The sequence below is a fragment of the Streptomyces blastmyceticus genome (assembly GCF_039521185.1).
GTDB lineage: Bacteria > Actinomycetota > Actinomycetes > Streptomycetales > Streptomycetaceae > Streptomyces > Streptomyces blastmyceticus.
This window is the reverse complement of sequence record NZ_BAAABW010000039.1, coordinates 1-56,639: the sequence shown is the minus strand read 5'-3', so window position 1 is coordinate 56,639 and position 56,639 is coordinate 1. Positions and strand designations below refer to the sequence as shown.

Genomic DNA, 56,639 nt, shown 5'->3' with positions numbered 1-56,639 from the left:
CATATTGCAGGGCTCTGGTGAGGGCGAACATATTTGCCCAGCCGGGTTTCCCGTTCTCCTCGACTTTGGTGACGCCGGACACGTTCGCGTAGGTAGTGTTGATGAACTTCTGCGCTTTGCGGACCATCTCGTCGGCCATGCCGTGCGTCCTTTCGATGAGCGAGCTGAAGCCGCGTGGGCAGGACCAACGAGGTGATGCCCACGCGGCTTGGCGCTTGAGGAGCTAGCGCTCCTGTCGGCTACTGCTGGTGATTGTCGCCTTGAGTTTGCCCGACAGAGGATGGGCGGTGTCATCGGCATTGAGCTCGGTCGGCCACGTGGTACCTGGATAGACACCGGTTGTGCTGGTGTCCAGATACGCGGTGACGCTGGAGCCGTTGGACCCAGTGAGAGTGATGGTCACCTTGTAGAAGGCGCGTTTATCGCCGTGGTTGGTGACGGTTACCGGGATTCGAAGCAGGCCGTTTTCCTTCTTCGGCTCGTAGACCAGAACGTCACCGTTTTCAGCGCTGCCGCCCGGCTTGCCATAGCCATAGTCTTCCGGGGACGGGATTGTGGTCTTCCCTTCCACCGGATGCCCTTTGGGTACACTGGCCTTTCTTCGCTGCTGTTCCTCTTGCCGCGCATGGTCGCCTGACGCCACAGATGCTGTCGGCGAGCTAGAGGTGCCGCCCGTTTCAACTACCAGTGGCGTTGTGGTACTGGGTTGGTCGGATGGCTTCACTACCGCTTTAGCGGGCTCATGGTCAGTGCCGCATGCGGTGAGAAGGATTGCGGCCGCGGACACGGTCAGCGCGCTGACGACCTTAGTCGCAGAGGTAGGCATATTGAGTTTTGTAGTCGATGTACGGTGCGCCGCCGCCGGACCACATCTGTGCAGTCACGGTTGCGCACACGGGGTAGCCAGTGAAAACTGGGCCTGCGTACTGGCTGAAGTTACCCTCGTTGACGTCGCAATAGCGGCGTTGGCTGTCGCACACCGAGATCTTCATGTGCCGACTAGATCCGACGTTGTTGTCGAAAATAGAGCAACCGCCGTCGTTGCCATTTTTGGTGTAATTGAACAAGGTGGCGAGTCGCGACCTGGGGTCAGTGCCTTCGGGGAGCGGTATCGCTCTACTCAGGACATACCCAGGGCCGCACGCGGTGGCAGCCGCCGCGGCGGCCTGCGGGGCGGCCTGGATGACGGCCCGGGTTTGCGAGTCGGCGTTCTTCGCGACGCGTAGGCCCGGCTGCTCGGCCGCCACGGCCGGTGGGGCCACGAGCGCAGCGGCGGCTAACGCCGCCGCTGCGGCGATGCCCGCACGTAAGCCGGCTACAGATCTAGCCATGAACGTTCTCCTTTGATGAGTCGCGCTGCCACGTTGCGAGCTCAATCGCCCATCCCTCCATGAGACTTCGGCGTTGACGAGTTAGAGGAGGGGGTGACTGCGCGAAGCGGCACCATAGTCATGAAACGGTGTACGAGTCACGCGTATTGAGGGGCGGAAGTTACGGCGGCTAGCCCTGTGGTGACGTGCTGTTGTCAAGTCCGGTGGCCCTGTGGGTGGTTAGGTGCAGGTCGGAGTCTTTCTGTACATTCGGAACACTACCTTCAGTCATTGTGTGTTCCGTGTCACAGGTGGTGGCGTTGGGTCTGTGCGGACTAGCTGTGGCGCTGTCGGCCAAGAAGTGGGAGTGAGCGTAGGGGCGAGGCAGTGCGGCGTGAATTCTCCTTGTGTCCCGACCTTGAGTGCCTTCTGCATGAAGATCTGTCCCACTCCGCGGTCCGGCGACCTCGGGGTGGCAACGCTCTCGATTCTCGCGCGGCGACGAGAAAGCGATTCTCTCTGGCGAGGAGTAGGTCCCAGTGAACCTTCGCTGCGCCCTCGCGCCCGTCGTCGCCGTGACCGCACCCGGCGCCAAGGAAGCTGCGTGCAAGAAGCTGGACACCACCCCGGCCGCCCATGAGCAGGACTCCTGCCCGCTCTCGTGACGGCCGGTTGATCTGGGCGGTTCTAGACCACGGGGGCGCTGGTACGCTGCCCGTTCCGCGCCATCGCAGGGGCGCGAAAGATGCCAGCCACCACGTATCTCCAGCGGGGTGTGCGCGGCCATCCGCCACGTTCATCCCCAGGACTACGAGGAACTCACGGCATCGCGCCGGGAGAGCGCCGAGATGCAGATGAAGTCCCACCAGACGGCTGCCGTCGGCGTCGAACTCGGCATCGCCCCGCTCTCGTTGGCGCTATCGGCCGTCGCTGTCCCCGTCCAGCACACCGCCGCAGTTGCAGCACGGGAGCCACTCGCGGCTGATCCCGACGGTGCTGCACGCACACCAGGGCACCCTCAACCTCACCAACGGCGGCAACGTGGAGAACCTCTGGGCACACCTGGAGGACACCGCCAGCAATGCGGTCGAAGGTCGGCAGATCTACTTCGTGGACGACGGAGCCACCTCCTCGGCGCCGCCCGCACCAACAGCGACGCCGCCCTGCACGGCGCCGCTCTCAATGCCGGCCTCAACGTGCTGCAGCAGCTGACCGGCGGCTACAACGTGGAGTTCCGCGGCGGGGACGGGTACGCGCGCAGCTCCGACCACGCGGCGATCACCCTTGGGGCCGACAAGGCGCCGCAAGCCCATGCTGGCCTCGCCTTCCCCGGCGGGGCTGTTGCGCTTTGGTCAGGCGGAGAGGTCGCCGTTGGCGACGGCCGTGACGAAGGTTGACCAGGCGGTGGTGGTCGGGGTTATGGCGGGGCCGTCGGGGTTCTTGCTGTCCCGTATGGGTACGGTGCCGGGGAATTGACGGTCGGCGACTTCGACGCAGTCGTTTCCGTTGATGCTGCGGCTGCTCTTGCGCCACACGGCTATGGACAGGTCAGGTCGGACGGTGCGCACGGGTACTTCTCCTCAAGTGCTTTGCGAATCACAGCGATTGACTCATCGGACGATAGAGCGTCACGCCAAAGCTGATCGTATAGGGCTGAGTATTGGGCGACGTCCGACGGATTGGTGATGTAGATGCCGTGGATGGGATCTACTCGGTACACGATTCTGCGGCCGCCCTTGAACGTCATGATTTGGGTCGTGCCGAGATCGGGATTTACCCCGGTGACCGCGAACGGACTCACTCTCAGCTCGACGTTCGTGCGTGTCAGGGCGTCGAGCATGTGGAGAAGCTGCCCCCGCATGATGCTGGCGTCACCGACGATGTGGTCGAAGGCCGACTGGGCGATGACTGCCCTGAACGACGGCGGGTCGGGGCGGCGTTCGAGAATGGCGCGCCTGCGCTGGCGGTAGGCGACCTTCTCATCGAGGTCGCCGCCGAAGTAGGCCATGCCGCGCTGAAGGATTGCTCTGATGTAGTCGTCTGACTGCAGCAGGGCGGGCAAGCTGCTGGCGAGATGGTGGATCTCGATCGCCTTCGACTCGTACGCGAAGTACTTCTCGACCCACTTCGCCGCGGGGTCATCGTTGAGCTGATCCCAGATCTCGAACAGCTTTCTCTCTGCGTCGAGGGCCCTGTCGAGCGCCTCCGCGACCTGTCGGACGGGGAAGTTGCGCCCCGTCTCGAACTTCGAAATCGCCGTGTTCGACATCGAGACGGCCTGACCCAGCTCGGCCTGGGACCAGCCCTTGGACTCCCGCAGGCAGCGGATCGCCGCTCCGAGCCGGGCCACGCGGGACTGTGACGGGTCGAGTCGCTTGGGCGCAGGCATGGGTGTAACCCCCATTTGAATCTCTGGAGCGGCAAACTTTTAACCGGCCCGAGCGTAGGACGCCGGGCAGATACTGGGAACCGGAACTGATCGCCCAACTCCGTTGGTTTGACGCTGTGTTCGAATCAATTCGGTGATGCCCGCCGTGCGGCACCGCACACATCGTAGGGCTCGGTTCCGGCCCATGCGCTCAGCCCGAAGGAGATCGTCCCGCCATGCCCGTCTGGCCCGGTACCGCCGTCACCGCCGCAGGTCCCACCATCCCACCGCGAGCCGAAGGCGACGACGGCATCGAGTGGGCGATCAGGGCGATCCTGGACGCGCCCTCTCACATCTCGCCGCCGATGGGCAGGGTGTCCTCCTGCACGGTCGTCCTCCGCGCGTACATCAAGAAGACGGCTCAGGACGTACGGGACGCGGCCGGCGCCCTGCCCGCCGACGATCCGCGTCGCGCGGCCGCCGAGAGCAGCGCCGAGGAAGGACTCCACCGGGTCAACGAGCTCGGCCCCGGCAGCGGGCTCCGGTCCGCGTTCGACTACGCCCGGGGGTTGGCTCTGTCGGCCCAGGCACTCCGTGACCACAGGGCGGAGCTCGCACCGTGAACGCCCCGCGCTCCTGGCCCGCCGTCGTCCCGCTGCCCCACACTGGTGGCCCGCCCTGCACCCCGCGTCCGCAGATGCCCCCGTGCGGGGAATGCCGGCGCCTGGACACCGAGGGCTGGCGGGCCCTGTTCGCGGACGACCTCGATGAGCTGAAGGCCGTGAACGAGCGGCAAGCCCGCCACTACACCGAGGCCCACACGATGCGGGCAGCGGCGCGCTGAACTGATCCTTCAGGCCGATACCGCTCAACGACCTCGCCAGCGGCTTGGCACGCGGCCCCCGCCTCATCTGTCTGAGGTGGGGGTTTCCGCACGCCGTTGGAGTCCGGCAAAGCAGCGCGCACGTCGGCCGGTTGGTCATTGTCAGGCGGCTACGGTGGGCCTGGCGCGCACCTTCTGGTTTCGTCCGGGGGGATGGCGACGGCGGCGACTTCGGCGGCGGTGGGGTCTTGGGTGGGTAGGACGGAGGGCCTTGGGTCTGTCAGCCTGTGCGGTGGGCGGTTGCTCTGCCGCAGAGGCTTCCCCTACGGGGCGCCAGTCAAGTGAGATGAGAACGAGTTCCTGGTCAGACTTGATCTTCACGGGGCGCCGACTCTGGATAGGCAGTCTCGTGTCCAACCCGCCGATCTGGTGAATTTCCCCAGCTACGAGCAGGCCCCTTTTTGCAGGCTCCTGTCCCTCTGGCCGGATCTTGCGCATTCGTGGCCAACGAAAGCACTTGCGGCACTGCCACTCCGAGGTTACCGTCCATCCGTCAACCATCAACTTGCCCATGCGCTAAGCAAGTTGGCATACGTGCGCATGGGCATCGGGGGATCATGACGGGCTTAGGTGTCGCACGGCTTCGTTGTGCCGTGCTGGCCGTGGTTCTGGCCGCAGTTCTGACGGCGTGCCACTTGCAGTCGGAAGGCAATGGTGTTGTGCCCTCGGCCGGCGCCATGAAGGTCCGCGATGCATGGGCCCGGGTCCAGGCGCAGAGTGTGGGCGGCTGCACTCCCAGCCACTGCGCCGAGTACCTGACGGACACTCTGGGGGCCGTTGACGCCTTCCTCCTGGCTATGAAGGCCAGCCCCAACGGGGCGGGTCATTTCAATGAACCCATAGCGCTGATCGAAGACCTCCAAAAGAGGATTCCGCAGAGGTCCGCGCCTCAGCTGGAAAAGGACAGGCCTCTTATTGAATCCACCGTATCCCGGCTTCAGGCATTCATGAGTCGTCATCCCGACGACTACAGATAAGGGGAAGGGGAACAGAGATGGCATTCATGGGGATGAATCGCGTAGTCAAGACGGCGGCAGTCAGCGCGGCGGCCGTGGCCTTGTTCACGGCATTCCAGATTCCGGCACATGCTAACGGCAAGGACGGCAGATGTGAGTCCGGGGAGGTGTGCCTGTACGAGAACAGATCCTGGCAGGGAGGCCTGTTCGATGACGACGGGTGGCTGCAGGACTATGCGGGCTATACGTTCTCCCGCACCGGGGATCCTATCGATAACAACGTAGCCTCCGTCATCAACAACAACGGCAGCATGTACTGGCGGGGCTGGCAGTACAAGGGGAACTCAGGCTGGCACTTCGATGTCAACAAGCGCGGCCAGTGCGGTGAAGGCTGCGACCACTTCGACAGGTGGTCTGAACTTCCGGCAGGGATCAAGAATGCTCTCAGCTCCCACGAGTGGTACTACTGAGAAAGAGGCGTCCGATGAAGACAGTTAAGTATGCGGTTATCGGCGGTGCCATTGCGGCGATAACACTCGGAGTCTCCGGGTACTCCATCGCGCAGTCGTCGTCAGTGGGTGCGAGTAAATCCGACCAGGTCGGCATCACTTATCGGGCAACTCTGAATGGGTTCACCTTTCCTTTAGAGGAATACCGACTGTCCGACGCCGACCAGAGAAAGGTGAACGATGCTGTCGATGCCCTGACTGCCCGCTGTCTGCAAGGTTTTGAGATAAGTTACAGCCCGAGCCCCCGCAGCGATATTGCGGACACGCATAGCAGGATCTACGGCGTCACCGACGAAGCCCAGGCCAAGTCCTTCGGGTACCGCTCGCCGGCTGTTGTTCAGAAGGTGACGCCGCAGGCTGCGGTTGAGGCGCCCCAGCATGCGGCGGTACGGACCGGTGCCGTGCGCACATACAACAGCAAAGCTGTCCCCCGTGGTGGTTGCGTGGGTGAGGCCGGTCGTCAGATCTATCGAGGGCAGCATGCTGGCCTGCGAGGTCTGGCTGACGGGTTGATCTTCCAGGCCAGTGACCAAGCCCAGCGCGATGACCGGGTGCGAAAGGCCTTTGCCGACTGGAGCGGCTGCATGAAGGGCAAGGGATTCTCTTACGAGACTCCCATTGATGCGATGAGCGGCCTTGCAGCCAGCAATGGTGCTGCCGGAAAGGGCGAAAAGTCGGTCGCGGTCGCGGACGTGCAGTGCAAGAAGCAGAACAACGTCATCGGTGTCTGGTCTTCCGTTGAAGCCGGCTACCAGGACAAGGGGATCTCTGCCCATCGTTCCGACCTCAAAACGGTTCAGGAAGATTTGCAGAGCCTACTGGCCAATGCTGAGCGGGCCCTCGCAGCAGAAAAATCGGCTCGCTAGCATTCTTCTCATTCATCCGGGGTCGAGAAGGAGCCGCCTTCACGCTGATTTGGTGAAGGCGGCTCTGGGGTTGCCTGACAGGTGCAACTGCCCTACGTCGCTGACGGCATCGACTGAGGCAGCAATGCCTGGGTCGCCCTGCAGCGGGATGGCCGACGCTCAAGGAAACTTCGGAAGGATTGTTATGGCTGATGAAATGGTGTTACGCGCACAGAAGTTCGTGAACTCCGTCTACGGGACGCGGATCGGGATGCGAGTGACCGAAGACGGGAGGACGAGCTGGAACACCATGTTCGCCCTCACCCGCGCCCTCCAGTACGAGCTGGGCATCCCCGAGCTCTCCAACAGCTTCGGTTCGACCACTCTTTCCAAGATCGCGGAGAAATACGGCAAGCTCGACGAGACCACCATCCCGTCGGCGGACTTCTGCCGGATCATCCAGTCCGCCCTGTACTGCAAGGGTTACGACGGCGGCGACATCAATGGGACGTACCACTCCCGTGTCAAGGCCGCGGTGGCGAAGCTGAACCAGAATATGGGGGTCAGCGGTACCTACCCCGGCAGTTCCCTGTGGCCCAAGGTGGTCAAGGGCCTGTTCAACATGGACGCTTACGTCGCCGTCAGCAACGGCTCGGAGACGATCCGCTCCATCCAGCAGTGGCTGAACGGCCGGTACGTCCTCCGCAAGGACTACTACGTCATCCCCTGCGACGGCCATCACTCCCGTGATGTCGCGAAGTCGATGCTCTTTGCCATTCAGTACGAGCTGGGCATGGCCGACGGCGTCGCGAACGGAGCTTTCGGCCCCGGCACGCAGGCCGGCCTGAAGAGTCACACGCTGTCCACCGGCTCCTCCGGGGTGTGGGTGCAGCTTTTCACCGCGGCCATGGTGCTCAACAAGCGCCCGGTTTCCTTCTCGGACTCGTTCACCTCCTCGCTGGCCGACAGCGTCACTGCGTTCCAGGCATTCATGAACCTCGCCGTCAACGGGCAGGCCGACTTCCAGACATGGTCCTCCCTGCTGGTCTCCTACGGCGACCAGACCCGTCAAGGCGCGGCGTGTGACGGCATCACCAAAATCACCCCCGCCCGCGCGCAGGCACTCAAGGACGCCGGCTACAAGTACATCGGCCGCTACCTGTACAACCCCTCCACCACTAGCCTCCCGGAGAAGGAGATCCAGCCGGGAGAGCTCGAGACCATTCAGCAGTACGGACTGCGCTGCTTCCCGATCTACCAGACGTGGGCCCGCTCGGTGGACTACTACAGCGTCGCGCAGGGCGTCGCGGACTGTATGAACGCGGCGTTCAAGGCGGAGGAGCACGGATTCAAGCCTGGCTCACGCATCTACTTCGCGGTGGACTACGACGCGGTGGACGACGAGGTGACCTCGTACATCCTGCCGTACTTCCGGAGTATCAGGGACGAGATGGTTAAGCTGGGCAGCCCCTACAAGATTGGGGTCTACGGCCCGCGCAACGCGTGCTCCCGGATCTCCGCGGAAGGTTACGCAGACACCAGTTTCGTCTCCGACATGTCGTCAGGCTTCTCCGGAAACCTCGGCTACACGATGCCGGAGAACTGGGCCTTCGACCAGATCGTCACCAAGTCGATCGGTTCCGGCGACAGCAAGATCGAGATCGACAACAACATCGCCTCCGGACGAGACACGGGACAGGGCGACTTCTACCCCGCGCCGTCCCAGAAGCTCGACATCGGCTTCAGCATGAACTACTGGGCCGCCCTGCTCAAGGAGGCCGACGAGTACATGGCATCGATCGGCAGACCCGGGGGTACGGGCTACGTCTACACCCGGCAGCAGTGCCTCGAAACGATCATGACCGCTGACGCGGCCATCTCCTCGGCGTCCCGCAGGTACCGCATGCGTAAGGCTCTCATCCAGACGTCGGCGTTCTGGGAGTTCTGCCACTACAGCACCAAAGATGTAGCCGAGGACGCGGGGGTGGTGTTGTACCACACCGGCCTCATCCCCGACTGGGGCAAAGGCCTGCCCGTCGTCAACAGGCTCGTCGACAGCAGCACCGGTGTCGCCAAGGTGTCGGGGCGCACGTGCATCCTGTCGCGGAACAACTCGATCCGTGCAGGGCTCCTGGAGGGCGACATCCTCGACGCAACCTCCGAAGGCGACAGATGGGCAATGTGGCAGAAGGTCAACCAGGACAACGTATTCAATCTGACCACCGTCCCGCACCTGCACATCTGGGCAGCCGACGGCAAGGCGGGCGACCATGCCGAGACCCCCATACGCCGCCCCGCACTCGACTACACCGACACCGAGACCTTCGAGATCCTCCGTCGCTACCAGGGCTTCGGTGACCAGGCGGTCTCCGACGCGAAGCTGCGGATGCCCCTTTACGCCATCTTTGAGAAGTACAACCGCATCATTCGCGAGTCCTGACAGATCATGATCACGGCATCCAACCCCTGGCAAGGGCATAACTTCGCGGACCTGCTCGCCATCCTGATCGTCGGCGCGGCGACCCTGCTGGGCCTCATCGGGTACCTGTGCTCGCGGCTCACCCGACAGGCCCGCCGGGGATACACCCCCTTCCGCCTGTGGCGGGACCTTTCCCTGCTGACGGCCGCCGCTGCGCTCGCCGTCTACTTGTGGGGATGTCTCCACCTCCTCTTCCTCGAAGACCAGGAACTGGCCGAGAGATGCGAGCGGCAGCGCCCCGCGGGAACACCGACCTTGGTCGGCCGCAGAGGCGACTTCATCCCGCTGCGTCTCGTATGTGAGGCATCGAACGGTCACGACTACTCCATTGTCATCCCCGGCTACATCAACCCAGTCGTCGCTTTCCTGCTGCTGCTCACGCTCACCTGTGCCCTCGCCTCCGTCGTTCTCCACTGCAAGCAGCGCACGACAACACGGAAGAAAGGCTGACCCGTTGAGCCCCACCGACATAACCCGCAGACAGGCTCTCACCGTCGCGGCCGGTCTCACCGCCGCCGCAAGCCTCGCCTCCACCGGACTCCTCGCCACCCCGGCCGTCGCCGCACCGCAGCCCCTCAAGGACGACAAACTGAAGGAGGCCCTGCGCCGCGTCGAAGCCCGGCGCCGCCGGCTTCTCACCAGCCGACCGTCCGCCAATGGATGGGAGATGCAGAAGGCCGTCGACGACGGGGGTGACATCGTGACCCGTCACGTGGCGGGCACCGGTCTGAACGTCTCCATGCGCATGGGAGATCCCGAGACGGTTCTGGTTCATGTGATCCGCCGCTTCCACTACGAGGTCGACACGCTCGGCCTGCCCGGCGAGCCGAACCCGGTCGAGGGCTGGGTGGCACCGTCGGTGGCCCGCGACAGCCGGCTCCCGGAGTCGAATCAGGCTTCCGGCACAGCTGTCGTCGTTCGTCCGGACTTCTACCCGCCTGGCGTACGAGGCGGATTCACCACGGCGCAGCAGCTGATCATCCGTGACATCGTCGCTGACACCGAAGGTGTCGTCCGCTGGGGTGGCGACGACCGCCGCCCCTACGAGGGTCTGTTCTACCTCGCCGTGCGTCCGGGCGACGCACGTCTGGCGCGGGTCGCGGCCGAGATCCGGACCTGGGACGAAACTCCGGGCTCGGGGGCCGGGGTGATACCCGACGTGACGGAGCCTTCCCGGCGCCGCAAGGCCGCCCGCTACCGCTGAGCGATCCGACACCTGACGGCGTCATCACGTTATGGGGAGTGACTGGGATTGGGGGCGCGTGTCGGACGTGTCGCTCACGTTCGCCGGCTGCCGTCAGAGGGCTGCGGGGCAGCCGGTGACCTGTCTCCAGGAGGTCGGCGTCTCCGCCGCCAACACCCACGACAGCCAAGCCCTGAGCTTATGGTCGAGGGTCACGTGGGAAGCGCATCGGCGTGTGCATCGCGTGCAAGGGCATCGACCACCGCTATGAACGCGCTCCCGCAACTATCTGGCTTTTCTCGGGCTCGCAGTCGCGATCTGCTGCTATAAACGACTCGTCCGCCTCACCACATAGGACACACCCTAAGCGAGCCCGCCGTACCTCACGGTCTGACCCGGCGCCAGCTTGCGGGCGACCCGTTCGGTCAGTTCCTCACCGCGACGGTCCAGTTCCCTGCGGCGGGCATCGTCCTTTTCCTTGTCACGCTCCTCCAAGTACAGGTTCACATTGGCGTTGAAGTCCGCCGACCACTTGTACAAGTCGTCGACCAGGTCGCCGGAGAGCCCGAGGGCGGCAGCTGGATCGTCCGGCGTGAAATCGCCGAACCCCTCCGCACGGAGCGGACCCCACTTGTACTCGCCTTCGACGACGATGTGGAGGGGGTGCGGCGGACTGCCGTGTGCGTCGAGGGTCCAGTGCAGGCGTTGGCATCCCCAGCACACGAACTTTGCTGAGCCGTGTTGTTCGTCCCAGTAGCGCACGACCCACGTGGGGCCCAAGTGCTTCGCCAGCGTCTGGGCGAGTTCCAGGCCCTTCTTGACGTGCTTGCGCAGCGGGGGCCGGGAGGCAAAACCTTCCGGTGGGCGGGCTGTGGACCAGGAGATCAGGCCGTGCGCCAAGTCTCCGGGGAGCCTCAGGTCGGGATCGTCGACCGGAACACCGCTGGTGAAGTCGTCGGGGTCCGCATGGAACCCCGCATCCGACGTGTACAGGGGTGACCGGTCTCCTCGTGCACGCACGAGAAGATGGCGGGGTTCGTCCTGGTGGTTCATGCAGGGTTCGCTTCTACGGTGAAGCTCTTGTCGCCCACGGCTCAGCCGTTGTGGACGTTGAGGTTGTCGTCCACGAGGAACTCCGGGTAACCGAAGCGTTCGCCAAGGGCGGTGAACGCCTCGCAGCGTTCTTCGTTGATCTCCACGAAGTAAGCCTTCATGGCTCGTAGGAACAGCCGGTAGCCGAGGTCCGCACACGCTTCGCCGACAACCTGCTCCAGTGCAGGCACCACACCTGGCACAGAATCCTTCAAGGCCGCCTGCTCAAGTTCGCCTGCGACGGAACGCATCTGTTCCAGAACAGCCCTCCGCAGGTCGGCATCGGTCACCGGATGCGCCGGGGGCGGAACGAACGCCGCATCCACCCGGCGGATGCTCCTGGTCCACACCTGTTCGATCCGGCGCATCCAGTCCCGCCCGGTCATCCCGTGCTCCGCGGGGTCGAAGTACGAATTCGTGACACCGAGCCACACAGTGCGGATCACCTCGTCCGGCAGCGAAGAACCCAACAGCCTCCGCACGTCTTCGCCGATCTGCATGACAGACGTACGGTTGAACTTGGTAATGGCCTGGTCTGCGATGCTGAGCTGCACATCCACGGGCCCACTTTTCGGAACGAACCGGTCGTAGTCCTCCTTGGACAGCCACACCGGGTACTCCGACTTCGATGCCATCCAGCTCAGTCCGATGTCCAGGATGAACTCCTGGAACTCCTCCCCGTCGTCGTCCTCGCTCTGTTCTGCCATCGGGTTCCTCCTCGGCGGTGATCCCGTACACCCTACGAGGTGTCAGGCCAGGCCGGTCGCGAGCAGTTTCGGGCGGCGGTCGAGGTGCCGTGAACGAGCGGAAAGCCCGCCATTGCGTAAAAGCGCACCTGACGCACTCAAATCGCGCGCCCCGAATCCGGGGTAAACAATTGCTCAACGCCCGCCGTGCCGCGCAGCCCGCCAGGAGATTCCAGCCGACCTCCCGGCGGCGAACCATGGCGCCGCACCCGCCGCCGCAAGTCGAGCGCGTCGCGCGGCGACAGCGATACCGTGCGAATCGCCCAGAACGGGCATCAAGCGTGTGGCAGGCCTCACGGCGGGATCAGGACCACGGTGGCGCGCGGCCCTACGGGGCCGGCGGGGGATGGGCGGGAATTCCGCATGAGGTGCCAGGCGGCCGCGCAGGGGAAAAGCCGTGGAGAGCCGCCACCCCGCGCGGCCGTTCCGCTGGGTCGGCAGCAGCGGTCGGGCGCTGTCAAGAGGGCCCTCGGGTCAGTAGCCGATAAACGGCGCAAAACAAGCACGTTGGCGCTTATTCGCCCCGGCGACCGAAAAAACCGGCCGCGCTCCGGGGGCGGTCAATACTTCTGCTGGCTCGCCAAGTGCCCCACGAGCAGCGTCCGTCGTGACCTCTGCGGTGAACACAGTTGCTGGTGTGACACGAGAGGTAGTTGAACGGGCGCTACACCCTGTGTGGCCGGTGGCCGAGATCAATTTCCGTGCAATTGACGGCCCTTCCGGAGAAGTATTGAATTGCCGCTCACTGCCCCGGAGTCGGGCACACTCCCGCAAACCGTATGCGAAAGCACGTCGATCCCAATCCCTTGACCCTCGAAGAGGAGAGAAATCCGCATGAGCTTGACCGTAATACCCGCCGAGGCCGTGACCGCGGACCCCGAATGGACCGGCATCCGCACCCTCGGCCATGCCAACCGGTTCGCCACCTGGGACAGTGAGTTCCGCTACGACGGCCGCATCCGGGTCCCGATGGGAGTGAAGATCAAGGAGGTCCGGTACTCCTACACCGGCAACGGCCAGGCGGACATGAACACCGTCGAGGTCAAGCGCGGGCGCGGCGGCATCGACCAGGAGTTCGAGGTCATCGACCTCACCTTCCTCGACGACTCCGACCTCATCACCTTCACCCTGCGCGGCGACCTCAACGTCGACGCCGATCCGCGTCCGGCCTTCAGCCGTAAGTACCCGATCCGTGTCGACGTCGTCCTCGACAGCGGGGACGTCCGTACGGCGAACCCGGAGATCGAGGTGCTCGCCGGGGCCTGGGCCAAGACCGACCCTGAGAAGGTCGGCCGGCCGTTCGTGCGGCTGCCCTACGACACCGCCTGGGGCGGCACGCCCAACAGCCAGGCCGGATTCGGATTCGTCGCGGACAACGGCCGCATCCCCGGGGACAAGTTCATCATCGACCTGGTCAACCTGCGGCAGGGCGAGCAGGGCGTGGCGGGGAACAACAGCGACCACGTCTACTACCAGCTGGTGCACGAGGACGGCACGCCGTCCCACTACACCCCCACCCCGCAGCTCCAGAAGGCCGAGGGTCACAAGGACTCCGGTGTGGGCCTCAAGGTGACCCTGCCCGCCATCGACCTGCGGCAGTTGGGGGACAAGCCGGGGTACTACCGCTTCCTGGTCTGGCCCCAGGCCCTCAACCCCGACGGCTCGCCGAGCGCCATCGGCTGGGACCCGGCCAAGCTGGAGGACGCCTTCCAGCTCGGCAGCGTCTACTACCGCTACACCGCGCCCCGCAGCATCGACCCGGGGCTGCGCGCCACCGTCAAGACGGTGCGGCTGGAGGCGACCGCGGGGCAGGACCGCTGGGTCTACCCGCCGTTCGTCGTCCGCAACACCGGTCAGCGCACCATCGGCACGGTCAAGGCCGTCTTCACCGCCCCCGAGGGCGCGCGCTTCACCGAGGACCACGTGGCCTTCACCCGCTGGACGGACGAGAGCCGGGAGGTCGTCGCCCAGGGCGTGCTGTCGGCCGACCAGCGCACCCTGACGTGCCCCGCCGTCGCGCTGAACCTGGAGCCGAGCGGCCCCGGCAAGGACGCCTGGGTGTCGCTGTACCCGGCCCTGCAGATCGAGGGCACCGCCCACGGTCAGCTCCAGGTCGGCATCCAGCTGGGCGAGCCGGTCTTCGTCACGGCCAGCGACACGATCGACGTCAAGCCCGCGAAGTGACCGGCCGGTTGGCCGGCCGACCGGAGTGACACAGGGGGCGCGGCACCCACCGCGTGCCGTGCCCCCGCCCGCCGGGCCCCGCCAGGACGACGGCAACCACCCACAGCATCACCGCGACAACGGTTCCAGGAGTGCACCCTCATGCGAAGGCCGCGCATCGCCCGCAGAGCCCGCCGCGTCCCCGTCCCCGAACGGCAGGACGACACCGGCCCCGGGCCCCGCATCGTGGCGCTGATCCCCGCCCACAACGAGGCTCAGCGCATCGCCGCGTCGATCGCGGCCCTGCACCGTCAGGAACGCCCGCCGCACCGCGTCGTCGTGGTGGCCGACAACTGCACCGACGACACCCCGGCGATAGCCCGGGCCAACGGCGCGACCGTCATCGCCTCGCAGGCCAATCGGCACAAGAAGGCCGGCGCCCTCAACCAGGCCCTGGACAGCCTCCTGCACGAGCTCGCGGCCGGTGACTTCGTCCTCGTCCAGGACGCCGACACCGTCCTGCGGCCCGCCTTCCTCACCAGCGCCATCGAGGCCATGGACCGCACGGTCGGGGCCGTCGGCGGCATCTTCTACGGGGAGCGCGGCGGCGGCCTCCTCGGTGCCCTCCAGCGCATCGAGTTCCACCGGTACGCCCGCGAGATCGCCCGCCGCGACTACCGCGCCGACGTCCTCACGGGCACCGCCACCCTCTTCCGCGTCCGTACGCTGCGGGAGGTCAAGGCCGCCCGGCTCGCCGGGCGCATCGGCGGCGGCTCCTCCTACTACTCCCTCGCCTCGCTCACCGAGGACGACGAGATCACCAAGGCCGTCCGGACGCTGGGCTACCGCACCGTCTCCCCGCCGGGCTGCGCGGTCGTCACCGAGGTCATGACCAGCCTGCCCGCCCTCTGGCACCAGCGGCTGCGCTGGCAGCGCGGGGCCCTGGAGAACCTGCGCGACTACGGCTGGACCCGGGTCACCGCCCCGTACATCATCCGCCAGGGCTTCATGGGCCTGTCCGTGCTCTTCCTCGCCCTCTACCTCTTCTTCACCGGCTGGATGCTCAAGCGCGGGCGCCCGGAGTTCACGCCTTTCTGGATAGCCGTCGGCCTGGTCTTCGTCGCCGAGAAGACCGTCACCGCTCGCGGCGCCGGCTGGAAGTCGCAGCTGCTCGCGGGCACGCTCGCCGTCGAACTCGGCTACGACATGTTCCAGCACGCCGTCTACCTGCGCTCCTTGTGGGACATGGCCCACCGGCGCGAGGAACGCTGGTGCGCCACATGATGTACGGAGCCCTGCCGCCCCTCGGCGCGGTCGGCGCCGCCGGGGTCTCCGCCCTCTCCTCCAGGAGGCCGGGTTCCGGCTTCCAGGCCCTCGCCACCGTGGTCGCCGCGACCACCTTGGTCATGGCCGGGACCTCGCTCGTCAAACTCCTGCCGCCCCGGCGCCGGTTCATCGAGGGCGCCGTGGCCTGGCGCACGCCTTCGCGGACCGCCGCACACGACCGGATCCGGCAGGACGGCACCGCGTGGATCGCGGTGCCGTGACCGAACCCCACCACCAAGAGAAGGAGAACGCTGCGATGACCGAGGACGCAACCGGCGAGCCCCAGCCGTCGGACGACTCCGAGACCGTCGAGGCCCAACTGCCGGACGGCTTCGAGATCCCGGACGACTCCGAAGTGAAGGTCGAGGCGGTCAATCCGCAGGGCAGGAGCTTATGGATCCCGCTCCCGTGGATCCCCGTGCCCACGACGGCGCGGCCGACGCCTCCGCCGACGACGCGCCCGCCGGTCACCACCACGCGCCCGCCGGTGACGACGACGCGTCCACCGGTGACGACGACACGTCCGCCCGTGACCACGACCCGTCCACCGGTCACCACGACGCCGCCGCCCGTGACCACGACCCCGCCTCCCGTCACCACCACGCCCCCGCCCCTCACCGCCACCATCGCGGAACGGTCCCCGCAACAGGGCGGCCCGGGTTCCCAGGTGATCGCCTCGGTGCTGGTGACGAACACCGGGGCCACCCCGATCGGCGTCCAGACGGTGGTGCTCACGGCCCCGGCGGGGACGCGGCTCCTCAACGGATACCTGGGCACCTGGCGGGAACCGGATGTGGAGGACAACTACCCGGGCACGCTCTCCTCGGACGGGACCACGTCGACCTGCTCCGGCGTCCCCGTGAACCTCGACCCCGGCCAGTGGGCCGTCTTCTACACCGCCGTCATCGTCGACGCCGGTGCCACGCCCGGCCCCGCGCCCGTCACCTTCGCCATCGGAACGCCCGCCTTCGCCACCGGCACCGGAAGCGTCACCGTCATCTGAGCCCCGGCACCGCCGGCGCCCACTCCGCGGACGCGGAGTGGGCGCCACCCGCGCACAGCCACCACCCCACCGGAAAGGGCACGTCGATCTCCGCAGAACACCACGACCCCGAACCCGTCATGGTGGCCTACCGCCTGCCGGACACCCCGGACATGCCCATCGTCCCCGCCCCCGCCCAGCGGGACTGGCTGGACCGGGCCACCCTCCGCCACACGTACCGCTGCCTGCCCCTGCGCGTCGCCAACCAGAACGGCTGGTGGATCCTCAACAACAGCACCTTCACCGTGCGTTGGAACGGCGGGGACGCGACGGAGGACCTGACCGTCCGCTACGCCGACGAGGACGCCCCCGCACCGGCGATGAGCCACTTCGGCCACGGCATCCTGACCTTCCACATCCCCTATCTGATCCGGACGCCGCCCGGCTGGAACCTGCTCGTCCGCGGCCCCGCCAACGCCCCCAAGGACGGGGCGCACCCGCTCGAAGGGCTGGTGGAGGCCGACTGGGCCGTCGCCACGTTCACCATGAACTGGAAGATCACCCGGCCCGGCGCCGACATCACCTTCGCGGCGGGCGAACCCGCCCTCATGCTCGTCCCCCAGCGGCGCGGGGACCTGGAGAGCATCCGGCCACGGAGCGCCCCGCTCGCCCGCATGCCGGACGCCGACGACCACCGGGCGTGGAGCCGGAGCCGCATCGACTTCGCCCAGGCCTTCGTGGCGGGCGACCCGTCCGCCGCGGACGGCTGGCAGCGCCACTACATGCGGGGCACGCACCCGGCCGCGACCCGGGCCTTCCCCGACCACCAGCGGGTCCTGCGGCTGCGCGGCTTCGCCGAAGACCCCGCAGAGGAAACCGCCGACGAAGGGAGCGCGTCATGAGCCGGATCACCGTCGGCATGGCGACCTACGACGACTACGACGGCGTGTACTTCACGCTCCAGGCGCTCCGGCTCTCCCATGCCCCGGAACTGGCCGACGCGCAGTTCGTCGTGGTGGACAACAACCCCTCCGGGCCGGTCGCGCCCGCGCTGCGCGCCCTCGCGGACCGCATACCGGGCTATCGCTACCTGCCCTTCGGACAGTACGCGAGCACCGCCGTTCGCGACCTCGTCTTCCGGGTGGCGGAGTCGCCCGTCACCCTGTGCCTGGACTCCCACGTCCTGCTCGCCCCGGGGGCCGTGCGCGCGGTGCTCGACCACTTCGAGCAGCGCCCGGACAGCCGCGACCTGCTCCAAGGGCCCATGATCGCGGACGGTCTCGACGACGGCCGCGAGCCGCCGTCCACCCACCTGGCGCCCGAGTGGGGCGACGGAATGTTCGGCGTGTGGCGGACCGACCCGCGGGGCGCCGACCCCCGAGGGAAGCCGTTCGAGGTGGGCATGCAGGGCCTCGGCCTGTTCGCCTGCCGCACCGACGCCTGGCCCGGCATCAACCCGCGCTTCCGCGCCCACGGCGGGGAGGAGGGCTACCTCCACGAGAAGATCCGGCGCGGCGGCGGCCGAGTGCTGTGCCACCCGGGCGTCCGCTGGCTGCACCGCTTCACCCGGCCGCAGGGGCCGACCTTCCCCCTCACCCTGCTCGAACGCGTACGCAACTACCTCATCGGTCACCGTGAACTCGGCCTCGCCGCCGACGGTCTGACGGAACACCTGCGCGGCCTGGTCGGCGACGACCACACGCGGGACGTCCTCGACCGGGCGCGCAGGCAACTCGACAGCCCCCTCGCCCACTTCGACGCCGTCGTCTGCCTGCTCGCCGACGGCTCCCGGGAGACCTGGGAGGACGCCCGGCGGGTCCTCGACGACCTCGACATCGGCTGGCTCGCCGAATGGCTGGTGCCCGCCCCGGACACCGCGGGATGCCACCGGGAGGCGGCGCTCCGGCAGATCGTGACGGACGCCGCCACCAGAGGACTCGACCGCGTCCTCGTCCTCGACGCCGCCTCCCTGTGCGCGCCGGGAGCCGCGGAACACCTCCGCCGGGCCGTGGAGCCGCTGCGGACCGTCGGTTGGTGCGTCCGGCCGTTGGCGGCATCCGGACTCGCCGTGCAGCGCGGAGCGTTCGGCCCGATCGGGCGGGGGGAGCCGACGGCCCTGGCCGCCGCCGCGCCCTGGCTCGGCTGATGCCCGCGGGGGCGGTGCGGCCGGTAGCGGGTCACCCGTGACGACGGCCGGGCCTTCGGATCCCGGGCCGTGGGCCGATGCGGACGAGATTTCGATCCCATCGTCCTGATGAGCGGGATCATGGTTCAATGCCGTCCGTGATACCGCCCGCAACCCCTGGCAGATTCGAGTAGCGCATGGTCGAGCCCCTGGGCCCCGGAGACCCCCGGCGTGTCGGCCCGTACCAACTGGAGGGCCGGCTGGGCGCGGGCGGCATGGGCCAGGTCTACCTCGCCGCCTCGCCGGGTGGGCGCAAGGTCGCGGTGAAGGTGATCCGGCCGGAGCTTGCCGCGACCCCGCAGTTCAGGGCTCGTTTCGCCCGTGAGGTCGATGCCGCGCGTCAGGTCGGCGGCTTCCACACCGCCCAGGTCGTCGACGCCGACCCCGGTGCCGAATCCCCGTGGCTCGTCACCGCCTACATCCCCGGCGCCACGCTCCAACAGGTCGTCGCCGAGCGTGGCCCCCTCGCCCCCGAGGTCGTCCTCCGCCTGGGCGCGGGTCTGGCCGAAGGACTGGCCGCCATCCACAACTGCGGCCTCGTCCACCGCGATCTCAAGCCCGGCAACGTCATCCTCGCCGAGGACGGGCCGCGCATCATCGACTTCGGCATCGCGCACGACCAGGGCGCCGAGACGATGACCCGCACCGGCGCGGTCATCGGCACGTACGCCTATATGTCGCCGGAGCAGATACGCGCCGACCGGGCCGGTCCCGCGAGCGACGTGTTCGCGCTCGGCTCGGTCCTGGCCTTCGCCGCCACCGGCCGCAGCCCCTTCGACGCGACGACCGTGCCGGCCATCGTCCACCGCGTCACCAGCGAACCTCCCCGGCTCGACGGCCTCTTCGGCGGCCTTCGCGACCTCGTCACCGCGTGCCTGGCCAAGGACCCCGCCGAGCGGCCCTCCACCGCCGACGTCCTGACCCGCCTCTCGGTCACCGGCGCCGGCGCCCCGCCCGCCGTCGCGTTCAACGACCTGCCCACCGCACCGGGCGCCGCCCCCACCGCACCGGCCGCCGCGCCCACCACCTCGCCCGCCGCCCCCGCCAAGGCACTTCCCCGGCGCACGCTGTTGTTCGGCGGGATGGCCGCCACCGCGACGGCGGCGGCCGCCGTCCCCGCGTACTTCCTCTGGCGGGCGTCCGGCACGGACGCGGACCCCACCAAACCCGTCACGCGCCTCAGCGGCCACACCTCCGAGATCGACTGCCTCGCCTTCGCCCCGGACGGCAAGACCCTGGCCAGCGGCGGCTACGACAACACGGTGCGGCTGTGGGACGTCGCCACCGGCCGGACGATCACGACGTACCAGGGGCACACCTCCAACGTCATGTCCCTGGCCTTCAGCCCGGACGGCCACACCTTGTACTCCGGTGCCTTCGACAAGACGCTGCGGCGCTGGGACCTGCGCACCGGCAGACCGATGAGCGTCGCCGCCTCGTACGACGGGCAGAACGACTACGTCAACTGCCTGGCGTCCAGCCCGGACGGCGCGACGCTCGCGGTGGGTGTCGGCAGCCGGGTCGAGCTCATGACGCAGTCCACCGGTCGCGTCTTCGCCACCCTCACCGGTCACACCGGCAGCATGAACCACATCGCGTTCAGCCCGGACGGCAGGACCGTGGCCAGCGTGGCCTCCGAAGCCGCGGGCGGCAGGATCTGGCTCTGGGCCGCCGACACCGGCCGCCACCTCAAGACCCTCACCATCGAGGGCAGGGACCACTTCAACTGGGTGATGTTCAGCCCGGACGGGAAAACCGTGGCCGGCGCGGGCCCCGGCGTCCACCTGTGGGACCTGGCCAGTGAGCGCCACACGGCGACGCTCACCGACGCCCACCCGTACGTCCACACGGCGGCGTACCGCCCGGGCAAGGCGATGATCGCGGGTGCCGGAGGCGTGCGCGAGCCCAACACCCACGACAACACCGGCAAGACCGTCAGCCTCTGGGACCTGTCCACCGGGCGCGTCACCACGACCCTGACCGGCACCATGCCCGAGTCCAGGATGGACACCTCGATCTCGGCGCTGGCCATCAGCCCGGACGGCGGGACCCTCGCGGCCGCCCTCAACCAGGTCGGCGCGACCGTGGAGTCCGCCGTCTCGATCCAGCTCTGGAAGCTTCCCTAGCGACTCCGCTTCTCAAGGCGGACACCCCTACATCGACAACGGACGGTATGCATGGACGCGTTGCGGCCCGACGATCCCCAGCGGGTCGGCCCCTATCGGCTGGACGGCCGGCTGGGCGCGGGCGGCATGGGGAACGTCTACCTCGCCACCTCGCCGGGCGGCCGCAAGGTCGCGGTCAAGGTGATCCGGCCCGAACTGGCCGCCACCCCGCAGTTCCGGGTCCGTTTCGCCCGTGAGGTGGATGCCGCGCGGCAGGTCGGCGGCTTCCACACCGCCCAGGTCGTCGACGCCGACCCCGACGCCCCTTCGCCCTGGCTCGTCACCGCGTACATCCCCGGCCCGACGTTGCAGCAGGTCGTCGCCGACCGAGGGCCTCTCGCCCCCGACGCCGTCCTCCGCCTCGGTGCGGGCCTCGCCGAGGGGCTCGCGGCGATCCACCGGTGCGGCCTCGTGCACCGCGATCTCAAGCCCGGCAACGTCATCCTCGCCGAGGACGGGCCCCGCATCATCGACTTCGGCATCGCCCGTGCCGTGGACGCCAGTTCGCTCACCGCCACCGGTGCGGTCATCGGCACGTACGCCTTCATGTCGCCGGAGCAGATACGCGCCGACCGGGCCGGTCCCGCGAGCGATGTGTTCGCGCTCGGCTCCGTCCTGGCCTTCGCCGCCACCGGACGCAGCCCCTTCGACGCACCCACCCTCCTGACGGTCGTCCAGCGGATCCTGGACGAACCGCCCGCGCTCGACGGCCTCGACGGCGAGCTGCTGCGCCTCCTGACCTCCTGCCTGGCCAAGGACCCGGCCGACCGGCCCGCCGTCGCCGACCTCCCTGCCCGCTTCGCGGAAGCCCCCGCGAGCGGGGCGCCTCTCCCTGAGCAGACGGTGGTCCTGACCCCGGCGCGGCACACACCGCCGCCTCAGCCCGTTGCTCAACAGATGCGGCCCGCGACGGTGCTGGACCCGGGCCCGAATCCGTACGCCGCCACGCAGACCGGCCCCGTTCAGCCAATGCCCGTCCCGCCGGTGCCGCCCGTCCCGGAACCGGCCGGGCCACGGGTGTCACGGCGCGCGCTGATCTTCGGCGGCCTCGGGGTCGCCGCGGTCGCGGCGGTCGGAGTCCCCTTCCTGCTGAGCCAGGACGACGGCAACTCCCTTAAGGGACCCGACGGCGCCGAGGGCCTCGCCTTCAGCGCGGACGGCAGAACGCTGGCCGCCGCCAGCCCGGACGGCACGATCTGGCGGTGGGACATGTCCACCCGGCACAGCACCGTCACGCACATCGAGATCGCCAAATACAGCCAGCCCAACGTGTTCAGCAGGGATCTCGGACTCCTGGCCAGGGCGATGGAGAACAAGGTCGAGCTCTGGGACGTGGGCACCGGCCGCGCCGGCGCCACCCTCACCGGGTCCACGTCGTACCAGCTCCAGGACGGCTTCTTCGACTCCGTCGGCCTCAGCCCGGACGGCAGGACGCTGGCCGCGAGCAGCGCCAAGGGGCTGTACGTGTGGGACGTGCCCTCGGGCCGCACCCTCGCCGTCCACGAGGATTCGAAGACCGGGCCGACGGCGTTCAGCCCGGACGGCACCCTGCTGGCCGCCGGTGATCCCTTCCAGCTGCGGCAGATGCCCGCCGATCAGGTCGTGACCACCGTCGGCGACGGCAAGAGCAAGTTCTGGAGGCTCGCGGTGTTCAGCCCGGACGGCCAGATCCTGGCCGTCGCGCAGACGGGTTACACGGTGCTGCTGTGGAACGCCGGTACCCGCAAGGACATGGCCGTCCTGGACCGCCACAAGGCCACGATCCAGGCGCTCGCGTTCCACCCCGGCAGCCGGTTGCTGGCCAGCGCCGACAGGGACGGGACCGCTTTCGTATGGGACACGGCCTCGGGCTCGGTCACCGCCACCTTCACCGGCGGCAGCGCCATCCAGCAGTTGGCGTTCAGCCCGGACGGGAAGACCCTCGCGGCAGGACTCGAAAGCGGCACCGTCCGCCTCTGGGCCGTTCCTTGAGGGTCGCTCGGCGGCGGTCAGTCCCGGGAAGCCGTCACCAGGGCGCGCGTCAACCGTAGGTCCGACCGCACCTCCGGGTGCCACTGGACCCCCAGAGCGAAGGCCGCGCGGCCCTCGTACTCCAGCGCCTCGACCGTGCCGTCCTCCGCGTACGCCGAGACCACCAGGCCCTCGCCCAGCCGGTCCACGCCCTGGTGGTGGTGCGTCGCCACGTCGCACGGCTCGGGCAGCAGCTCGCCCAGGCGCGTCGACGGGAGCGGCTTGACCAGGTGGTCGGAGAAGGCGCCGGCGACCGGGTTGTGGTCCTCGTGGCCGACCACGTCCGGCAGGTGCTGCACGAGCGTGCCTCCCGCGTGCACGTTCATCAGTTGCATGCCGCGGCAGACGCCGAGCAGGGGCAGCTCCTGCCGCAACGCCTCTGCGAGCAGGGCCAGTTCCCAGCGGTCGCGCTCCGGGACGGGGGCTCCCGCGCGGGGGTGCCGTTCCTGTCCGTACAGCGCCGGGTCCAGGTCGTCGCCGCCCGCGAGGACCAGGCCGTCCAGGCGCCGGACCGTGGCCGCCGCCGTCGCCGGGGCGTCCGGCGGGAGCAGGACGGCCATGCCGCCCGCGCGCTGGACGTGCTCCGCGTACGCGGCGGGGAGCACGGCGGCCCGCGTGTCCCACGCGACGCCCCAGCGGGCCCGCGTGAGGTAGGTGGTGATGCCGATCAACGGCTGTGCGTCCATGCGTGCTTGTCCTTCCGGGTCGGTCGTGTGTCAGCCATGTGCGAGCTCGGCCTCCGCCGCGGCGAGTGCCGCGAACTCCTCCTCCGGCGCGCTCGCCACCAGCCGGTGCCTGCTGTAGAGGGCGAAGTACGCGGCGGCGACCGCGTAGACGCCCAGGGCGATCATCGCAGCCGCCGTGTCCACCAGGAATGTCGCGACCAGGGCGGCGCACGCGAGCACGAAGGCGACGACCGAGGTCACCACGCCGCCCGGCGTGCGGTACGGCCGCTCCAGCCCCGGCTCGCGGCGGCGCAGCACGATGTGGGAGAGCGACATCAGGGCGTAGGAGATGGTGGCGCCGAACACCGCGACGTTCAGCATGCGCGCCCCGTCGCCGGTCGCCGCGGCGAGGGTGAAGCCGAGCGCGCCGGGCACCAGCAGCCCGAGGTAGGGGGCCTTGCGGCGGCTGGTGAGGGAGAGCAGGCGCGGGAGGTAGCCGGCCCGGGAGAGGGCGAAGAGCTGGCGCGAGCCGGCGTAGATGAGGGAGAAGAAGGAGGCCACCAGGCCCGCGAGCCCGGCGTAGTTGACGATCCGGCCGAGCACGGTCGCGTGCCCGTCGCTCTGCACCGCCGCGACCAGCGGGTTGCCCGCGTCCTTCAGGGCGTCGGCGCCGCCCGCGCCGGTGGCGGCGAGGAACGTGCCGAGGGCCAGGACGAGCAGGATGCCCATGGAGGTCGCCATGGCCTTCGGCAGCGAGCGCGCCGGGTCCTTGGTCTCCTCGGCGGCCAGCGGCACGCCCTCGACGCCGAGGAAGAACCACATGCCGAAGGGGAACGACGCCCAGATGCCCAGCACCCCGAACGGCAGCCAGGACGTGGCGCCGAGGGCGCCGTGGTCGACGGGGATGTCCCGCAGCCGTCCCGCGTCGAAGTCCGTGAACGCCCCCACCGCGAAGATCAGCAGTGCGGCGACCGCCACCCCCGTCACGACGAAGCTGAACTTCAGCGCCTCGCCCACGCCCCACAGGTGGATGCCGATGAAGACGGCGAAGCAGGCCAGGTAGACCGGCCAGGACGAGGTGAGCCCGAAGAGGTGCAGCGACTCGACGTAGTCGCCGATGAAGACGGAGATCGCCGCGGGCGCGAGGACGTACTCGATGAGGATGGCGGTGCCGGTGAGGAAGCCGCCCCAGGGGCCGAGCGCGCGGCGCGCGAAGCCGTAGCCGCCGCCCGCCGTAGGCAGCACGGAGGCCAGCTCGGCGAGCGCGAAGACCATGCACGTGTACATCAGGCCCATGAGGGCGGCGGCGACGGCGAGCCCGCCGAAACCGCCGTGCGCGAGGCCGAAGTTCCAGCCGGAGTAGTCGCCGGAGACGACGTACGCCACGCCCAGGCCGGTCAGCAGGAGCGGACCGGCGCTGCCCCGGCGCAGCGTGCGCTTCTCCAGATAGCCGGCCGGGTCCGCGTGGGGAGCGGGTGGTGCGGGCGTTACGGGGGGTGCCTCCGTGCGATCGGCCATGAGCCGCTCCTGCCCTCGGGGTAAAGGTTTCGCGCCATACCTTTGCCTTGGTGTGGCGCGAAAGGCAACCCCCTTGCGTAAAACCCTGGTTACCGATGCCCCTCCCGGTGTCTGTCCCGGCGCCCGTCAGGACAGGAAGCCGCGCAGCAGCGCCGCCGTGCCGCAGCAGTGCTCGCGCATCACCTCGCGCGCGGCGTCCGCGTCCCCGGCCAGCACGGCGTCGACCAGCGCGGTGTGCTGGAGCTGCGAGTGTTCGAGGTTGCGGACCAGCAGGGGGATGCGGTCGAGCAGCTCGTTGACCGTCGCCCGGACCGCCGCGTACTGCGCGGCCAGCGTCGGCGACCCCGACAGCTCCGCCAGCGTCAGGTGGAACAGCGTGTCCAGGCGCCGGTATTCGGCCAGGGGCGCGTCGTGCGTGGCGTCCAGCGCCGCCCGCAGCCGGGCCGCCTGCTCCGTATCGAGGCCGTGGGCGGCGCACAGCCCCGCCGCGCCCACCTCCAGCACCTCCCGGAAGCGCAGCGTGTCCTCGACGTCGACCTCCGCCCGGGCCCCGGCCGCCGCGGCGGGGCGGGCGCGCACGAACGTCCCCCCGTACCGCCCGCGCCTGCTCTCCACCAGCCCCTGGTCCTGGAGCACCTTCAGCGCCTCGCGCAGCGTGACCCGGCTGATCCGCAGCCGCTCCGCCAACTCGCGCTCGGAGGGGAGCCGTTCCCCCTCCGGTACCAGACCCAGGCGGACGATCTGGAGTATCTGCTCCAGCGCCTCCTCGAAACCGTTGCCCGCGCGGACCGGCCGCAGCACCGGCGCCAGCCGGTCCGCTGAACTCCCGTCCATCGAGACCCCTTCCCAATCAATGGTCTACGGGCCTACCTTAAGACCTCCCGGCCGGACCGACAGGAGGCAAAACCGTGGCAGACCGCACGCCCCCGCTCGCCGTCGAGGAGCTGCGCAGGCTCGTGGACTCCGGGGAGATCGACACCGTCGTCCTCGCCTTCACCGATATGCAGGGAAGGCTCCAGGGCAAGCGGTTCGCGGCCCGCTACTTCCTCGAACAGGTCCTGGAGGGCGGCACGGAGGGCTGCAACTACCTCCTCGCCGTGGACGTCGACCTCAACACCGTGCCCGGCTACGCCATGTCGTCGTGGGAGCGCGGCTACGGCGACTTCGCCATGCACGCCGACCCCGCCACCCTGCGCCGCGCCCCCTGGCACCCCGGCACCGCCCTGATCACCGCGGACCTCGCCTGGCACGACGGCTCGCCCGTCCTCGCCTCCCCGCGGCAGATCCTGCGCGGCCAGCTCGACCGGCTCGCCGAGCACGGCTGGACCGCCTACGCGGGCACCGAGCTGGAGTTCATGGTCTTCAAGGACACCTACGAGGAGGCGTGGGGCCGCGCCTACCGCGGCATGACCCCCGCCAACCAGTACAACAGCGACTACTCCGTCCTCGGCACCGGCCGCGTCGAACCGCTGCTGCGCCGCATCCGCAACGAGATGGGCGCGGCCGGGCTCACCGTCGAGTCCGCCAAGGGCGAGTGCAACCTCGGCCAGCACGAGATCGTGTTCGTCTACGACGAGGCGCTGACCACCTGCGACCAGCACTCCGTCTACAAGACGGGCGCCAAGGAGATCGCCGCCCAGGAGGGCATGGCCCTCACCTTCATGGCGAAGTACGACGAGCGCGAGGGCAACTCCTGCCACATCCACCTCTCGCTGCGCGACGAGGCCGGACGGCCCGTGCTCGCCGACGACGACGGCCCGTACGGCATGTCGAGGACGATGCAGCACTTCCTCGCCGGACAGCTCGCCGCGCTGCGGGACTTCACCCTGCTCTACGCGCCGAACATCAACTCCTACAAGCGGTTCCGCCCCGGCTCCTTCGCCCCCACCGCCGTCGCCTGGGGGCCGGACAACCGCACCTGCGCCCTGCGCGTCGTCGGCCACGGCCCCGCGCACCGCTTCGAGAACCGCCTGCCCGGCGGCGACGTGAACCCCTACCTCGCCGTCGCGGGCATGGTCGCCGCCGGACTCCACGGCATCGAGCAGGAGCTGGAGCTGGCCGAGCCCTGTACGGGCAACGCGTACGCGGGCGACGCCGCCCACGTGCCGACGACGCTGCGCGAGGCGGCGGACCTGTGGGAGGCGAGCCCCATCGCGCGCGCGGCCTTCGGCGACGAAGTCGTCGAGCACTACCTCCACATGGCGCGCGTCGAGCAGACCGCGTACGACACGGCCGTCACGGACTGGGAGCGGTTCCGTTCCTTCGAGCGCATGTAAGGACATCGCGTTGCACGAGATCATCAACCCCGCGACCGAAGAGGTCGTCGCCACCGTCCCCGCCTCGACACGGCAGGACGTCGACGCCGCCGTCGTACGCGCCGCCCGGGCACAGACCGGCTGGGCGGCCCTCGCCCCCGGCGACCGCGCCCGCCACCTGCGCCGCTTCGCCGCCGCGGTCGACGCGCACCTGGAGGAGCTGGCCCTGCTGGAGGTCCGCGAGGCCGGGCACCCCATCGGCAACGCCCGCTGGGAGGCGGGCAACGCCCGCGACCTGCTCGACTACGCGGCCTCCGGCGTCGAACGCCTCACCGGCAGCCAGATCCCCGTCGCCGGGGGACTGAACGTCACCTTCCACGAACCGCTCGGCGTCGTCGCCGTCATCGCCCCGTGGAACTTCCCGATGCCCATCGCCGCCTGGGGCCTCGCCCCCGCGCTCGCCGCGGGCAACGCCGTCCTCCTCAAGCCCGCCGAGACCACCCCTCTCACCGCGCTGCGGCTCGCCGAACTCGCCCTGGAGGCCGGGCTCCCCGAAGGGCTCTTCCAGGTGCTCCCCGGCGACGGGCCCGTCGCGGGCGACGCCCTCGTCGAACACCCCGGCGTCGCCAAGGTCGTCTTCACCGGCTCCACCGCCGTCGGCAAACAGATCATGGCCAAGTGCGCCGCGCACGTGAAGCGCGTGACCCTCGAACTCGGCGGCAAGAGCCCCAACATCGTCTTCGCCGACGCCGACGTCGAGCGGGCCGCCGCGGCCGCCCCCGGCTCCTTCCTCGACAACACCGGCCAGGACTGCTGCGCCCGCAGCCGCATCCTGGTCCAACGGAGCGTCTACGACCGCTTCATGGAGCTCCTGGAGCCCGCCGTCCGCGCCTTCACCGTGGGCGACCCGACGGACCCCGCGACCCGGATGGGCCCGCTGATCTCCGCCGCGCACCGGGAGCGCGTACGGGCGTACGTCCGCGAGGACGCCCCGGCCGCCATCCGCGGCGAGGCCCCCGCGGGCAAGGGCTTCTGGTACCCCGCGACCGTCCTGGAGGCCGCGCCGGACGACCGCACGGCCACGGAGGAGATCTTCGGCCCGGTCGCCGTCGTCATCCCCTTCGAGGACGAGGCCGAGGCGGTGCGGATCGCCAACGCCACCGACTACGGCCTGTCCGGGTCGATCTGGACCCGGGACGTCGGCCGGGCGATCCGCGTCTCCCGCGCCGTCGCCGCGGGAAACCTCTCCGTCAACTCCCACAGCAGCGTCCGCTACTGGACCCCCTTCGGGGGCTTCAAACGGTCCGGCCTGGGCCGCGAACTCGGCCCCGGCGCACTCGCCGCGTTCACCGAGACCAAGAACGTGTTCATCAGCACCGAGGAGACCCTGTGACCGACCAGAACCCCGTCTGCCGCCGCCTCGTCGGACGCACCGCCGTGATCACCGGAGCCGGCAGCGGCATCGGCCTGGCGACCGCCCGGCGGTTCGCCTCCGAGGGCGCGAACGTCGTCTGCGCGGACATCTCCGAGAGCGCCGGCAAGGCCGCCGCCGAGGAGGTCGGCGGGCTCTTCGTCCAGGTCGACGTCACCGACCCCGAGCAGGTCGAGGCCCTCTTCAAGACCGCCTACGACACCTACGGCTCGGTCGACGTCGCCTTCAACAACGCCGGGATCTCCCCGCCCGACGACGACTCCATCCTCACCACAGGACTCGACGCCTGGAAGCGCGTCCAGGAGGTCAACCTCACCTCCGTCTACCTCTGCTGCAAGGCCGCCCTCCCCTACATGCGGGAGCAGCGCCGGGGCTCCATCATCAACACCGCCTCCTTCGTCGCCGTGATGGGCGCCGCCACCTCGCAGATCAGCTACACCGCCTCCAAGGGCGGCGTGCTGGCCATGTCGCGCGAGCTGGGCGTGCAGTTCGCCCGCGAGGGCATCCGCGTCAACGCCCTGTGCCCGGGGCCGGTGAACACCCCGCTCCTGAAGGAGCTCTTCGCCAAGGACCCGGAGCGCGCCGCCCGCCGCCTGGTGCACGTGCCCGTGGGCCGCTTCGCCGAGCCCGAGGAGATCGCGGCCGCCGTCGCCTTCCTCGCCAGCGACGACTCCTCGTTCGTCAACGCCGCCGAATTCCTGGTGGACGGTGGCATCGCGGGCGCCTATGTAACTCCTGTGTAACCCCTGTGTAAGGTCCATGATCAAACGCCGGGGCCGGCCACCTGCCGGCCCCGGTGTACGTCCTGCCCCTCACGCACGTAAGAGATCGCATGCGCAAGAAGCCCGCCATCGTCGTCGGCCTCCTGGCCGCCGCGGCCCTCTCCTCCTCGGTGCCCGCCCAGGCCGCGCCCGCCCACGCGGCCCGCGCCGCCGCCAAGTGCCCCCAGCTCGACAAGAAGCTCACGTGGTTCGGCGACAACCGCGCCAAGCTCCAGAAGATGATCGACGAGCGGGGCACCTGTTCCGGCAAGGGCGGACCCCGCCCCGTCGCCGCCTTCGACTGGGACAACACCGTCGTCAAGAACGACATCACCGACGCCACGCTCGCCTGGGCCCTCAACCACGACAAGATCCTGCGGCCCAAGAGCTGGCGCGACACCAGCACCTGGCTGACCCCGGCCGCCGACCGCGCCCTCACCAAGGCGTGCGGCACCTCCGTGCCCGCCGGCCGCCCGCTGCCCACCTCGAAGAACACCGCCTGCGCCGACGAGATCTTCGAGATCCGCGAGAAGTCGCAGACCATGAGCGGCGAGGCCGCCTTCGCGGGGGAGTGGAACCACCGCCGCACCGTGCCCGGCTACGCCTGGATACCCCAGCTCTTCGCCGGCCGCACCCCCGCCACCGTCACCGCGTACGCCGAGCGGGCGCGCGCCGAGCAGCTCGCCGCGCCCATCGGCCGCAAGCAGACCGTGGGCACGCACAGCATCGCCGGGTACATCCGCTACTACGACCAGCAGAAGGACCTGATCCGCACGCTCAAGGCCGCGGGCTTCGACGTCTACATCGTCTCCGCCTCCTCCGAGCCGATCGCCGAGGCGTGGTCCGGCGGCGTCGGTCTCGACCGCAAGCACACCATCGGCATCCGCAACGTCCTCGACCGCCACGGCCGCCTCACCACCGGCATCAAGGGCTGCGGCGGCGTCGCGGACGGCCCCGGCGGGGCCCTGCCGTACATGGACGGCAAGCGCTGCATGATCAACCAGGAGATCTTCAAGATCAAGGGCGCGGCCGCCTGGAAGCAGCAGGACCCGGCGCACCGCATCGCCCTCGGCGCGGGCGACGCGGACACCGACGTGACCTTCGTGAACGACGCGACCGGCGCCCACGTCGCGATCAACCGCAACAAGGCCGAGCTGATGTGCCGCGCCTTCGACGACGCGGACGGCCGCTGGGTCGCCAACCCGATGTTCATCGACCCGATGCCGCACAAGCCGGGCGCCTACCCGTGCGCGACCACCGGCGCCACGCTGCCCGACGGCAGCCACGCCCCGGTCCGCCGCGCCGACGGCTCGATCATCCCGGACCAGCTGGATCTGGCTTCCTGAACCACGAAGCGGCTGCGCCGCTTGTCCTCAAACGCCGGACGGGCTGAATTCAGCCCGTCCGGCGCTTGAGGACACCGCGCCGGTCACAGAAACGTGCGGCCCTCGCCCCGATACGTCGGTACCGTCCGAACCACCCGGTCGCCCTCGATCAGCCGCAGCGCGTCGAAGCGTTCGCAGAGCTCACCCGCCTTCGCATGCCGGAACCACACCTTGTCACCCACCAGCAGATCGTCGGCCGGCCGGCCGAGCAGCGGCGTCTGCACCTCGCCCGCACCCTCGCGCACGTCGTGGCGCAGGCCGGCCGGGAGGTACGGCACCGGCAGCCGGTCGCGGCCCGCCGCGCCCGACGCCGGATAGCCGCCGCCCGCCACGGTCACCACCCCCACCCCCGGGCGCCGCACCACGGGCAGGGCGAAGAGCGCCGCCGGGCGGCCCCGGAACGAGCTGTAGTGGTCGAACAGCCGCGGCACGAACAGCCCCGACCCCGCGGCCACCTCCGTGACCGCCTCCTCCGCCGCGGTGGTGGAGACGCTCCCCGTGCCGCCGCCGTTGACGAACTCCAGCTCCGCCACCGCCCGTACGGCCCGTACCGCCTCGGCCCGGCGTGCCGCGAGCTCCTGGCGGGCCACGGACTGCATCAGCCGTACGGCCCGGGACCGCACCGGATGCCCCGCCACCGCATCACCCACGCCCGCCACATGAGCCTCGTACGCCATCAGCCCCACCAGCCGGAAACCCGGACGGCGGTCGATCGCCCGCGCCACCTCCGCCAGCCGCACCGGATCGCGCAGCGGCGAGCGCAGCGCGCCGATCCGCACCCGGCCGCCCAGCAGCCGCAGCGAGGTGTCCATCTCCAGGCAGACCCGGACCTCTTCGGAGCGCCGGCCTCCGGCACGCGTGGCGTCGATCAGCGCGAGCTGCGCCGGATCGTCCACCACCACCGTGACCGCCGCCGCCAGCTTGGGGTCCGACGTCAGCTCGGCGAAACCCGCGCGGTCCGCCGACGGATACGCCAGCAGGACGTCCGGGAAGCCCGAACGCGCCAGCCACAGCGACTCCGCGAGCGAGAAGCTCATCACCCCCGAGAACCCGTCCCGCGCCAGCACCCGCTCCAACAGCGCCCGGCAGCGCACCGACTTGCTCGCCACCCGCACCGGCTTGCCGCCCGCCCGCCGCACCAGATCCCGGGCATTGGCGTCGAACGCCTGGAGGTCGACCACCGCCAGGGGCGCGTCGAGAGATGCGGTGGCCCGGTCGTAACGGGCCCGATCGGCGGGGGAACCGGCGATGCGAGGCGGCATGCGCGCAGCTTGCCAGAGGGAGTTCACCGCTGAACAGAGGCCGGACAGCGGCCGTACAGCGGCCGGATGGCGATGGCAGAGGCCACCACCGTCCCCGTAGAGTGACGGGCACGCCGCGGGCGCACACCGCCGGTGGCGGCATGTCCGGAACCGAACCGGCGAGCCGGCTCGCGAGGGGGAGAGCGCAGGTTGACCACGGAAGCGGAGCCACCTCCGACGGGGGTGCGCCCGAATCCCGCCCCGACCGAGCTCCCGGTACGCTCCAGACCCGGCGCGGGCCCGACGCCGTCCGTGCCCCGGCCCCGCCTGCCGGAGCGGCCGTACCCGCCGTGCCCGTCCACGCCGCCGCGCGTCCCGGGCGAGCCGGGCCGTCCCGTACGGAACGCGGAGACGCCCGCCGAAGGCCCGGCGGAGCCGCACCCGGCCCGCCGGACCGTCGCGGCGGCGACCTGCCTCGTCCTCGGCATCGGCCTCATCGGCGGCGCCGCGGCCGGAAGTTGGCTCACCGGGGAGCGGGGGCGGCGGTCCGCCGCGGAACGCTCCTTCGAGCGCGGCCGCACCCTCTGGCACACCGTCCCCGTCGACGACCTCTTCCCCCGCACGCTCCACGACGACTCCGCGGGCCCCGGCGGAGCGGCCCGCGACTGGACCCGCGTCGGCGTCGCCCCCGACGGCGACTGCGCGGGTGCCTTCGACCCCCTTCTCGCCAAGGCGCTCGCGCCGGTGGGCTGCGAGCGGCTGCTCCGGGCCACGTACACGGACGCGACCGCCACCCGCGTCACCACCGTCGGCCTCGTCGTCACGGCCGCCGACGGCACCGGGATGCGCGCCCTGCGCAAGCGCTTCTCCGACGAACGGCTCGACGAACGCGCCGATCTGATGCCCCGCCCGTACGCGCCCAAGGACACCGCCGCCGAACGCTTCGGCGACGCGCAGCGCGCCAGCTGGCACATCGGCGTCCTGACCGACCTGCCCGCCGTCGTCTACACGGTGTCCGGGTTCGCCGACGCCCGTACGGGCACGCCCCCGCAGCCCGCCGACCGGGCGGTCGGCCCAGGCGCCACCACCGCGGCCGCCCAGGCCGGGCTCGGCCACGACGCGATCGCCCTGGCCGACCACCTGGAACAAGGGCTCCACCGGGCCCTGCGCACCACCGCCAAGGAGGCCCGGGGATGAGGGCGTTCACCGGCGCCGCGGGCAGCCGGGTCACCGCGGCGATCACCGTCGCCGTCGCCTGCGCCGTGCTGCCCGCCGGGCCCGCGCGCGCGGACGCCATACGCGCACAGGAATGGGCCCTCGACGCCCTGCACACGGAGGACGCCTGGCGCACCACCAAGGGCGCCGGGGTGACCGTCGCCGTCCTCGACACCGGGGTCGACGACGGGCACCCCGACCTCCGCGGGCAGGTGCTGCCGGGCAAGGACCTCGTCGGCTTCGGCGCCGGACCCGGCGACCGCTCCTGGGCGCGGCACGGCACCGCGATGGCCGGGATCATCGCCGGGCGCGGGCACGGCTCCGACGGCTCCGACGGCGTGCTCGGCATCGCGCCCGAGGCGAGGATCCTGCCGGTGCGGGTGATCCTGGAGGACGGCGACCCGGCCCGGCCCAAGGCCCGCGGCGCCCGCGGCAGCGCCCTCGCGGACGGCATCCGCTGGGCCGCCGACCACGGTGCCGACGTCATCAACCTGTCCCTCGGCGACGACAGCGCCACCGCGCACCCCGAACCGCGCGAGGACGCGGCCGTGCAGTACGCGCTGAGCAAGGGCGCCGTCGTCGTCGCCTCGGCCGGCAACGGCGGCGAGCAGGGCGACCACGTCTCCTACCCCGCCGCGTACCCGGGCGTCATCGCCGTCACCGCCGTCGACCGCTACGGCAACCGCGCGCCGTTCTCCACCCGCCGCTGGTACGCGGCCGTCAGCGCGCCCGGCGTCGACGTGGTGATCGCGGACCCCGACCGGCGCTACTACGAGGGGTGGGGGACGAGCGCGGCCTCCGCCTTCGTCTCGGGCGCGGTGGCGCTGGTGCGCGCCGCGCATCCCGGGCTGACCCCGGCGCAGGTCCGTGAGCTGATCGTGGACACGGCGAGCGGCGCCCCGCCGGGCGGGCGGGACGACGCGCTCGGCGCGGGGCTCGTGGACCCGGCGGCGGCGATCGCCCGCGGCGCGGCCGTACGCCCGCTCCGGGCGCAGGGCCCTCCGCCGCGCTTCTTCGGGCCTGCTGTTGAGGAGGCGTCGCCCGAGCGTGCGACGTTTCTCAGCCCGGTGGCGCTGGGTGCGGCGTCGCTGGGGGCCCTCTTCTTGATCGCGTCAGCGGCTCTTTGGCGGCGGCGCACGCTGTGATGGACCGTGCTCGGGTGCGGGAAATCAGCCCGTCCGGCGTTTGAGGACGCGCCCGCAGGGCGCCCCCGCCGCAGGCGGCAACGGACCCGCAGCCGGGGGTCCGGGGCACGAGCCCCGGTTTCGGGAAGGGGCGGGGCTGGGGAACAAGCCCGCCGCAGGCGGCAACGGGCCCGCACCCGGCAACGGCGGGCCCACAGGCCCCCGCACAGGCGAGTCACGGCACCCCGATAGGGTCGGCGCGTGGCTCTCAAGAACATTCCCGACCCCGGGTTCTCCGACGACAACGGCGCAGCCGACCCCGAGCTGACGGCGGCCCTCGCCGCCTGGGCGGACGACCCCACCGCCGAGCCGGCCGTGCTCGCCGCCCTGCCGGGAGCACGCCTGCTCGTCCCCGTCGTCGCCGTGCTCGGCGAGGTGGAGACCGGCCCGGACGGGCTGAAGCGCGAGAAGACCAGCGACATGGCCGTACCCACCCTCCAGGCCCCGGACGGCCGCAAGGCGCTGCCCGCGTTCACGTCGATCGAGAGCCTCGCCCGGTGGCGCGCGGACGCGCGGCCCGTGGCCGTACCCCTGCACCAGGCGCTGCAGGCCGCCGCGCACGAGAAGGCGGACACGGTCGTCATCGACCTCGCGGGCCCGGTGCCGTACCAGCTGACGGGCCCCGCCCTGCTGGCCCTCGCGGAGGGACGGCGGAGCGCGGATCCGCTGGCGGACCCGTCGGTCACGGACGCCCTGCGGGCCGTCGTGGCGGCGCAGCCGGGCGTGCTGCGCGCCCACCTGGTGCCGTCCGGGGACGGGGACGCGGACGGCACGCTGGCGCTGGAACCCGCCCCGGGCACGGCGCCCGCCGAGGTCGCCCGGCGGATCGCCGAGGCGCTGGCCGCCGACGAGGTCCTGCGCGCGCGGCTGGTGCGCGGCCTGGACCTGGCGCTGCTGCCGCCGGGCGCGGACGTCCCGGGGGAGCCCCTCTTCACCCGCTGATCGTCCAACAGGCGGCTTGTCCTGGATCGTCCGACAATGCGAAGACAGTCCACGATCCTCTGGAGGACGCCATGGACGCCGTCAAGCTGGGGTCGGTGACTCTCGATCCCGTGCAGACGAGAACCGTCGCGGCCGAATTCCTCGGCACCGCGCTGCTGGTTTTCTTCGCTGTCGGGTCAGCGGTTCTCGCGGCCGACTACATCGGCGTGCTCGGTATCGCGCTGGCCTTCGGGTTCACCCTGCTGGCCCTCGCGTACGCGCTGGGTCCGGTCTCGGGCTGCCACGTCAACCCGGCGGTGACGCTCGGCCTGCTCGTGGAGGGCCGCATCACGCTCCGTACGGCCATCGAGTACTGGATCGCCCAGCTGCTCGGCGGCATCGTGGGCGCGGCGATCCTGTTCCTGCTGGCCAAGCAGGTGCCGGGGCTCAAGACCCACGGCGCTTTCGGCAGCAACGGCTTCGCGGACCGCTCGGCCGTGCACCTCAACACCGGCGGCGCGTTCCTCGCGGAGGTCGTCATGACCTTCCTGCTGGTCTTCGTCTACCTCGCGGTGACGCACAAGATCGCCGTGGTCGGCTTCGACGGGCTGCCCATCGGCCTGACGCTCGCGGTGATCCACCTGGTAGGCATCCCGCTGACGGGCACGTCCGTGAACCCGGCCCGGAGCATCGGCCCGGCGCTCTTCGCGGGCGGCGGCGCGCTGTCCCAGCTGTGGCTGTTCATCGTCGCCCCGCTGGTCGGCGGCGCGCTGGCGGCCCTGGCGCACCAGGTCACCCACCCCCGTCAGGGGCCCGCGATCCTCGCGGACGAGCTGTCGACGGCGCCGCGCCCGGACACCGGGCCGAAGAGCCGCGACGCCGGGCCGGAGCCCGGCGCCTGACGGGACGCGGGAGCGCGGCGGCTCAGCCGAAGACGGGGCCGGTGAACTTCTCGCCCGGCCCCTGGCCCGGCTCGTCCGGGACGAGCGACGCCTCGCGGAAGGCCAGCTGGAGCGACTTCAGGCCGTCGCGCAGCGGGGCCGCGTGGAAGTTGCTGATCTCGGTGGCGCCCGCGGTGACCAGGCCGGCGAGCGCGGTGATCAGCTTGCGGGCCTCGTCCAGGTCCTTGTGGGCCTCGCCGTCCTCGGCGAGGCCGAGGTTGACCGCCGCCGAGCTCATCAGGTGCACCGCGACCGTGGTGATCACCTCGACCGCGGGCACGTCCGCGATGTCACGGGTCATGGTGTCGAAGTCCGGCGCCTCCTCGGAGGGGGCCGGCGTGGACTCGGGGGTGGCGTCGCTCATCGTTGCTCTTCCGCTTGTGTGGGGTCTCCCGCCGCGCGCGGGCGGCGGAACAGTGCCCCAGCCTAGGGCCCCGGTGCGCACGGGTGGGGACCGGGCCGGGTCGCTGGTATGCTGGACAACGACCGGCTGGTCACTAGCGTGCCCGGCCCACAAGTGGAGGCTCCTCGACTCTCCCACCTGACCGACTCACGGGTCGGCAGGTCTCCGGTCAGGCGGCGCCCATCGTTCCGTACGGACGATGGAGCTGCCCGATAGATGCGCCCCGCGGCCAGCCGTGGCGGTGTTCCGGTTTCATGGAGCCCCGCCTGTGTCCCGTCCGGGGCGTTTTTCATGTGTCCGGCGCGGTTGGTCTTACGAAAAGACGTTACGTGGCTGTCCGCCAGGCGGCCGCGTGGTGCTACCGAGGAGGATCCATCAGCGCCGAGCCCCGCATCAACGACCGGATTCGAGTCCCCGAGGTGCGACTTGTCGGTCCCAGTGGCGAGCAGGTCGGCATTGTGCCGCTTGCCAAGGCCCTGGAGCTTGCGCAGGAGTACGACCTCGACCTCGTCGAGGTGGCGGCGAACGCCCGTCCGCCGGTCTGCAAGCTCATGGACTACGGGAAGTTCAAGTACGAGTCGGCCATGAAGGCCCGTGAGGCGCGCAAGAACCAGGCGCACACGGTCATCAAGGAGATGAAGCTCCGGCCGAAGATCGACCCGCACGACTATGACACCAAGAAGGGTCACGTCGTCCGGTTCCTCAAGCAGGGCGACAAGGTCAAGATCACGATCATGTTCCGTGGTCGCGAGCAGTCCCGGCCGGAGCTCGGCTACCGACTGCTGCAGCGTCTGGCGGAAGACGTCCAGGACCTCGGTTTCGTCGAGTCGAACCCGAAGCAGGACGGCCGAAACATGATCATGGTCCTCGGTCCGCACAAGAAGAAGACCGAGGCGATGGCCGAAGCCCGCGAGGCGCAGGCCGCTCGCAAGGCGGAGCGCCAGGGCGTTCCCGCCGAGCAGGAGCAGCCCGCCGAGGAGCCCGCAGAGGCGTGATCCATGGGGCCTGACGGCCCCGAGGACCACCCCCGGGGCCCGCCGGCCCCGGACAGCAACCGAACACAGCTGACGCTCCCGTGCGCCCGGTACCGGGCTAGGGGGAGCGCCACCGACGAGGAGATACGGCGCGATGCCGAAGAACAAGACGCACTCCGGTGCCAGCAAGCGCTTCAAGATCACTGGCTCCGGCAAGGTCATGCGCGAGCGCGCCGGCAAGCGCCACCTGCTCGAGCACAAGTCGTCCAAGCTGACGCGTCGCCTCACCGGCAACGCCGAGATGGCCCCGGGCGACGCCAAGAAGATCAAGAAGCTTCTCGGCAAGTGACGCTCCGCGCCCCGTCCACACGGGGTGCGCGTCGGACCGGGACCCATTCGAATTCGGGCCGCGTGAGAATGCACCGCGGCCCCGCTACAAGGAGTTAACAAGTGGCACGCGTCAAGCGCGCAGTCAACGCGCACAAGAAGCGTCGGGCGATCCTCGAGGCGGCCAAGGGCTACCGCGGCCAGCGGTCGCGCCTGTACCGCAAGGCCAAGGAGCAGGTCACCCACTCCCTGGTCTACAACTACAACGACCGCAAGAAGCGCAAGGGCGACTTCCGTCAGCTGTGGATCCAGCGCATCAACGCCGCTGCCCGCCAGAACGGCATGACGTACAACCGCCTCATCCAGGGTCTGAAGGCCGCCAACATCGAGGTGGACCGCAAGATCCTGGCCGAGCTCGCGGTCAACGACATGAACGCGTTCGCCGCGCTCGTCGAGGTGGCCCAGAAGGCGCTGCCGGCCGACGTCAACGCGCCGAAGGCCGCCGCCTGATTCTCGGGCGCCGCAAGGCAGACGACCGGACCCGCAGGCTTCTGGCCTGCGGGTCCGATCGCGTCCGGGCCCGAGACGACGGCCCGGTCCGTACCACCCCGCAACCGAAAGTGAGCCCATGGCGGCCCCCGAGCTGACCTCCCTGCGATCGCCCCGTGTCGTCGCGGCCCGTCGGCTGACCAAGCGCAGCTTCCGCGGCAAGGAGCGCCGCTTCCTCGCGGAGGGCCCGCAGTCCGTCCGCGAGGCCGTCGAGCACCTGGTCGAGGTGTATGTCACACCGGACGCCGCCGAGCGCCACGCCGACATCGTCGCCGCCTCCCGGGCCGCCGGCGTGCCGGTACTGATCGCGACGGACGAGGTCATCGCCGCGATGTCCGACACCGTGACCCCCCAGGGCATCGTCGGGCTGTGCCGCTTCCTCGACTCGCCCTTCGAGGAGATCCTCGCCGCCCGGCCCAAGCTGGTCGCCGTCCTCGCGCACGTACGCGACCCCGGCAACGCCGGTACGGTCCTGCGCTGCGCGGACGCCGCGGGCGCGGACGCCGTGGTGCTCACCGACGCCTCCGTGGACCTCTACAACCCCAAGTCCGTACGGGCCTCGGTCGGTTCCCTCTTCCACCTGCCGGTCGCCGTGGGCGTCCCCGTGGAGCAGGCGGTGCGCGGCCTGAAGGACGCCGGGGTGCGCATCCTGGCCGCCGACGGCGCGGGCGAGCGGGACCTGGACGCGGAGCTGGACCAGGGCACCATGGGCGGGCCCACCGCCTGGGTCTTCGGCAACGAGGCCTGGGGCCTGCCCGAGGAGACGCGCGCCCTGGCCGACGAGGTCGTGCGGGTCCCGATCCACGGAAAGGCCGAGAGCCTGAACCTCGCGACGGCCGCCGCCGTGTGCCTCTACGCCTCCGCCCGTGCGCAGCGTGCACCCGGAGGGTGCCGCTCCGTGACCTTCAGCTAGTAGGGTTGCCCCCCGGGGGTTCGGGAGGGGGTGGGTGATGAACGTCAGGACTTCCGGGAGTGTGGCCGACGCGCGTCCGGCCGCGGTGCACGGATCCCAAGGTGCCGGTGGTGCCCGTGACGCGCCCGCGCACGGCCTGGACGGCCTCGGGCTGGACCCCGACGACCTCCCCGACGGCCTGGTGGTCGCCGACGAGAACGGCCGGGTGACCTGCTTCAACGCCGCTGCCGCCCGGATCACGGCGGTCTCGCCCCGCGAGGCGATGGGCCGGCCGCTGGAGAGCGCCCTGCCCCTGGAGGATCTGGAGGGCCGCCGCTGGTGGCCCCTGACCGATCCCTACGGCGGCCTCGCCATCCGGGTCGGGCAGCCCGAGCGCAATCTGCTGCTGCCCGGCGGCCGTGAGGTGCTCGTCTCCGTCCGCTATGTGCGCGAGAGCCCCGGCGGGCCCGTGCGCCGCCTGGTCGTCCAGCTGCGCGGCACCGACGCCCGCCGCCGCACCGAGCGCAGCCACGCCGAGCTGATCGCCACCGTCGCCCACGAGCTGCGCTCGCCGCTGACCTCGGTCAAGGGCTTCACGGCGACCCTGCTGGCCAAGTGGGAGCGCTTCACCGACGACCAGAAGCGGCTGATGCTGGAGACCGTCGACGCCGACGCCGACCGCGTCACCCGGCTGATCGCCGAGCTGCTCGACATCTCCCGGATCGACTCCGGGCGGCTGGAGGTGCGCCGCCAGCCCGTCGACATCGTCGCCGCGGTCCGCCGGCACGTCCAGGCGCACACCGCGGCCGGGCAGCCCGAGGACCGCTTCGCGGTCAAGGTCGTGGGGCCGCTGCCCGAGCTCTGGGCGGATCCGGACAAGATCGACCAGGTGCTGGGCAACCTCCTGGAAAATGCGGTGCGCCACGGCGAGGGACTCGTCACGATAGCGGTGTCACCGGCGCTGACCAAGGCCCGGGCAGAGGGTACGGCGGTCACCGTGAGCGATGAGGGGCCCGGCATTCCGGAGGAGTCGATGGGCCGCGTCTTCACCCGCTTCTGGCGGGGCAGCAAGCGCGGTGGCACCGGCCTCGGCCTGTATATCGTCAAGGGCATCGTCGAGGCGCACGGCGGCGCCATCACCGTCGACCGGGCCCCCCGCGGCGGCGCCCGGTTCCGCTTCACCCTGCCCGTGGGCGCGCCGGCCTTTCTCTCCCAGGGGTGAGCGCAGGGGTGAGCCGGGCGTGAGTGCGAGGGGGCCGAGCACCGGCCCGCGGGCCCACCCCACCACACGCGCCCTTTAGACTCGACCTTTGGCACCTTTGGCACGACCTTGGCACCAACACAGTCGGGCAGAGCCGCGCGCGAAGGCGATGCCTGGGGGGCACCTCCCAGCGGTAGCTGGGGGACAATCGGAAGCACGGGAAGAGATGTCCGCACCCAATAAGTCGTACGACCCTGTCGAGGTCGAGGCACTGAAACCGGAAGAGATCGAGCGCATGCGGAGCGAGGCGCTCGCCGCTTTTGCCGCCGCCGGTGACCTCGAGGCCCTCCACGAGGCGAAGATCGCCCACACCGGGCCGACCTCGCCGCTGTCCCTCGCCAACCGTGAGATCGGCGCCCTGCCCCCGCAGGCCAAGGCCGAGGCCGGCAAGCGCGTGGGCATGGCCCGCGGCGCCGTGAACAAGGCCCTCGCCGCCCGCCAGGCCGAGCTGGAGGCCGAGCGCGACGCCCGGGTGCTGGTCGAGGAGGCGGTGGACGTCACCGTGCCGTACGACCGCGTACCGGCCGGCGCCCGCCACCCGCTGACCACGCTCTCCGAGCGCATCGAGGACGTCTTCGTCGCGATGGGCTATGAGGTCGCGGAGGGCCCCGAGGTCGAGGCGGAGTGGTTCAACTTCGACGCCCTGAACTTCGAGCCCGACCACCCGGCCCGCGCCATGCAGGACACCTTCTTCGTCCAGGGCCGGGGCACCAAGGACGACGAGTCCGGTGTCGTGCTGCGCACCCACACCTCCCCGGTGCAGGTCCGCTCGATGCTCGACCGCGAGCCCCCCATCTATGTGGTCTGCCCGGGCCGCGTCTACCGCACCGACGAGCTGGACGCCACCCACACCCCGGTCTTCACCCAGGTCGAGCTCCTCGCCATCGACGAGGGCCTGACCATGGCCGACCTCAAGGGCACCATCGAGCACATGGTGCGCTCGCTGTTCGGCGAGGGCCTCACGACGCGGCTGCGCCCCAACTACTTCCCCTTCACCGAGCCCTCCGCCGAGCTGGACATGCAGTGCTATGTCTGCCGCGGCGAGTCGGTCGGCAACCCCGAGGCGCCCTGCCGCACCTGCTCCAGCGAGGGCTGGATCGAGCTGGGCGGCTGCGGCATGGTCAACCCCCGGGTGCTGGTCGCCGCGGGCATCGACCCGGAGAAGTACAGCGGATTCGCCTTCGGGTTCGGCATCGAACGGATGCTGATGTTCCGCCACAACGTCGAAGACATGCGAGACATGGTCGAGGGTGACGTGCGCTTCACCCGGCCGTTCGGGATGGAGATCTGATGCGGGTCCCGCTTTCTTGGCTGCGGGAGTACGTCGACCTGCCGGCCGGTACCACCGGCCGCGACGTGCAGGCCAAACTCGTCGCCGCCGGCCTCGAGGTCGAGCGCGTCGAGCAGCTCGGCACGGGCCTGACGGGCCCCCTCGTCGTCGGCCAGGTCCTCACGATCGAGGAGCTGGAGGGCTTCAAGAAGCCCATCCGCTTCTGCACCGTCGACGTCGGCGCCGCCAACGGCACGGGCGAGCCGCAGGAGATCGTCTGCGGCGCCCGCAACTTCTCCGTGGGCGACAAGGTCGTCGTCGTGCTGCCCGGCGCCGTCCTGCCCGGCGACTTCGCGATCGCCGCGCGCAAGACGTACGGCCGCACCTCGCACGGCATGATCTGCTCCGGCGACGAGCTGGGCATGGGCGACGACGGCACGCACGGCATCATCGTGCTGCCGCAGGAGTACGAGCCCGGCACCGACGCCATCGAGCTGCTGGAGCTCGTCGACGAGGTCCTCGACATCGCCGTCACCCCCGACCGGGGCTACTGCCTGTCGATGCGCGGCGTCGCCCGCGAGGCCGCCACCGCCTACGGCCTGCCGCTGCGCGACCCGGCCCTGCTGGACGTGCCCGCGCCCAACAGCTACGGCTACCCCGTCCGGGTCGCCGACCCGGCCGGCTGCGACCGCTTCACCGCCCGTACGGTGACCGGTCTCTCGCCCGAGGCGCGCTCGCCGATCTGGCTCCAGCGCCGCCTGCAGAAGGCCGGCATGCGCACGGTCTCGCTCGCCGTCGACGTCACCAACTACGTGATGCTCGAGCTCGGCCAGCCGCTGCACGCCTACGACCGGTCCCGCGTCGACGGGCCGATCGGCGTGCGCCGCGCCGAGGCGGGCGAGAAGCTCACCACCCTCGACGGGGTCAAGCGGGCCCTGCACCCCGAGGACCTCGTCATCACCGACAACCGCGGCCCCATCGGCCTCGCGGGTGTCATGGGCGGTGCCGACACCGAGATCGCCGACCACGCGGCAGGCCAGGGCTCCACCGAGATCGTCGTCGAGGCCGCGCACTTCGACGCCATCTCCGTCGCCCGCGCGGCCCGCCGTCACAAGCTGTCCACCGAGGCGTCCAAGCGCTTCGAGCGCGGCGTCGACCCGCAGGCCGCCTCCGCGGCGGCCCAGCGCACCGTCGACCTGATGGTGCTGCTGGCGGGCGGTACCGCCGAGGCCGGGGTCACCGAGATCGTCGCCCCCAGCGGGCCGCGCACGATCGCGATGAGCGCCGACCACCCGGACCGCGTCGCCGGTGTCGAGTACGGCCGCGAGACCGTCGTCCGCCGCCTCCAGGAGGTCGGCTGCGACGTCTACGGGCAGGACGAGCTGATCGTCACCGTGCCCAGCTGGCGCCCCGACCTCACCGACCCCAACGACCTCGCAGAAGAGGTCATCCGGCTGGAGGGCTACGAGAACCTGCCCTCCACCCTGCCGCAGCCGCCCGCCGGCCGCGGGCTGACCGAGCGGCAGCGCCTGCACCGCCGCGTCGGCCGCGCCCTCGCCGGCGCCGGCTATGTCGAGGCCCCCAGCTACCCCTTCCTCGGGGAGGCCGCCCTCGACCAGCTCGGCCTGGAGGCCGACGACCCGCGCCGCCTCGTGGTGCGCCTGGTCAACCCGCTCTCCGACACCGAGCCCGCGCTGCGCACGACCCTGCTGCCGGGGCTCTTCGCCGCCCTGCGCCGCAACGACGGCCGCGGTGAGCACGAGCTCGCGCTGTTCGAGACCGGGCTGGTCTTCCGGCCGACCGGCGCCGAGCGCCCGGCGGTCCGGCTGCCCGTCGACCGCCGTCCCACCGACGAGGAGATCGCCGGCCTGAACGCCGCGCTGCCCCGGCAGCCGCGCCGCGCGGCCGTCGTCCTCGCCGGGGCGCGCGAGCAGGCCGGCTGGTGGGGCAAGGGCCGCCCGTCGACCTGGGCGGACGCCATCGAGGCCGGCCGTGCGGTCGCCCGTGCGGCGGGCGTCGAGCTGATTGTCCGTCAGGACCAGACGGCGCCGTACCACCCGGGCCGCTGCGCCGCGCTGCTCGCCCTGATCGACGGCGAGGAGGTGCTCGTCGGCAACGCCGGTGAGCTCCACCCGCGCGTCACCAAGGCGTTCGGCCTGCCGGAGCGCACCTGCGCCATGGAGATCGAGCTCGACCTCCTGGAGCGGGCCGGCACCGGCGCCGTCGAGGCCCCGCACGTGTCCGCCTTCCCGGTGGCCACGCAGGACGTCGCGCTGGTCGTGGACGCCTCCGTCCCCGCCGCCGAGGTCGAGGCCGCACTGCGGGCCGGCGCCGGTGAACTCCTGGAGTCGCTGCGCCTGTTCGACATCTTCACCGGCGAGCAGCTCGGCGAGGGCAAGAAGTCGCTGGCGTACGCGCTGCGCTTCCGCGCCGCCGACCGCACCCTGACCGCCGACGAGGCAACTGCCGCGCGCGACGCGGCCGTTGCCTCGGCCGTCGAGAGCACGGGCGCGGTGCTGCGCGGCGCGTGACGCCCGCAGGGCGCGGGGCCTGACCCCGCGCCGACCGCCCGGCGGTGAAAGTCGCTGAACAGCAGAGGGGCGCACCCGGAGCACCGGGTGCGCCCCTCATGCGTGCCATCGTTCCTGAGTGTCCGAATATCACTCAATAGGGTGGAAATGAAGGCCCTGGTCGTTACTTGGCGCTGAGCACTCGCGAGAATCAAGCGCGTCATTGCTGCTAGGGGGGCCGAGGGCATGATCCGGACAAGGGCGGTGCACTGGCGGAGGAGGGTCGTGCTCGCCCTCCCCGGACTGTGGATCCTGGGAGTCCTGGCGTGGGAGCTCATCGCCCCCCACGGCACCCAGGTCGTCCAACTGCTCGCGGCCGCGCCCGTCATCGCCTGCGCGGGCAGCGGCCGGCGCCAGTGCGTCGTGCTCGCCGGCCTCTGCGCGGTGTTCGCGCTCGCCCCCTTCGGCCCCGTGGCCCGGCTGGATCACGGCGCCAGGCTGGGCACGTGCTGCGCCATCGTCGCCGTCGCCGGGGCCAGTTACTCCATCACCCGGCGCCGGCGCCGTCTCGTGCGCGATCTGGAGCGCGCCCGCGAGATCGCCGACACCGCCCAGCGGCTGCTGCTGCGCCCCCTGCCGCCGCGGCTCGACGGGATGACGCTCGCGGGCGGCCACCTCTCGGTCAGCGAGGGCACGCTCGTCGGCGGCGATCTCTACGAGGCCCTCGCCACCCCGCACGGCGTCCGCGTCGTCATAGGCGATGTGCGCGGCCACGGCTTCGCGGCGATCGCCACCGTCGCCGCCGTGCTCGGCAGCTTCCGCGAGGCGGCGTACGACGAACCGCGGCTGGCGGACGTGCTGCGCCGACTGGAGCGGGCCCTGCAGCGGCACTTGGGGGAGCGGGCCGCGGCCGAGGGGAAGGACGCCAAGGAGCGGCCGCCCGGCGAGGAGTTCGTCACCATCCTCCTGCTGGAGGTGTGCGCCGACGGCGTCGTCATGGCCCTCAACTGCGGCCACCCCTGGCCGTACCGCCTCTCCGGCGCCTCCGGCCGCCGGGCCAGGGCCGCCCCCGTGGGCCGGGGCGACCCGATGCCCCCGCTCGGGCTCTTCCCCCTGCCGCCCGAGTTGCCCGTGGCCCGGCTGACCCGGCTGCACCCCGGCGACGCCCTGGTGCTGCACACGGACGGCGCCGAGGACGCGCGGGACGCGGCGGGCGCCTTCTTCCCGCTCGCGCGGGCCCTCGCCGAGGCCGCCGCCCACGGTGCGCCCATCGTCCCCGCCGCCGTGATCGAGCGCGTCCAGGCCGCCCTGCTGCGGCACACCGGCGGCCGCCTCTCCGACGACATCGCCCTCCTGGTGCTGCGCAACGACCGGCAGCGCGCCCCCTCCCCGTCGCCCGCCGCCCGACTGGCCCGCTCCGGCAGCGGGCCGCGCAGGCAAGGAGCCGCTTCGTGACAGAGCCCCAAGGCCACCCCGGTGCCGTACGCAGCCTCATCCCCGCCCGGATCGACCGGCTGCCCTGGTCCGGCTTCCACACCAGGATGGTGGTGGCGCTCGGCGTCGCCTGGATCCTGGACGGCCTGGAGATCACGGTCGCGGGCGCGGTGGCGGCCGTCCTCACCCGCGAGGACACCCTCCGCCTCTCCTCGGGCGAGGCCGGGCTGATCGCCACGGTCTATCTCGTCGGACAGGTGGCAGGCGCGCTGTTCTTCGGGCGGCTCGCGGACCGGCTCGGCCGGCGCAAGCTCTTCCTGCTCACCTTCGGCGTCTATCTCTTCGGCAGCGGCCTGACGGCCCTGACCCTCGGCCAGGGCACCGGCTGGTACGCCTTCCTCTGCTTCACCCGCTTCCTCGCCGGTACGGGCATCGGCGGCGAGTACTCCGCGATCAACTCCGCGATCCAGGAGATGGTGCCCGCCCGCCACCGCGGCCGCGTCGACCTCCTGGTCAACGGCACCTACTGGGCGGGCGCGATCCTCGGCACCGTGGCCGAACTCTGGCTCCTCCAGGTGCTCCCCGACCACCTCGCCTGGCGGGTGGGCTTCCTCCTCGGCCCGCTCCTCGGCCTCGCCGTCTTCCTGATCCGCCGTCATCTGCCGGAGAGCCCGCGCTGGCTGGCCATGCACGGCAGGCAGGCGGAGGCCGAGGAGGCCATCGCCCGCATCGAGAGCGAGGTCGAGCGCGCCGGGCACGTCCTCGCCCCCGTGGACGACAGCAGGGCGATCCTGCTGACGGAGGCGCCGCGGGCCGGCTATCCGACCCTGCTGCGGCTGCTGTTCAAGCGCTACCCCGGCCGCTCCGTGCTCGGCTCGACCCTGCTGATCACCCAGTCCTTCCTCTACAACTCGATCTTCTTCACCTACACCCTCGTCCTGACCAAGTTCTACGGCGTCCACGAGAACCGCGCCCCGCTCTACCTCATCGCCTTCGCCGCCGGGAACCTCCTCGGGCCCGTCCTCCTCGGCCCGCTCTTCGACACCGTCGGCCGCCGCCGCATGATCAGCGGCACCTACCTCTTCTCCGGCTGCGCCCTGGCCGTCACCGCCGCGCTGTTCCAGGCCGACCTGCTGACCGCGGCGAGCCAGACCACCGCCTGGTGCGTGATCTTCTTCTTCGCCTCGGCCGGGGCGTCCGCCGGATATCTGACGGTCGGTGAGATCTTCCCGCTGGAGGTGCGGGGCCAGGCCATCGCCGTCTTCTTCGCCCTCGCCCAGTGCGTGGGCGCCGCCGGCCCCTATCTCTACGGCCGGCTGATCGGCGACGGCAGCGACCGCACCCTGCTCTTCCTCGGCTATCTCCTGGGCGCGGCCGTCATGGTGATCGGCGGCCTCACCGAGCACTTCCTGGGCATCGACGCCGAGGGCAAATCCCTGGAGGAGATCGCCACCCCGCTCTCGGCCGCACCGCCCCCGCCCGGCGAGGAGGCGCGGGAACGGCCGGAAGCCACCGGTGGCCCCAACTCCCGAGGCCCTGCTTCCGTTTGACGCTCCGCGACGTCCGGTTCACACCCCGTGCGAAGCGATCTCCATTACGCTGATCCCACCGAGCACCTCGGAGGGCAGGATGGAGCCCAACACACTCCTTGACGCCATCCTCGACGAAGCGGGGATCTCCCACGCCGGACTGGCGGCCCACATCAACGCGGCGGGCCGAGCCCGGGGACTGGCACTGCGGTACGAACACACCGCCGTCGCACGCTGGTTGCGCGGCCAGCGCCCGCGCGGCCAGGTGCCGGACCTCATCTGCGAGGTGCTCGGCGAGCGACTGCACCGCGCGCTGACCCTGGACGACATCGGCCTGGGCACCCCCGGCAGCCCCCGCCTGCCCAACACCCCGCTCTCCGGCTTCGTGGAGCGCGCCACCGCCCTGTGGCGCTCCGACGAACAGCAGCGGGAGCACGTCGTCACCGCCCCCGCCGTGACCGGGACGCCCGCCGTCATCCCGGTCTGGGAGTGGGAGAACCCGCCCGAGGACGCCGATGTCTCCCGGCGCGGCCTCACCCGCGTCTCCATGGACGACATCGAGATGCTCCGCGCCGCCCGCACCCACTACGAGCAGATGTACCGCAAGGCGGGCGGCATCGCGACCCGTGCCCGCGTCGTCGGCTTCCTCAACGCCGAGACCGCGCCCCTGCTCCGGGGCAGCTACACCGACGCGACCGGCCGCCAACTGCACCGCGCCACCGGAGGGCTGGTCGCCGTCGCCGGGATCTGCGCGTACGACTCCGACGCGCACGGGCTCGCCCAGCGCTATTTCCACCAGGCGCTGCGGCTGGCCAAGGCCAGCGGGGACCGGGGCCTCGGCGCGTATGTCATCGCCCTCCTCGTCAACCAGTCGCTCTTCATGCGGGAGTACCGGCAGGCGGTCGCGTTCGCCGAGTCGGCGCTGCGGGCCGCGGGCCCGGAGCTCACCCCCGCCCTCGCCGCCGATCTCTACGCCATGCAGGCCAAGGCGTACGCCCGGCTCGGCGACGGCGTCGGCGCGCTCGCCTGCATCCGCCGCGCCGAGAGCGCGGCCGAGCGCATCCGCCGCGGCCAGGAGCCGGCCGAGACCGGCTATGTGCAGCCGGGCCTGGTGAATGTGCAGGTGGCGGAGGCGCTGCTGAGCCTCGGCGATCTCGGACCCGCCCGTGAGCACGCGGACCGGGCCGTCGACACCCCCGCCCACGACCGGGGGCGTGTCCACCGGCTCGCCATGCTCACGCACATCGAGCTGCGTCAAGGAGACGCGGACAAGGCGGTGGCCACCGCACGGGAGATGACCGAGCAGGCGAGAGGCATGGAATCGCAGCGCTTACGGGATCGGCTCCGGGCGGTGCGCGAGCACCTGATCGAGAGTGGGTGTGCGGCCACTGCCGAGGCCGCCGAGATGATCGACGGGGCGTTGCGCGTGCCCTTGTGAGGAAAGCGCCCGGGGAGGTGGCCACCTCGGCGGAAGGTGGCAACACGTGCGTTGGAAGAATCTCAGGGAACGGACCGTCTACTCGAACCGCTGGTTCCGGGTCAATCTCGCAGACGTCCAACTCCCCGACGGCCGCCACCTCGACCACTTCCTCATCAGGCTGCGGCCCGTCGCCGTGGCCACGGTGGTCAATGAGGCCAATGAGGTCCTGCTGCTGTGGCGGCATCGCTTCATCACCGACAACTGGGGCTGGGAACTGGCCGCGGGCGTCGTCGAGGACGGTGAGGACCTGGCCTTCGCGGCGGCCCGTGAGATGGAGGAGGAGACCGGGTGGCGGCCCGGCCCCCTGCGGCACCTGATGTCCGTGGAACCGTCCAACGGTCTCACCGACGCCCGCCATCACATCTACTGGTCCGACGAGGCCGAGTACATCGGTGAGCCGGAGGACGACTTCGAGTCGGACCGCCGCGAGTGGGTGCCGCTCAAGCTGGTGCCCGACATGATCGGCCGCGGCGAGGTGCCGGCCGCCAACATGGCGGCCGCGCTGCTGCTGCTGCACCACATCCGGCTCGGCTGAACCTCCGTACGGCGAGCGGATTCACGCACACCCCGCGCTCATCGGCCTGTCGCCTGCCAGATGGCGAGTGCCAGGGCGGCGACGCCGGTGAGCGCGGCTATCGACGGCAGGGGCCAGGTGCCGTGTTCCAGGGCCCGTACGCGCTCGCCCAGCTCGGCGATCTCGTGCTCCGTCTGGTCGCCGCGCTGGGTGAGGAGGGCGAGATGCCCGTCGATCCGGACGACGCCGACATCGAGGCTCCGCCTGAGCTCCGCGAGCTCGGCCGATTTGACGGCGTGCTCGGGATGGCTGGTCACGGTCCGTACTCCTTCCGGAAGATGCTGTCTGCACCAACGGAAGCGAGTCAACCGCGCCGGGCCGCTGAGCGGGAGCGTGTGCGGGGGGTATATGCGAGTCACCGCCGCACACCCCGTGCGAACACGGGTGTGCGGCGGTGACTTTGCGTAGTGGTCGGGCCTTGGGTGGGCTCAGTACGAGTAGAAGCCCGAGCCCGTCTTGCGGCCGAGGCGGCCCGCGTCGACCATGCGCTGGAGCAGCGGGGGAGCGGCGTAGAGCGGCTCCTTGAACTCCTCGTACATGCTGTTCGCCACCGACGCGACCGTGTCCAGGCCGATCAGGTCGGAGAGCTTCAGCGGGCCCATGGGGTGGGCGCAGCCGAGCTCCATGCCGTTGTCGATGTCCTCGCGGCTGGCGATGCCCGACTCGAACATCCGGATGGCGGAGAGCAGATACGGGATGAGCAGGGCGTTGACGACGAAGCCCGAGCGGTCCTGGGCGCGGATCGCGTGCTTGCCCAGGAGCTGCGCGACCAGGGCCTCGGCGCGCTTGATGGTCTCCTCGCCGGTGGTGAGCGCGGGGATCAGCTCGACGAGCTTCTGCACCGGGGCCGGGTTGAAGAAGTGGATGCCGATGACCTGGTCCGGGCGGGAGGTCGCCACGGCCAGCTTCACCAGCGGGATGGAGGAGGTGTTGGAGGCCAGGATCGCGTCCGGGCGGGTGACGACCTGGTCGAGGACCTGGAAGATCTCGGTCTTGATCTGCTCGTTCTCGACGACGGCCTCGATGACGAGGTCGCGGTCGGCGAACTCGCCCAGGTCGGTGGTGAAGCTCAGCCGGGCGAGCGTGGCGTCGCGCTCGGCCTCGGTGATCTTGCCGCGCTCGGCGGCCTTGCCGAGGGAGTTGGTGAGCCGGGTGCGGCCCAGCTCCAGGGCCTCGCCGGTGGTCTCCGCGACCATGACGTCCAGGCCGGAACGGGCGCACACCTCGGCGATGCCCGCGCCCATCTGGCCGCAGCCCACTACTCCGACGCGTGCGATGTCGGTCGTCACATCGTGCCTTTCGCTGTTCTCGGTCGTCCGGCGGCGGCCGTACCCGGCGCCGGGTCCCGGCGCGCGGGACCCCCGGTCCCCGCCTCGTTCCAGACGTTACTCCGCGCCGTGCGGTGCCGAGGGTGCCGGGGCGGGCATGCTCTGTCCGTATGGTGTGACCGATCCGACAAGGAGTGGCCCGCATATGGGGCGTATGAGCCGAAGAGGGTTCACCGTGGCGGCCGCGGGCGTGATGTCCGCGATGCTGGCCACGGGTGAGGCGGGTGCGCTCGGTGATGCCGACCCGAGCGGCGCTCGCCGGAAGCGCGAGTTCCGCGGCCTGTGGGTCGCCACCGTCGGCAACATCGACTGGCCGTCCGCGCCGGGTCTCGACCCCGGCCGGCAGCAGGCCGAGCTGCTGGACCTCCTCGACGCCGCGGCGGAGTGCCGGCTCAACGCCGTGCTCCTCCAGCTCCGGCCCACCGCCGACGCGTTCTGGCCCTCGCCGTACGAGCCGTGGTCGGAGTATCTGACGGGGACTCAGGGCAGGGACCCGGGCTGGGATCCGCTGGCCTTCGCGGTGCGCGCGGCGCACGAGCGCCGCCTGGAACTGCACGGCTGGTTCAACCCCTACCGCATCGCCAACCACACCGACCCCGGCCGGCTGATCCCCACCCACCCGGCGAGGCTGCACCCCGACTGGGTGGTGCCGTACGGCGGGAAGCTCTACTACAACCCGGGCCTGCCCGAGGTGCGGCGCTTCGTCCAGGACGCGATGCTCGACCCCGTCGCCCGCTACGACCTCGACGGCGTGCACTTCGACGACTACTTCTACCCCTACCCGGTGGCCGGGCAGCGGTTCGACGACGACGCGGCCTACGAGCGCTACGGCACGGGCCACCCCGACCGGGCGGCCTGGCGGCGCGACAACATCGACCTGCTCGTACGGGAGACGGGCCGGCGCATCAAGCGGCGCAAGCGTCATGTGCGGTTCGGGGTCAGCCCGTTCGCCGTCTGGCGCAACAGGACGACGGACCCACGGGGCTCGGACACCCGGGCCGGGGTGCAGACATATGACGACCTGTGCGCCGACACCCGCAAGTGGGTGCGCGAGGAGTGGATCGACTACATCGTCCCCCAGGTCTACTGGCCCATCGGCTTCCCGGACGCGGACTACGCCGAGCTCGTGCCGTGGTGGGCGCGGACCGTGCGGGGCACCGGCGTGCACCTCTACGTCGGCGAGGCGCTCTACCGCGCGGGGGACCCCGCACAGCCCGCACCCTGGCAGGACCCGGCCGAGCTCTCCCGTCACCTCACGCTGTGCGGCGCACACCGCGAGGTGCTCGGGAACGTCTACTTCTCGGCGAAACCGCTGCTCGCCGACCGGATCGGGGCGATGGAACGCGTGGTCCACGACCACTATCCGCGCAGGGTGCGCCCACCGCGGTGAGGGCTGCGCGGCGCGGCGCGCTAGACGCCGTCCGTCGCCTTGCGGTGCTCCACCACGCTGTCCGGACCCGGCGACATGATCGTCTCGTGGCCGTTCTCCGCGCGGACGCGATACGGGGGCGAACCCTTCGACCCCAGCACCTCGACGATCTCCACGACGTGGTCCTGTTGCCCGACGGTCCGGCCATGCACTACCAGGCGGTCGCCCTTGCTCGCATGCATCGGCGGTGATCCTTCCGATCGAGGTTCCACTGGTGCGCTCGGGTGCCGTCAATTCTACGGCGATCGGGGGCATATGGCCCGCTCTACGGCGCATTCGGGGGAGCGCCGACCGCGCCGCGCTACCCGCGCGTGCGCTGGGTCACCGCGATGCAGACGAGCACCGCGACCGCGGCGACGGGCGCGGCCGGGGTCAGCCGCTCGCCGAGCAGCGACACGGACCACACCAGGGTCAGCAGCGGCTGCGCGAGCTGGAGCTGGCTCGCCCTGGCCACACCGATGGCGGCCATGCCGCGGTACCACACCAGCATGCCCAGGAACTGCGACCCCGCCGCCAGCCACAGCAGCCCGGCGACGGCGTGCCCGGTGAGATGCGCGGGCTCGGCGTACAGGGCCGCCGCCGCACCCGCCACGGCCACCGGCAGGCAGCCGACGAGCGCCCAGCCGATCACCTGCCACCCCGGCATCTCCCGCGCCAGCCTGCCGCCCTCCGCGTAGCCCACCGCGCACACCAGCAGGGCGGCGAACAGATACAGGTCGCCGAGCGTCGGCGTGCCACCGCTCTGTTGCAGGGCGAAGCCGATGACCACCGCCGCCCCCGCCAGCGCCGCCGCCCAGAAGGTGCGCGAGTGCCGGGTACGGGTGCGCACCGCCGCGTACGCGGCCGTGGTCAGCGGCAGCAGACCCACGACCACCGCGGCGTGCGAGGTCGTGGACGTCCGCAGGGCCAGCGTCGTCAGCAGCGGGAATCCGACGACGGTGCCACCGGCGACCGCGAGCAGCCCCGGCCAGTGGCGCCGCGCGGGCGGCGGCACGCGCCCCGCCAGCAGGAAACCGGCCGCGATCAGCCCGGCCAGCACCATCCGGCACGTGGTGACGGACCACGGGCCGAGCCCCTCCAGCGCCCAGGCGGTCGCGGGAAACGTCAAGGAGAACGCGGCCACCCCGACGGCGGCGAGCAGGGTGCCCCCGGTGGCGGGGCCGGACCGGCGCGTACGACCGGAGGGGTGCGCGGAGCCGTTCCCCGCCTCGCCCCCGGCGGCCGGGCCGCTCACTGCTATCGCCGCGGTGCGAGTAGCGCTATCTTTCACTCTCATGCATGAGCGTAACAGCGTCGCGGAACTGGCAGGAGTCCTGCGCGGGGAACTCGACCGCTACTCTCCAGGTGAGAAGCTGCCCTCCAGCCGAGCCCTCGTCGAGCGCTTCCGGGTCAGCCCCGTCACCGTCTCGCGGGCCCTCGCCGCCCTGGCCGCGGAGGGCCTGGTCGTCACCCGCCCCGGCGCGGGCGCCTTCCGGGCCGCGCCGCACGCCGCGCCCGCCCGCCTCGGCGACACGTCCTGGCAGGAGGTCGCCCTCAGCGTCGAGGCGGCAGGGGACGCCGTCCCCCGCACCGTCGACGCCACCGGGGTGCTGACCACCCTCGCCGAACCGCCGCCCGGCGTCATCGAGCTCAACGGCGGCTACCTCCACCACACCCTCCAGCCCGAACGCGCCCTCGCCGCCGCCCTCGCCCGGGCCGGCCGCCGCCCCGGCGCCTGGGGCCGCCCGCCCCTCGAAGGGGTCGCCGAGCTCCGCGCGTGGTTCGCCCGCGAGATCGGCGGCCCGGCGGGCACGGTCGCCCCTTCCGACGTGCTGATCACCGCGGGCGGCCAGAGCGCGCTCACCACCGCCCTGCGCGCCCTCGCCCCGCCCGGCGCCCCTGTGCTCGTCGAGTCCCCGACCTACCCCGGCATGATCGCCGCGGCGCGCGCCTCCGGGCTGCGGCTCGTGCCCGTGCCGACGGACGCGCGGGGCGTGCGCACCGATCTGCTCGCCGCGGCCTTCCGGGCGAGCGGCGCCCGCGTCTTCGCCTGCCAGCCGCTCTTCCAGAACCCCACCGGAGCCGTCCTGGCCGACGACCGGCGCCGCGAGGTCGTCCGCGTCGCCCGCGAGGCCGGTGCCTTCGTCATCGAGGACGACTTCGCCCGCCGCCTCGCCCACGAGGACGCGCCGCCGCTGCCGCCCACGCTCGCCGCGCAGGACCCCGACGGCATCGTCGTCCACGTCTGCTCCCTGACCAAGGCCACCTCGCCCAGCCTGCGCGTCGGCGCCCTCGCCGCCCGGGGCCCGGTGCTGGAACGGCTGCGCGCCATCCAGGTCGTCGACAGCTTCTTCGTGCCCCGCCCGCTCCAGGAGGCCGCGCTCGAACTCGTCGGCTCGCCCGCCTGGCCCCGCCACCACCGCACGGTCGCGGCCGAGCTGCGCACCCGGCGCGAGGCGCTGCTCACCGCCCTGCACCGGGAACTCCCCGAGCTGGAGGTGGAGTTCACCCCGCCCGGCGGCTTCCACGTCTGGGCCCGGCTGCCGGACGGCACGGACGAAGCCGCGCTGGCGGCCGCGGCACTGCGCGCGGGCGTCGCGGTCGTCCCCGGGCGCCCCTACCACGCCGCCGAGTCCGCCGCCCCGCACCTGCGCCTCAGCTTCGCCGCGGTGGCCGGCACGGCCGAACTCGCCGAAGGCGTGAGCCGGCTGGCCTCGGCCTGCCGCGAGGTGCTGTCGTGAGCCGAGCCGTGACATCACGCGCGCCCGGCCGCCGGTACTAGAGTCGGGGCATGGCTTCAGACGAGGAGACCGGGACCGTACGGGTCGACAGCTGGATCTGGTCCGTACGGCTGACGAAGACGCGCTCCCAGGCCGCGACCGCCTGCCGCGCGGGCCACGTCCGCGTCAACGGCGAACGCGCCAAACCGGCCCAGACCGTGCGCCCCGGCGACGAGGTGCGGCTCCGGCTGGCCGGGCTCGAGCGGATCGTCGTCGTCTCCCGGATCATCCGCAAGCGGGTCGGCGCCCCCGTGGCGACCGAGTGCTACGTCGACAACAGCCCGCCCCCGCCGCCGCCCACCGCACTCCCGGCGGTACCCGTCCGCGACCGCGGCGCGGGCCGCCCCACCAAGCGGGACCGCCGGGAACTGGAGCGCCTGCAGGGCCTCTGAGGGCATCACGCCTGGATATGCCGAAGGGCGGCGGCACCGGTGTGGTGCTGCCGCCCTTGGGGCGTATGGGGTTCTTGCTGTGCGTCAGTATGCGGAGTTGACGTTGTCCATGGAGCCGTAGGTCTTGGCGGCGTAGTTGCAGGAGGCGACGATGTTGGCGACCGGGTCGTAGATGTCCCAGGACGTGCCCTCGACGTGGAACGCCTTGAACGTCGGGTCGATGATCTGCAGCAGGCCCTTGGAGGGGATGCCGGCGACGGCGTTGGAGTCCCAGTTGTTGATGGCCTGGGGGTTGCCGGTGGACTCGCGCATGATGTTGCGCTTGAGGCCGTCGTAGGTGCCGGGGATGCCCTTGGTGTGCATGATGTCCAGGGCCTGGTTGATCCAGCCGTCGAGGTTGTCGCCGTAGGCCTTCGCGGGCGCCGCGGCCGGGGCCGGGGCGGGGGCCTCCTGGGCGGGGGCCGTCTGCTCGACCGGCTTGCGGTCCTGGGAGCGGCTGGCGGTTTCCTTGGCGGCGCGGTCCTGCTCGGCCTTCGCCTTCGCCTGGGCGGCGGCGTCGGTGGCGGTCCTGTGCTGCGCTGCGGCTTCGGTCTTCGCCTGGCCGGCTGCCTGGCCGGTGACCTGGGTGAGGCGCTCCTGCTGCTCCTGGTCGCTGGTGCCGGCGTCGTGGGTGGTCCAGGCGACGGGCTTGACGTCGATGGACTGCGCGGCGGTGGCCTGGCCGGGGATCGCGGCAAGCGCCAGGGCGGTGAGGCCCGCGGCGGTCAGGCCGGCGGCGGAGAGCTTGTGGGCGGCGGTCAGGCGGTGG

General features: G+C 71.0%; 56 protein-coding genes and 1 pseudogene (1 of these 57 running past the window's edge). 40 read left to right on the top strand and 17 right to left on the bottom strand.

From position 1 onward, the window contains the following. From ABD269_RS32355 to ABD269_RS32345, 3 genes are all read right to left on the bottom strand, one after another. Positions 1–139, bottom strand: the start of a protein-coding gene (locus ABD269_RS32355; protein WP_344123742.1) for a glycoside hydrolase domain-containing protein. The gene continues 2,084 nt to the left of window position 1, outside the view; the window shows 139 of its 2,223 coding nt (coding positions 1–139); it begins with the start codon at positions 137–139; the stop codon falls past the left edge of the window. 84 nt (positions 140–223) lie between these two features. After that, a complete protein-coding gene (locus tag ABD269_RS32350) occupies positions 224–826 on the bottom strand; it encodes a hypothetical protein (protein ID WP_344123740.1) in 603 nt (200 codons plus the stop codon). Continuing rightward, the gene (locus ABD269_RS32345) at positions 807–1,331 is read right to left on the bottom strand and encodes a hypothetical protein (RefSeq protein ID WP_344123738.1); all 525 of its coding nucleotides are present in this window, start codon (positions 1,329–1,331) and stop codon (positions 807–809) included. The genes ABD269_RS32350 and ABD269_RS32345 overlap by 20 nt, the downstream gene beginning before the upstream one ends. Positions 1,332–1,849: 518 nt before the next feature. Here ABD269_RS32345 and ABD269_RS32340 point away from each other — a divergent pair. Together ABD269_RS32340 and ABD269_RS32335 are read left to right on the top strand one after the other, a co-directional pair. Continuing rightward, on the top strand, positions 1,850–1,975 hold the full coding sequence (locus ABD269_RS32340) for a hypothetical protein (protein WP_344123736.1): 126 nt from the start codon (positions 1,850–1,852) through the stop codon (positions 1,973–1,975). 292 nt (positions 1,976–2,267) lie between these two features. Then, positions 2,268–2,522: a hypothetical protein gene (locus ABD269_RS32335; protein WP_344123734.1), complete on the top strand. Its 255-nt coding sequence runs from the start codon at positions 2,268–2,270 to the stop codon at positions 2,520–2,522. Positions 2,523–2,662: 140 nt separating this feature from the next. Here ABD269_RS32335 and ABD269_RS32330 read toward each other — a convergent pair whose 3' ends face one another. Both ABD269_RS32330 and ABD269_RS32325 read right to left on the bottom strand, forming a co-directional pair. Then, a complete protein-coding gene (locus ABD269_RS32330; RefSeq protein WP_344123732.1) occupies positions 2,663–2,878 on the bottom strand; it encodes a DUF397 domain-containing protein in 216 nt (71 codons plus the stop codon). Next, complete coding sequence (locus tag ABD269_RS32325; protein WP_344123730.1) at positions 2,848–3,699, bottom strand: helix-turn-helix domain-containing protein; 852 nt, start codon at positions 3,697–3,699, stop codon at positions 2,848–2,850. The genes ABD269_RS32330 and ABD269_RS32325 overlap by 31 nt, the downstream gene beginning before the upstream one ends. Before the next feature lie 215 nt (positions 3,700–3,914). Here ABD269_RS32325 and ABD269_RS32320 point away from each other — a divergent pair, with 215 nt between their 5' ends. From ABD269_RS32320 to ABD269_RS35475, 8 genes and pseudogenes are all read left to right on the top strand, one after another. Continuing rightward, positions 3,915–4,301 carry a DUF6415 family natural product biosynthesis protein gene (locus ABD269_RS32320; RefSeq protein ID WP_344123728.1) on the top strand — a complete coding sequence of 129 codons (387 nt, stop codon included), beginning with the start codon at positions 3,915–3,917 and terminating at the stop codon, positions 4,299–4,301. Beyond that, positions 4,298–4,522 (top strand): hypothetical protein, encoded by a 225-nt coding sequence (locus ABD269_RS32315; protein ID WP_344123726.1) that lies wholly within the window; start codon positions 4,298–4,300, stop codon positions 4,520–4,522. The genes ABD269_RS32320 and ABD269_RS32315 overlap by 4 nt, the downstream gene beginning before the upstream one ends. A 1,033-nt stretch (positions 4,523–5,555) precedes the next feature. Continuing rightward, entirely contained in the window at positions 5,556–5,987 is a 432-nt protein-coding gene (locus ABD269_RS32310) for a peptidase inhibitor family I36 protein (protein ID WP_344123724.1), read from the top strand. A gap of 14 nt (positions 5,988–6,001) precedes the next feature. Then, complete coding sequence (locus ABD269_RS32305; protein WP_344123722.1) at positions 6,002–6,892, top strand: hypothetical protein; 891 nt, start codon at positions 6,002–6,004, stop codon at positions 6,890–6,892. A 184-nt stretch (positions 6,893–7,076) separates the two neighbouring features. Further along, positions 7,077–9,311 (top strand): glycoside hydrolase domain-containing protein, encoded by a 2,235-nt coding sequence (locus ABD269_RS32300; RefSeq protein ID WP_344123720.1) that lies wholly within the window; start codon positions 7,077–7,079, stop codon positions 9,309–9,311. A gap of 6 nt (positions 9,312–9,317) precedes the next feature. After that, positions 9,318–9,800 carry a hypothetical protein gene (locus ABD269_RS32295; RefSeq protein ID WP_344123718.1) on the top strand — a complete coding sequence of 161 codons (483 nt, stop codon included), beginning with the start codon at positions 9,318–9,320 and terminating at the stop codon, positions 9,798–9,800. A 4-nt stretch (positions 9,801–9,804) separates the two neighbouring features. Next, a complete protein-coding gene (locus ABD269_RS32290; RefSeq protein ID WP_344123716.1) occupies positions 9,805–10,554 on the top strand; it encodes a hypothetical protein in 750 nt (249 codons plus the stop codon). Between the two features lie 197 nt (positions 10,555–10,751). Then, a pseudogene (locus tag ABD269_RS35475) lies at positions 10,752–10,888 on the top strand (IS5/IS1182 family transposase); the annotation flags it as partial. Positions 10,889–10,896: 8 nt separating this feature from the next. Here ABD269_RS35475 and ABD269_RS32285 read toward each other — a convergent pair. Then, positions 10,897–11,586 (bottom strand): hypothetical protein, encoded by a 690-nt coding sequence (locus ABD269_RS32285; protein ID WP_344123714.1) that lies wholly within the window; start codon positions 11,584–11,586, stop codon positions 10,897–10,899. A gap of 41 nt (positions 11,587–11,627) precedes the next feature. After that, entirely contained in the window at positions 11,628–12,332 is a 705-nt protein-coding gene (locus ABD269_RS32280; protein ID WP_344123712.1) for a hypothetical protein, read from the bottom strand. An 873-nt stretch (positions 12,333–13,205) separates the two neighbouring features. Between ABD269_RS32280 and ABD269_RS32275 the strand changes: the two genes are divergently transcribed. From ABD269_RS32275 to ABD269_RS32240, 8 genes are all read left to right on the top strand, one after another. Then, entirely contained in the window at positions 13,206–14,555 is a 1,350-nt protein-coding gene (locus tag ABD269_RS32275) for a hypothetical protein (protein ID WP_344123710.1), read from the top strand. A 141-nt stretch (positions 14,556–14,696) separates the two neighbouring features. Beyond that, positions 14,697–15,818 carry a glycosyltransferase family 2 protein gene (locus ABD269_RS32270; protein WP_344123708.1) on the top strand — a complete coding sequence of 374 codons (1,122 nt, stop codon included), beginning with the start codon at positions 14,697–14,699 and terminating at the stop codon, positions 15,816–15,818. Beyond that, positions 15,815–16,081: a hypothetical protein gene (locus ABD269_RS32265; protein ID WP_301894554.1), complete on the top strand. Its 267-nt coding sequence runs from the start codon at positions 15,815–15,817 to the stop codon at positions 16,079–16,081. The genes ABD269_RS32270 and ABD269_RS32265 overlap by 4 nt, the downstream gene beginning before the upstream one ends. Positions 16,082–16,116: 35 nt before the next feature. Continuing rightward, positions 16,117–16,863: a hypothetical protein gene (locus ABD269_RS32260; RefSeq protein WP_344123706.1), complete on the top strand. Its 747-nt coding sequence runs from the start codon at positions 16,117–16,119 to the stop codon at positions 16,861–16,863. Positions 16,864–16,982: 119 nt separating this feature from the next. After that, complete coding sequence (locus ABD269_RS32255) at positions 16,983–17,744, top strand: DUF6065 family protein (protein WP_344123704.1); 762 nt, start codon at positions 16,983–16,985, stop codon at positions 17,742–17,744. After that, the gene (locus tag ABD269_RS32250; protein ID WP_344123702.1) at positions 17,741–18,988 is read left to right on the top strand and encodes a glycosyltransferase; all 1,248 of its coding nucleotides are present in this window, start codon (positions 17,741–17,743) and stop codon (positions 18,986–18,988) included. The genes ABD269_RS32255 and ABD269_RS32250 overlap by 4 nt, the downstream gene beginning before the upstream one ends. A 176-nt stretch (positions 18,989–19,164) precedes the next feature. Next, positions 19,165–21,153, top strand: a complete 1,989-nt coding sequence (locus ABD269_RS32245; protein ID WP_344123700.1) for a WD40 repeat domain-containing serine/threonine protein kinase — start codon at positions 19,165–19,167, stop codon at positions 21,151–21,153. Between the two features lie 51 nt (positions 21,154–21,204). Continuing rightward, positions 21,205–23,163: a WD40 repeat domain-containing serine/threonine protein kinase gene (locus ABD269_RS32240; RefSeq protein ID WP_344123698.1), complete on the top strand. Its 1,959-nt coding sequence runs from the start codon at positions 21,205–21,207 to the stop codon at positions 23,161–23,163. A 17-nt stretch (positions 23,164–23,180) separates the two neighbouring features. Here ABD269_RS32240 and ABD269_RS32235 read toward each other — a convergent pair whose 3' ends face one another. From ABD269_RS32235 to ABD269_RS32225, 3 genes are all read right to left on the bottom strand, one after another. Beyond that, positions 23,181–23,888, bottom strand: coding sequence for a gamma-glutamyl-gamma-aminobutyrate hydrolase family protein (locus ABD269_RS32235; RefSeq protein WP_344123696.1), 708 nt, complete (start codon positions 23,886–23,888; stop codon positions 23,181–23,183). Positions 23,889–23,918: 30 nt separating this feature from the next. Continuing rightward, on the bottom strand, positions 23,919–25,385 hold the full coding sequence (eat, locus tag ABD269_RS32230; RefSeq protein ID WP_344123694.1) for an ethanolamine permease: 1,467 nt from the start codon (positions 25,383–25,385) through the stop codon (positions 23,919–23,921). A gap of 126 nt (positions 25,386–25,511) precedes the next feature. Beyond that, the gene (locus ABD269_RS32225) at positions 25,512–26,219 is read right to left on the bottom strand and encodes a FadR/GntR family transcriptional regulator (protein ID WP_344123692.1); all 708 of its coding nucleotides are present in this window, start codon (positions 26,217–26,219) and stop codon (positions 25,512–25,514) included. A 74-nt stretch (positions 26,220–26,293) separates the two neighbouring features. Between ABD269_RS32225 and ABD269_RS32220 the strand changes: the two genes are divergently transcribed. The 4 genes from ABD269_RS32220 (at position 26,294) to ABD269_RS32205 (ending at position 31,179) form a co-directional block, all read left to right on the top strand. Further along, a complete protein-coding gene (locus ABD269_RS32220; RefSeq protein WP_344123690.1) occupies positions 26,294–27,661 on the top strand; it encodes a glutamine synthetase family protein in 1,368 nt (455 codons plus the stop codon). Between the two features lie 10 nt (positions 27,662–27,671). Then, positions 27,672–29,033 (top strand): aldehyde dehydrogenase family protein, encoded by a 1,362-nt coding sequence (locus ABD269_RS32215; RefSeq protein WP_425573028.1) that lies wholly within the window; start codon positions 27,672–27,674, stop codon positions 29,031–29,033. Further along, positions 29,030–29,815 (top strand): 3-oxoacyl-ACP reductase, encoded by a 786-nt coding sequence (locus ABD269_RS32210; RefSeq protein WP_301888720.1) that lies wholly within the window; start codon positions 29,030–29,032, stop codon positions 29,813–29,815. The genes ABD269_RS32215 and ABD269_RS32210 overlap by 4 nt, the downstream gene beginning before the upstream one ends. Before the next feature lie 89 nt (positions 29,816–29,904). After that, positions 29,905–31,179: an HAD family hydrolase gene (locus ABD269_RS32205; RefSeq protein WP_344123687.1), complete on the top strand. Its 1,275-nt coding sequence runs from the start codon at positions 29,905–29,907 to the stop codon at positions 31,177–31,179. Positions 31,180–31,262: 83 nt separating this feature from the next. On the opposite strand, the gene ABD269_RS32200 is transcribed toward ABD269_RS32205, so the two are convergent. After that, a complete protein-coding gene (locus ABD269_RS32200; RefSeq protein WP_344123685.1) occupies positions 31,263–32,480 on the bottom strand; it encodes an alanine racemase in 1,218 nt (405 codons plus the stop codon). 291 nt (positions 32,481–32,771) lie between these two features. Between ABD269_RS32200 and ABD269_RS32195 the strand changes: the two genes are divergently transcribed. The 4 genes from ABD269_RS32195 (at position 32,772) to ABD269_RS32180 (ending at position 36,681) form a co-directional block, all read left to right on the top strand. After that, entirely contained in the window at positions 32,772–33,656 is an 885-nt protein-coding gene (locus ABD269_RS32195; protein ID WP_344123683.1) for a hypothetical protein, read from the top strand. After that, positions 33,653–34,819, top strand: a complete 1,167-nt coding sequence (mycP, locus tag ABD269_RS32190; protein ID WP_344123681.1) for a type VII secretion-associated serine protease mycosin — start codon at positions 33,653–33,655, stop codon at positions 34,817–34,819. Before ABD269_RS32195 ends, mycP begins: the two co-directional genes overlap by 4 nt. Positions 34,820–35,059: 240 nt before the next feature. Beyond that, entirely contained in the window at positions 35,060–35,800 is a 741-nt protein-coding gene (locus ABD269_RS32185; protein WP_301888727.1) for an SseB family protein, read from the top strand. 110 nt (positions 35,801–35,910) lie between these two features. Next, complete coding sequence (locus ABD269_RS32180) at positions 35,911–36,681, top strand: MIP family channel protein (protein WP_344124059.1); 771 nt, start codon at positions 35,911–35,913, stop codon at positions 36,679–36,681. Between the two features lie 22 nt (positions 36,682–36,703). Here the strand turns inward: ABD269_RS32180 and ABD269_RS32175 are convergent, their stop codons facing one another. Further along, positions 36,704–37,084: a DUF1844 domain-containing protein gene (locus ABD269_RS32175; protein WP_301888728.1), complete on the bottom strand. Its 381-nt coding sequence runs from the start codon at positions 37,082–37,084 to the stop codon at positions 36,704–36,706. A gap of 368 nt (positions 37,085–37,452) precedes the next feature. On the opposite strand from ABD269_RS32175, the gene infC reads away from it, so the two are divergent. The 11 genes from infC (at position 37,453) to ABD269_RS32120 (ending at position 49,884) form a co-directional block, all read left to right on the top strand. Beyond that, entirely contained in the window at positions 37,453–38,118 is a 666-nt protein-coding gene (gene infC / locus ABD269_RS32170; protein WP_301888730.1) for a translation initiation factor IF-3, read from the top strand. A 133-nt stretch (positions 38,119–38,251) separates the two neighbouring features. Then, positions 38,252–38,446 carry a 50S ribosomal protein L35 gene (gene rpmI, locus ABD269_RS32165; protein WP_071964711.1) on the top strand — a complete coding sequence of 65 codons (195 nt, stop codon included), beginning with the start codon at positions 38,252–38,254 and terminating at the stop codon, positions 38,444–38,446. Between the two features lie 101 nt (positions 38,447–38,547). Further along, complete coding sequence (gene rplT / locus ABD269_RS32160) at positions 38,548–38,934, top strand: 50S ribosomal protein L20 (RefSeq protein ID WP_102921913.1); 387 nt, start codon at positions 38,548–38,550, stop codon at positions 38,932–38,934. Between the two features lie 118 nt (positions 38,935–39,052). After that, entirely contained in the window at positions 39,053–39,886 is an 834-nt protein-coding gene (locus ABD269_RS32155) for a TrmH family RNA methyltransferase (RefSeq protein ID WP_301888736.1), read from the top strand. A 37-nt stretch (positions 39,887–39,923) separates the two neighbouring features. Beyond that, positions 39,924–41,087, top strand: coding sequence for a sensor histidine kinase (locus ABD269_RS32150; RefSeq protein ID WP_344123673.1), 1,164 nt, complete (start codon positions 39,924–39,926; stop codon positions 41,085–41,087). 205 nt (positions 41,088–41,292) lie between these two features. Beyond that, entirely contained in the window at positions 41,293–42,417 is a 1,125-nt protein-coding gene (pheS, locus tag ABD269_RS32145) for a phenylalanine--tRNA ligase subunit alpha (RefSeq protein WP_301888740.1), read from the top strand. After that, positions 42,417–44,927: a phenylalanine--tRNA ligase subunit beta gene (pheT, locus tag ABD269_RS32140; protein ID WP_344123670.1), complete on the top strand. Its 2,511-nt coding sequence runs from the start codon at positions 42,417–42,419 to the stop codon at positions 44,925–44,927. The genes pheS and pheT overlap by 1 nt, the downstream gene beginning before the upstream one ends. 225 nt (positions 44,928–45,152) lie before the next feature. Continuing rightward, positions 45,153–46,361, top strand: a complete 1,209-nt coding sequence (locus ABD269_RS32135) for a PP2C family protein-serine/threonine phosphatase (protein WP_344123668.1) — start codon at positions 45,153–45,155, stop codon at positions 46,359–46,361. After that, a complete protein-coding gene (locus tag ABD269_RS32130; protein ID WP_344123666.1) occupies positions 46,358–47,890 on the top strand; it encodes an MFS transporter in 1,533 nt (510 codons plus the stop codon). Before ABD269_RS32135 ends, ABD269_RS32130 begins: the two co-directional genes overlap by 4 nt. A gap of 79 nt (positions 47,891–47,969) precedes the next feature. Then, positions 47,970–49,307, top strand: a complete 1,338-nt coding sequence (locus ABD269_RS32125) for an NsdA family TPR-like regulatory protein (protein ID WP_116210819.1) — start codon at positions 47,970–47,972, stop codon at positions 49,305–49,307. A 46-nt stretch (positions 49,308–49,353) separates the two neighbouring features. Next, complete coding sequence (locus ABD269_RS32120; RefSeq protein ID WP_116210818.1) at positions 49,354–49,884, top strand: NUDIX hydrolase; 531 nt, start codon at positions 49,354–49,356, stop codon at positions 49,882–49,884. Between the two features lie 38 nt (positions 49,885–49,922). On the opposite strand, the gene ABD269_RS32115 is transcribed toward ABD269_RS32120, so the two are convergent. Next, on the bottom strand, positions 49,923–50,180 hold the full coding sequence (locus ABD269_RS32115) for a hypothetical protein (RefSeq protein ID WP_301888749.1): 258 nt from the start codon (positions 50,178–50,180) through the stop codon (positions 49,923–49,925). A gap of 171 nt (positions 50,181–50,351) precedes the next feature. Next, on the bottom strand, positions 50,352–51,212 hold the full coding sequence (locus ABD269_RS32110; RefSeq protein ID WP_301888750.1) for a 3-hydroxybutyryl-CoA dehydrogenase: 861 nt from the start codon (positions 51,210–51,212) through the stop codon (positions 50,352–50,354). A gap of 184 nt (positions 51,213–51,396) precedes the next feature. On the opposite strand from ABD269_RS32110, the gene ABD269_RS32105 reads away from it, so the two are divergent. Then, the gene (locus ABD269_RS32105) at positions 51,397–52,641 is read left to right on the top strand and encodes a glycoside hydrolase family 10-like protein (RefSeq protein ID WP_344123662.1); all 1,245 of its coding nucleotides are present in this window, start codon (positions 51,397–51,399) and stop codon (positions 52,639–52,641) included. A 20-nt stretch (positions 52,642–52,661) separates the two neighbouring features. On the opposite strand, the gene ABD269_RS32100 is transcribed toward ABD269_RS32105, so the two are convergent. Beyond that, positions 52,662–52,862, bottom strand: coding sequence for a DUF1918 domain-containing protein (locus tag ABD269_RS32100; protein ID WP_301888753.1), 201 nt, complete (start codon positions 52,860–52,862; stop codon positions 52,662–52,664). Positions 52,863–52,981: 119 nt separating this feature from the next. Continuing rightward, complete coding sequence (locus tag ABD269_RS32095) at positions 52,982–53,956, bottom strand: DMT family transporter (RefSeq protein WP_344123659.1); 975 nt, start codon at positions 53,954–53,956, stop codon at positions 52,982–52,984. Between ABD269_RS32095 and ABD269_RS32090 the strand changes: the two genes are divergently transcribed. Both ABD269_RS32090 and ABD269_RS32085 read left to right on the top strand, forming a co-directional pair. Next, complete coding sequence (locus ABD269_RS32090) at positions 53,955–55,400, top strand: aminotransferase-like domain-containing protein (RefSeq protein WP_344123657.1); 1,446 nt, start codon at positions 53,955–53,957, stop codon at positions 55,398–55,400. The genes ABD269_RS32095 and ABD269_RS32090 overlap by 2 nt on opposite strands. Before the next feature lie 50 nt (positions 55,401–55,450). Continuing rightward, on the top strand, positions 55,451–55,831 hold the full coding sequence (locus tag ABD269_RS32085) for an RNA-binding S4 domain-containing protein (RefSeq protein WP_301888758.1): 381 nt from the start codon (positions 55,451–55,453) through the stop codon (positions 55,829–55,831). Positions 55,832–55,915: 84 nt separating this feature from the next. Here ABD269_RS32085 and ABD269_RS32080 read toward each other — a convergent pair whose 3' ends face one another. Then, complete coding sequence (locus ABD269_RS32080) at positions 55,916–56,632, bottom strand: transglycosylase SLT domain-containing protein (RefSeq protein WP_344124057.1); 717 nt, start codon at positions 56,630–56,632, stop codon at positions 55,916–55,918. Positions 56,633–56,639: the final 7 nt, after the last annotated feature.

Bases quoted from the DNA above. Each gene is read 5' to 3' on its own strand.
- ABD269_RS32350 (WP_344123740.1), bottom strand. From the start codon at position 826: ATGCCTACCTCTGCGACTAAGGTCGTCAGCGCGCTGACCGTGTCCGCG.
- ABD269_RS32345 (WP_344123738.1), bottom strand. From the start codon at position 1,331: ATGGCTAGATCTGTAGCCGGCTTACGTGCGGGCATCGCCGCAGCGGCG.
- ABD269_RS32325 (WP_344123730.1), bottom strand. From the start codon at position 3,699: ATGCCTGCGCCCAAGCGACTCGACCCGTCACAGTCCCGCGTGGCCCGG.
- ABD269_RS32320 (WP_344123728.1), top strand. From the start codon at position 3,915: ATGCCCGTCTGGCCCGGTACCGCCGTCACCGCCGCAGGTCCCACCATC.
- ABD269_RS32310 (WP_344123724.1), top strand. From the start codon at position 5,556: ATGGCATTCATGGGGATGAATCGCGTAGTCAAGACGGCGGCAGTCAGC.
- ABD269_RS32305 (WP_344123722.1), top strand. From the start codon at position 6,002: ATGAAGACAGTTAAGTATGCGGTTATCGGCGGTGCCATTGCGGCGATA.
- ABD269_RS32300 (WP_344123720.1), top strand. From the start codon at position 7,077: ATGGCTGATGAAATGGTGTTACGCGCACAGAAGTTCGTGAACTCCGTC.
- ABD269_RS32295 (WP_344123718.1), top strand. From the start codon at position 9,318: ATGATCACGGCATCCAACCCCTGGCAAGGGCATAACTTCGCGGACCTG.
- ABD269_RS32285 (WP_344123714.1), bottom strand. From the start codon at position 11,586: ATGAACCACCAGGACGAACCCCGCCATCTTCTCGTGCGTGCACGAGGA.
- ABD269_RS32280 (WP_344123712.1), bottom strand. From the start codon at position 12,332: ATGGCAGAACAGAGCGAGGACGACGACGGGGAGGAGTTCCAGGAGTTC.
- ABD269_RS32275 (WP_344123710.1), top strand. From the start codon at position 13,206: ATGAGCTTGACCGTAATACCCGCCGAGGCCGTGACCGCGGACCCCGAA.
- ABD269_RS32270 (WP_344123708.1), top strand. From the start codon at position 14,697: ATGCGAAGGCCGCGCATCGCCCGCAGAGCCCGCCGCGTCCCCGTCCCC.
- ABD269_RS32265 (WP_301894554.1), top strand. From the start codon at position 15,815: ATGATGTACGGAGCCCTGCCGCCCCTCGGCGCGGTCGGCGCCGCCGGG.
- ABD269_RS32260 (WP_344123706.1), top strand. From the start codon at position 16,117: ATGACCGAGGACGCAACCGGCGAGCCCCAGCCGTCGGACGACTCCGAG.
- ABD269_RS32255 (WP_344123704.1), top strand. From the start codon at position 16,983: ATGGTGGCCTACCGCCTGCCGGACACCCCGGACATGCCCATCGTCCCC.
- ABD269_RS32250 (WP_344123702.1), top strand. From the start codon at position 17,741: ATGAGCCGGATCACCGTCGGCATGGCGACCTACGACGACTACGACGGC.
- ABD269_RS32245 (WP_344123700.1), top strand. From the start codon at position 19,165: ATGGTCGAGCCCCTGGGCCCCGGAGACCCCCGGCGTGTCGGCCCGTAC.
- ABD269_RS32240 (WP_344123698.1), top strand. From the start codon at position 21,205: ATGGACGCGTTGCGGCCCGACGATCCCCAGCGGGTCGGCCCCTATCGG.
- ABD269_RS32235 (WP_344123696.1), bottom strand. From the start codon at position 23,888: ATGGACGCACAGCCGTTGATCGGCATCACCACCTACCTCACGCGGGCC.
- eat (WP_344123694.1), bottom strand. From the start codon at position 25,385: ATGGCCGATCGCACGGAGGCACCCCCCGTAACGCCCGCACCACCCGCT.
- ABD269_RS32225 (WP_344123692.1), bottom strand. From the start codon at position 26,219: ATGGACGGGAGTTCAGCGGACCGGCTGGCGCCGGTGCTGCGGCCGGTC.
- ABD269_RS32205 (WP_344123687.1), top strand. From the start codon at position 29,905: ATGCGCAAGAAGCCCGCCATCGTCGTCGGCCTCCTGGCCGCCGCGGCC.
- ABD269_RS32200 (WP_344123685.1), bottom strand. From the start codon at position 32,480: ATGCCGCCTCGCATCGCCGGTTCCCCCGCCGATCGGGCCCGTTACGAC.
- mycP (WP_344123681.1), top strand. From the start codon at position 33,653: ATGAGGGCGTTCACCGGCGCCGCGGGCAGCCGGGTCACCGCGGCGATC.
- ABD269_RS32175 (WP_301888728.1), bottom strand. From the start codon at position 37,084: ATGAGCGACGCCACCCCCGAGTCCACGCCGGCCCCCTCCGAGGAGGCG.
- rpmI (WP_071964711.1), top strand. From the start codon at position 38,252: ATGCCGAAGAACAAGACGCACTCCGGTGCCAGCAAGCGCTTCAAGATC.
- ABD269_RS32155 (WP_301888736.1), top strand. From the start codon at position 39,053: ATGGCGGCCCCCGAGCTGACCTCCCTGCGATCGCCCCGTGTCGTCGCG.
- ABD269_RS32150 (WP_344123673.1), top strand. From the start codon at position 39,924: ATGAACGTCAGGACTTCCGGGAGTGTGGCCGACGCGCGTCCGGCCGCG.
- pheS (WP_301888740.1), top strand. From the start codon at position 41,293: ATGTCCGCACCCAATAAGTCGTACGACCCTGTCGAGGTCGAGGCACTG.
- pheT (WP_344123670.1), top strand. From the start codon at position 42,417: ATGCGGGTCCCGCTTTCTTGGCTGCGGGAGTACGTCGACCTGCCGGCC.
- ABD269_RS32135 (WP_344123668.1), top strand. From the start codon at position 45,153: ATGATCCGGACAAGGGCGGTGCACTGGCGGAGGAGGGTCGTGCTCGCC.
- ABD269_RS32125 (WP_116210819.1), top strand. From the start codon at position 47,970: ATGGAGCCCAACACACTCCTTGACGCCATCCTCGACGAAGCGGGGATC.
- ABD269_RS32105 (WP_344123662.1), top strand. From the start codon at position 51,397: ATGGGGCGTATGAGCCGAAGAGGGTTCACCGTGGCGGCCGCGGGCGTG.
- ABD269_RS32100 (WP_301888753.1), bottom strand. From the start codon at position 52,862: ATGCATGCGAGCAAGGGCGACCGCCTGGTAGTGCATGGCCGGACCGTC.
- ABD269_RS32090 (WP_344123657.1), top strand. From the start codon at position 53,955: ATGCATGAGCGTAACAGCGTCGCGGAACTGGCAGGAGTCCTGCGCGGG.
- ABD269_RS32095 (WP_344123659.1), bottom strand. From the start codon at position 53,956: ATGAGAGTGAAAGATAGCGCTACTCGCACCGCGGCGATAGCAGTGAGC.
- ABD269_RS32085 (WP_301888758.1), top strand. From the start codon at position 55,451: ATGGCTTCAGACGAGGAGACCGGGACCGTACGGGTCGACAGCTGGATC.